General features: G+C 58.7%; 32 protein-coding genes. 11 read left to right on the forward strand and 21 right to left on the reverse strand.

Features of this window, described 5'->3' with window-relative positions:
• Positions 1 to 145: 145 nt before the first annotated feature.
• The 5 genes from H1B37_RS20985 to H1B37_RS21005 form a co-directional block, all read right to left on the reverse strand.
• Positions 146 to 844, reverse strand: a complete 699-nt coding sequence (locus H1B37_RS20985; RefSeq protein ID WP_182868606.1) for a hypothetical protein — start codon at positions 842 to 844, stop codon at positions 146 to 148.
• 311 nt (positions 845 to 1,155) lie between these two features.
• On the reverse strand, positions 1,156 to 1,713 hold the full coding sequence (locus tag H1B37_RS20990; RefSeq protein WP_182868607.1) for a phosphonate degradation HD-domain oxygenase: 558 nt from the start codon (positions 1,711 to 1,713) through the stop codon (positions 1,156 to 1,158).
• Entirely contained in the window at positions 1,707 to 2,819 is a 1,113-nt protein-coding gene (locus H1B37_RS20995; RefSeq protein ID WP_182868608.1) for a zinc-binding dehydrogenase, read from the reverse strand. Before H1B37_RS20995 ends, H1B37_RS20990 begins: the two co-directional genes overlap by 7 nt.
• Positions 2,812 to 4,182: a DUF5690 family protein gene (locus H1B37_RS21000; RefSeq protein ID WP_182868609.1), complete on the reverse strand. Its 1,371-nt coding sequence runs from the start codon at positions 4,180 to 4,182 to the stop codon at positions 2,812 to 2,814. Before H1B37_RS21000 ends, H1B37_RS20995 begins: the two co-directional genes overlap by 8 nt.
• Positions 4,183 to 4,286: 104 nt before the next feature.
• Positions 4,287 to 5,168 carry an inositol oxygenase gene (locus H1B37_RS21005; protein ID WP_182868610.1) on the reverse strand — a complete coding sequence of 294 codons (882 nt, stop codon included), beginning with the start codon at positions 5,166 to 5,168 and terminating at the stop codon, positions 4,287 to 4,289.
• 216 nt (positions 5,169 to 5,384) lie between these two features.
• Between H1B37_RS21005 and H1B37_RS21010 the strand changes: the two genes are divergently transcribed.
• Positions 5,385 to 6,809 (forward strand): hypothetical protein, encoded by a 1,425-nt coding sequence (locus H1B37_RS21010; protein ID WP_182868611.1) that lies wholly within the window; start codon positions 5,385 to 5,387, stop codon positions 6,807 to 6,809.
• A gap of 82 nt (positions 6,810 to 6,891) precedes the next feature.
• Here the strand turns inward: H1B37_RS21010 and H1B37_RS21015 are convergent, their stop codons facing one another.
• Positions 6,892 to 8,352 carry a hypothetical protein gene (locus H1B37_RS21015; RefSeq protein WP_182868612.1) on the reverse strand — a complete coding sequence of 487 codons (1,461 nt, stop codon included), beginning with the start codon at positions 8,350 to 8,352 and terminating at the stop codon, positions 6,892 to 6,894.
• 204 nt (positions 8,353 to 8,556) lie between these two features.
• On the opposite strand from H1B37_RS21015, the gene H1B37_RS21020 reads away from it, so the two are divergent.
• Both H1B37_RS21020 and H1B37_RS21025 read left to right on the forward strand, forming a co-directional pair.
• Positions 8,557 to 8,775 carry an RNA polymerase sigma factor gene (locus H1B37_RS21020; RefSeq protein WP_182868613.1) on the forward strand — a complete coding sequence of 73 codons (219 nt, stop codon included), beginning with the start codon at positions 8,557 to 8,559 and terminating at the stop codon, positions 8,773 to 8,775.
• Positions 8,772 to 9,515 (forward strand): hypothetical protein, encoded by a 744-nt coding sequence (locus H1B37_RS21025; RefSeq protein ID WP_182868614.1) that lies wholly within the window; start codon positions 8,772 to 8,774, stop codon positions 9,513 to 9,515. Before H1B37_RS21020 ends, H1B37_RS21025 begins: the two co-directional genes overlap by 4 nt.
• An 87-nt stretch (positions 9,516 to 9,602) precedes the next feature.
• Here H1B37_RS21025 and H1B37_RS34475 read toward each other — a convergent pair whose 3' ends face one another.
• Positions 9,603 to 10,217 carry a response regulator transcription factor gene (locus H1B37_RS34475; protein ID WP_220498301.1) on the reverse strand — a complete coding sequence of 205 codons (615 nt, stop codon included), beginning with the start codon at positions 10,215 to 10,217 and terminating at the stop codon, positions 9,603 to 9,605.
• A gap of 499 nt (positions 10,218 to 10,716) precedes the next feature.
• On the opposite strand from H1B37_RS34475, the gene H1B37_RS21035 reads away from it, so the two are divergent.
• Positions 10,717 to 10,995 carry a DUF2513 domain-containing protein gene (locus tag H1B37_RS21035; RefSeq protein ID WP_182868615.1) on the forward strand — a complete coding sequence of 93 codons (279 nt, stop codon included), beginning with the start codon at positions 10,717 to 10,719 and terminating at the stop codon, positions 10,993 to 10,995.
• A gap of 104 nt (positions 10,996 to 11,099) precedes the next feature.
• Here the strand turns inward: H1B37_RS21035 and H1B37_RS21040 are convergent, their stop codons facing one another.
• Positions 11,100 to 15,305 (reverse strand): neutral/alkaline non-lysosomal ceramidase N-terminal domain-containing protein, encoded by a 4,206-nt coding sequence (locus tag H1B37_RS21040; RefSeq protein ID WP_182868616.1) that lies wholly within the window; start codon positions 15,303 to 15,305, stop codon positions 11,100 to 11,102.
• Between the two features lie 495 nt (positions 15,306 to 15,800).
• Between H1B37_RS21040 and H1B37_RS21045 the strand changes: the two genes are divergently transcribed.
• Positions 15,801 to 17,228: a vitamin K epoxide reductase family protein gene (locus H1B37_RS21045; protein WP_286177970.1), complete on the forward strand. Its 1,428-nt coding sequence runs from the start codon at positions 15,801 to 15,803 to the stop codon at positions 17,226 to 17,228.
• A gap of 154 nt (positions 17,229 to 17,382) precedes the next feature.
• Here the strand turns inward: H1B37_RS21045 and H1B37_RS21050 are convergent, their stop codons facing one another.
• From H1B37_RS21050 to H1B37_RS21105, 12 genes are all read right to left on the reverse strand, one after another.
• Positions 17,383 to 18,621, reverse strand: coding sequence for a DUF6786 family protein (locus tag H1B37_RS21050; protein WP_182868617.1), 1,239 nt, complete (start codon positions 18,619 to 18,621; stop codon positions 17,383 to 17,385).
• A gap of 62 nt (positions 18,622 to 18,683) precedes the next feature.
• Positions 18,684 to 20,180: a sulfatase family protein gene (locus H1B37_RS21055; protein WP_182868618.1), complete on the reverse strand. Its 1,497-nt coding sequence runs from the start codon at positions 20,178 to 20,180 to the stop codon at positions 18,684 to 18,686.
• A 180-nt stretch (positions 20,181 to 20,360) separates the two neighbouring features.
• Entirely contained in the window at positions 20,361 to 23,786 is a 3,426-nt protein-coding gene (locus tag H1B37_RS21060) for a PVC-type heme-binding CxxCH protein (protein WP_286177971.1), read from the reverse strand.
• A 136-nt stretch (positions 23,787 to 23,922) separates the two neighbouring features.
• A complete protein-coding gene (locus H1B37_RS21065) occupies positions 23,923 to 25,173 on the reverse strand; it encodes an SGNH/GDSL hydrolase family protein (RefSeq protein WP_182868620.1) in 1,251 nt (416 codons plus the stop codon).
• Between the two features lie 39 nt (positions 25,174 to 25,212).
• On the reverse strand, positions 25,213 to 26,106 hold the full coding sequence (locus tag H1B37_RS21070) for a ThuA domain-containing protein (protein ID WP_182868621.1): 894 nt from the start codon (positions 26,104 to 26,106) through the stop codon (positions 25,213 to 25,215).
• Complete coding sequence (locus H1B37_RS21075) at positions 26,103 to 27,293, reverse strand: putative glycoside hydrolase (protein WP_182868622.1); 1,191 nt, start codon at positions 27,291 to 27,293, stop codon at positions 26,103 to 26,105. The genes H1B37_RS21070 and H1B37_RS21075 overlap by 4 nt, the downstream gene beginning before the upstream one ends.
• 137 nt (positions 27,294 to 27,430) lie before the next feature.
• The gene (locus tag H1B37_RS21080) at positions 27,431 to 29,227 is read right to left on the reverse strand and encodes an arylsulfatase (RefSeq protein ID WP_182868623.1); all 1,797 of its coding nucleotides are present in this window, start codon (positions 29,225 to 29,227) and stop codon (positions 27,431 to 27,433) included.
• 205 nt (positions 29,228 to 29,432) lie between these two features.
• Positions 29,433 to 30,113 carry a response regulator gene (locus H1B37_RS21085; RefSeq protein ID WP_182868624.1) on the reverse strand — a complete coding sequence of 227 codons (681 nt, stop codon included), beginning with the start codon at positions 30,111 to 30,113 and terminating at the stop codon, positions 29,433 to 29,435.
• 14 nt (positions 30,114 to 30,127) lie between these two features.
• Positions 30,128 to 32,137, reverse strand: a complete 2,010-nt coding sequence (locus H1B37_RS21090; protein WP_286177972.1) for a histidine kinase — start codon at positions 32,135 to 32,137, stop codon at positions 30,128 to 30,130.
• Positions 32,138 to 32,620: 483 nt separating this feature from the next.
• Complete coding sequence (locus H1B37_RS21095) at positions 32,621 to 32,872, reverse strand: hypothetical protein (protein ID WP_286177973.1); 252 nt, start codon at positions 32,870 to 32,872, stop codon at positions 32,621 to 32,623.
• Positions 32,869 to 34,104, reverse strand: a complete 1,236-nt coding sequence (locus H1B37_RS21100) for a DUF1559 family PulG-like putative transporter (protein WP_182868625.1) — start codon at positions 34,102 to 34,104, stop codon at positions 32,869 to 32,871. Before H1B37_RS21100 ends, H1B37_RS21095 begins: the two co-directional genes overlap by 4 nt.
• Positions 34,105 to 34,475: 371 nt before the next feature.
• A complete protein-coding gene (locus H1B37_RS21105) occupies positions 34,476 to 35,846 on the reverse strand; it encodes an APC family permease (protein ID WP_182868626.1) in 1,371 nt (456 codons plus the stop codon).
• 297 nt (positions 35,847 to 36,143) lie between these two features.
• On the opposite strand from H1B37_RS21105, the gene H1B37_RS21110 reads away from it, so the two are divergent.
• The 4 genes from H1B37_RS21110 (at position 36,144) to H1B37_RS21125 (ending at position 42,180) form a co-directional block, all read left to right on the forward strand.
• The gene (locus H1B37_RS21110; protein ID WP_182868627.1) at positions 36,144 to 36,596 is read left to right on the forward strand and encodes a hypothetical protein; all 453 of its coding nucleotides are present in this window, start codon (positions 36,144 to 36,146) and stop codon (positions 36,594 to 36,596) included.
• A gap of 171 nt (positions 36,597 to 36,767) precedes the next feature.
• A complete protein-coding gene (locus H1B37_RS21115; protein WP_182868628.1) occupies positions 36,768 to 38,186 on the forward strand; it encodes an efflux RND transporter periplasmic adaptor subunit in 1,419 nt (472 codons plus the stop codon).
• Positions 38,187 to 38,199: 13 nt separating this feature from the next.
• A complete protein-coding gene (locus H1B37_RS21120; protein WP_182868629.1) occupies positions 38,200 to 41,646 on the forward strand; it encodes an efflux RND transporter permease subunit in 3,447 nt (1,148 codons plus the stop codon).
• A gap of 12 nt (positions 41,647 to 41,658) precedes the next feature.
• A complete protein-coding gene (locus H1B37_RS21125; RefSeq protein WP_286177975.1) occupies positions 41,659 to 42,180 on the forward strand; it encodes a hypothetical protein in 522 nt (173 codons plus the stop codon).
• A gap of 584 nt (positions 42,181 to 42,764) precedes the next feature.
• Here the strand turns inward: H1B37_RS21125 and H1B37_RS21130 are convergent.
• The gene (locus tag H1B37_RS21130) at positions 42,765 to 44,288 is read right to left on the reverse strand and encodes a TolC family protein (RefSeq protein WP_436298634.1); all 1,524 of its coding nucleotides are present in this window, start codon (positions 44,286 to 44,288) and stop codon (positions 42,765 to 42,767) included.
• Positions 44,289 to 45,611: 1,323 nt separating this feature from the next.
• Here H1B37_RS21130 and H1B37_RS21135 point away from each other — a divergent pair.
• A complete protein-coding gene (locus H1B37_RS21135; RefSeq protein WP_182868639.1) occupies positions 45,612 to 47,540 on the forward strand; it encodes a heavy metal-binding domain-containing protein in 1,929 nt (642 codons plus the stop codon).
• Positions 47,541 to 47,690: 150 nt separating this feature from the next.
• Positions 47,691 to 48,286: four helix bundle protein (locus H1B37_RS21140; RefSeq protein WP_286177977.1), on the forward strand; the 596-nt coding region annotated here is incomplete at its 3' end.

A 48,286-nucleotide genomic window follows, 5' to 3' on the forward strand; every position in this document is an offset into this window, starting at 1 on the left:
CGTGGGTTCGCGCTGCCATCCGTGGGCAATTGACCTTGCCTCGTTCCCCGCCTTGGAACGCGTTTCCGATGTGGCTCCTGCCACGCAAGGCCACGCAGCCAGAGGCGGATACGGCTTCAACGCACACCTTTTTCCGGACATCCCGCTACCGCGGCGTCCCGGCGACGAGTTGCTCGCGGAGTGTTCGCAGCTGTGCAAGGCGTTCTTCCAACTGTGCGATCTGCTGGTCAATCGCCGCGACGTTTCTCGCTTCGACCGGCATCAACAACGCTTCTGGATTGGAGTCGGTCTTGCTGATCCGGTGCAGGATCGGGATCACGATCGAAACGGCGGCGACGACAATCGAGTGGGCGGCAAGGAATCGCCACAACAGTTCGGAATGGATCTCGAACAAAATGATCGCCGCGACCAGAATCGCCAGCCCGTAAATGATCTGCGTTGCGACGAACGACACCCAGCGAAAGCGTCCCGCCAATTTAGCGATCGATAACAGCGAGAGGTGCACGGTTGCCACGCCGAACGAGATCAACACGGTGGTCGTCTTCCAATAAGCTTCCGAATCGACCTCCACCCAGATTCCGAAAAGCAACAGGCCGGTGGTGATCGCCGTCAAAGCCAGTCCGGCTTTGGGAAACAGGTTCAATCCCGAGGGCGTTCGCGAAAGGTCGCACGCAAGGCCGCACACGCTGGCCACGGCAAAGATCACCGTGGTCAGAATCACGCGGACTTCTAACCAGCCCCAATTCCCCCGCAGCACCAACACGATTCCTAACAACGCACTCAAACAAACCGAACCGATCAACAGGTACAGAAGCGGCCTTTTTAGACGACTGCGGTCACTCATCGAACGATTCCTCGGCCTGGACGCATCTTCGATGCGTCAATGAAGTCATGGTCCATGCAGGATCAGAGCCCGGAACCGTCAAAGAGGTGCGGCGAAAACGGCAAATGTTCAACATTCTACCGTGCATCCGACTCGCATCACTGGCTGACGCCACGTGGCCGTATCCCATGCCAGCGGGACGCGTCAGCGAGCGGCCCAGGGTCACCCCACCACCAACGCCCGCCACTGGCTGACGCCACTGGCTGACGCCACTGGCTGACGCCACGTGCTGGCATCCCATGCCGGCGAGAAGCGTTCGTCGAATCCACGTGCTACGACCGTGTCTCGGACGCCAAAACCTGATCCAGAAACTCCGCGAACCGTTCCAGCGGCGGTGTCTTTAGGCCGGCGACCTTGGCTTCGTCGTCCCACTGTCTCAATCGAACCGCGTCCTCGGCAAACGGTTGACCGATAAAGTGCTCCGCTTCCTCCGCCGTCATCGGTCCGCCCTGCAATTCCAGGCTGATGCGCGACGGTTCGCTCAGGCTATCCCTGTAATCTGGGTCGACGGCACAGAGGTAGCGTTTAGCGGCGACGTGCATCCGAACCGGTTCGGTGACCGCAGCGGGAAACCGAGGCCGCAGAAAGTGGTAACCGGAGGACTCATGATGGTCGTCGACTCCCGCATCCGGCGCGTCGTCGGGCAGGTCGTGAAGCAGGTGACCGACGTCGTGCAACAGCGCCGCGACGATCAGCGTCGGTTTGGCGTCGGCTTGCAAGGCCAAGAAAGCGGCTTGCAAGGCGTGCTCGCGCTGCGTGACCGCTTCGCCGCCATACTCCGAATCCCCCTTGCGGACGAACAGATCAATGATTTCTCGTGTGGTTACCACGGCGTTGATGCTCCCGGTCGCACCGCAACTCGGATCGGTCGATGTTCAAGGGAATGATCGATCGCCGCGTTGACGTCCGACAGGTCGAATGTTTTGGCGACGAGTTCGGAAAACGGATACCGGTGGTGACTGCGAGCGATAAAGTCGACGGCGTTGCGTAGATCCATCGGTGCATAATTGTGGACTCCCGCGATCGACATCCACTTTCGGACGATGGTCGTCGGATCCAACTGTACCGGCCGGGACTCCATCACCGATCCGACCAAGATGACGCGTGCACCGACATCGCCAAGCTGACACGACGCTTCAATCGCCTCGGGGGCGCCGGAACATTCCAAGATGACGTCAAAGGACGCATTCCGTGACGCGATCGAATCAACCGTCAGCGTGTCGCTCGCGCCGAAACGTTCGGCCAACGTCATTCGCTGTTGATCAACGTCGCAAATCGCCACTTGAGTCGCCCCCAGTTCCTTTCCCATCGCCACGGCGGTCATTCCCAGCATGCCCGCGCCGAAGATCAGGACCCGTTGTCGGTCGACGTCGCCCGCGGCGCGATAGGCGGCGGCGATGGTTGATGTGGCGCAATTGATCGGGCTGGCGACTTCATCCGGGACACCACGGGGCAACGTGGCGATCGCCGTGCCGGGGCGCAGCAACATGTACTCGGCCAATCCGCCGCTAAGAGCCTCGCGGCCCTCGGCGACCGAGTGCCCGTATTTGACGAGTCGGCGACACTTTTGTGGCAACCCGGATCGGCAGCGGTCACAATCGAAACAGCTGACGCAGATCGACCAGGTGACCCGGTCGCCGCGGCGCAGCGGTTTCCCATCCAGATCGCGCGGTCCGGGTTGTGCGAGATCGACGATTTCACCGACCACCTCGTGCGCCAAAATGGAGGGCGTCGGCTCGATCCGCAATCCTTTCAGCGTGTGCAAGTCGCTGCCACAGATGGTGCACAAGCGGACTCGCACCAGGGCCTCGCCGGCCCGCAAGACCGGGCGGGGGAACGATTGCAGTTGCAACGGCCGGCCGGCCCCGTGGAAAACGGCCGCCGTGCACGTTTGCGACGGATCCGAGGAGTCCCCCGATGGCTGATTTTCAAACATTGCCGACTCCCGCCTCGACCGAGTCAGGCTGCCGATCCGCCCGCGCTGTTTCGGTCGCATCCGCCTCGCTGGCCTCGTCAGATTCCATCGCGGTGCGGAAGTAGTGCAGCGACAAGCACAGTGCCGCGACAGAAATCAGGCTCGTGATCACCAACAACGTCCGAAACGAGGGCAAGACAGCCCCCGGCGCCTCGGCGGTCATTCGAATCGACAACACGATCGCGTACCCCAAGTATCCGATGGCATCGGCAACGTACATCAAGAACACGACATTGGCAGGGTGCCGCGACGCCGCGACCAATCGTTCAAAGACCGTCGTGTGAAACGCCACGTACGGAACGTACATGCCCACACCACAGGCGACCATGAACACGAACGGCGAAATCAGGCTGCCGGATTGCAGGAACGCCGACGCTCCGACCAGCGAAAACGCAGCGCACATCAACAACGTCACGATTCGAACCGCCGCCATGTTGTGCCGGATCCAAACCGCAAACGCGTTGAACAGCGTGACCAGGACGGCGACGACCGTTTCACTGCGGGCGAACACCGAGGGTGTTTCGTCGACGCCCAGGTCACGCCAAATCTCGACCGCAAAATCGTCACGGACCGTGCGGATGACGGTCAATCCCACGTAGACAAAGATCAACAGCGACAGCCCCGGCCAGTACTCCAACCAAAAGCGACGGCGATCGCGGCCGGTCATGGCGTTTCGCTCGCTACGATGCTGCCGATCCATCGGATCGGGCGGGGGCGTTGATTGCAACAACCAAACCGACACCAACAACGGAACCAGGAAAATCAATCCGACCAGCATCGGCATCTGAAACTCATCGACGCCCCAGTCTTGAACCAGCCAACGTCCGACCGACTTCACCACCCCGGATGAAATGATAAAACTCGCACACAGTGCCGCCGACAAAGCCTCGGTCTGTTTTCGGCCTTCCAAGTAAGCCAGCACCAGCCCGAACACCATGCCCAAAGGAAAGCCGTTGAAAAACAACAACGGAGCCTTCAGAGTCAGCGGTGCGTAGGCGAATCCGACCAGCGCCAACTCGGCCGTCAGGATCAGTCCCAGGATCGCGATGGCTCGCCGTTCCCGTCGCATCTCCGAAACCACTTTGATGCCGACAAACTTGGAAATCATGTAGCCGGCCAACTGGGAAATGACCAACACCGATTTCAATCCCATCCCCCAATACTGCTGATCCTCAAACGTCCCCGCGGTAAAGGGTTTACGAAACGCGTACATGCAAAAGTACACGCTGAACGCCGCAACCGCGGCCAGCAACAGACGTGGTCGCGAATTCGTGCTGTCAGCAGAAGTTTCGGCCGAAGTGTTGTCGGAAACGGTGGTGGGCACGGAAAAACTCAATGGGCCAAGCTGATCGCGACGCCGTTGCATCCGCGAGTCGGCGACGAGAGGGCAGACGACAGGCCCGAAAGATACTGAATTGAACTCCGGCGTCACCAATCAAGAACGCCCGGCAAGAACTCTTTAATCAGTTCTTCATAGTAAGGACGCAACGCATCAACATCGGGACGGCGATCGCTCTTGGTATACAGGTCATACGGGTTAAAGGCTCGCACCCATTGGAACATCCGCCGGTCATGATCGTTCATTAAATGGTCGTACGCGGACTCGCGATGCCCCGGATAGAACGAATGGTAACGAATGATCGCCAGCGCCTCGTCGGGCAAGCGATCCTTCACCACGTGGTACAAGTACTCGTCGTGCCCCCAGGACAGATGCACGTTGTCCAGCCCGATGCCCGGTGAATAGACGCCGTACTCGGTGTTGTAGCGCGAGTCGTCTGAATCCGGGTTGTCGGCAAAGAATTCGGGAAACACGATGCGATCGGAAAACCGACATCCCACCGGGAACGTGTCGCCGACGACGGCCCATTGGGGTTCGCCGAACAGACACAAAACTTTGCCGAGATCGTGGATCAAGCCCGTCAAGATGAACCATCGCGGATGACCGTCGGCGCGAATCGATTCAGCCGTCTGCAACAAATGCTCGATCTGCGACAGGTCCGTGTCGGGATCACTCTCGTCGACCAGCTGGTTCAAAAACTCCATCGCCTCCCACACCGTCATCTTTCGATGCCGCAGCGGCAGGAACTGCTCGCGTTTCTTCTGTACAAAGTCGAATGTCTGGAAGCGATGATTCAGACGATAGAATTCGCGAACCCCCGGCTCGGTGTCCTCGCCGTAATTGCGAAATTCCTCGGCGGGCTTGTTCGGTTCGGGATAGCGTCGCACCAGGTCGGACTCCCAATCGTCCAGATCTTCAAGCGGCTGGGCGGCATCTACGGGGTGGCTGGTGGGGTCGGATGGTCGAGGCATGATTACTTGCGGACAAAAGAATCGAGGACGCCGTTTGCATGGCTTTCGTAGAACCGAAAATATACACGATCCGGGTGCGACAGGCTTCCATCCTGTCCAATCGCCTTTCCCATCGCGATTTTAGAGACGTCAACTCAATCCCAGCGGGAATGACAGGCCAAAAGCCTCTCCCACGACAGGGTTGGTAGAATCCAAGAAAATTGTGGGAGAAGTTCGATGACGAAACGAAACGAATACGAATCCTATCGCGGGATTCCTCCGCTTGCCGGGCTTTGTTCGATGGCGCGTGCGGTCGATGCCGCCTGGGATCTGGACCAAAGTCTGCGGCGGCTGAAACGTCTGCACTACGTGCTGAAGCGTTTACACGAGACATTGACGGCCAAGATCACCGCCCAGCCGATCTATGAACTCAAGACGGCGTTCAGCCATCACGCCTACTTGTGCGCCGAACAGGTCTCTTTGATCCGACGGCGTGTCGCGGAAATGCGCGAACCGCCGCTGGGACTGGAAAAGGTCCCGGATGCGGCGCTGGAACGTTTAATGGACGAAGTCATCGCCGCACCGACGACGCCGGATTTGTTGGCCGCGATTTACGACGTTGTGTTGCCCGCCGTCTTGCAGGCTTGCGATCGTCTGGCAACCGATGCCCATCCCCTGGCCGACGCGCCGACGGTCCGTGTCGCCAAGCTGATCGTGTTCGAATTGACCGACGTCGTCGAATTCGGCGTCGACGCGCTCGGCTGTTTGGACGACGATGCTTCGCGTGATGAACGCGAGCCTTGGATTGATCACTTGCAACTCTGCTTGCGGGCCGCCGGCCAGCTCGATGGAATCGAAGCCGCCGACGATCCGCTGCCCAGCCCGTGGCACAGTGCCCGACCATACCGATACGACAAAGAACCGCGCCGTGACGAACGGTTTCGCGATCCCTACAACGCCGGCGTTAACCCCGAAGTCTTCTTGTACGACGAACAGTTTTCGCCGCAAGACAAGACGCTGATGATGTATTACAAACGTCTGCGGGAAATCGACGTTCCGGAAATGATGGCCAGCATCCTGGTGGAGTTGCGTGATGAAGAACCGTGGGACTTTCACATGGAAATGTCGCGGCAACTGTGGGACGAAGCCCGTCATGCGATGATGGGCGAAGTCGGCTTTGTGGCATTAGGGATCGACTGGCGGACCATCCCGATCAATTTCACCTGGTCGCGCAATCTAAATTTACAGCTGGACGCCCGCCAGCGCCACGGCGTTTTGTTTTTCATCGAACAAAATCTGATGCCCCGCAACGGAAAACGTTATGAATGGGAAGTCGCACGCGAGAGTCGCGATCCGCTGTCGGCCTTGTTCCAGGATTTCGATTGGGCCGACGAAGTCCTGCACGCCCAGATCGGTCGCCGTTGGTACGTGCCGCGCTACCAGACGCTCAAGGAGGCACTCGATTACGGCGACGATTGCTGGTCCAAAGTGCTCAGCCACTGGAAAACCTACCGCGACCAAGGACTGACGCAGCATCGCAACTGGTGGCCGGAAATCTACGCCCGGGCGTGTGAGATCTGGGGCAAGGATCCCGACCCGCGGGCGCTGGTGTTCCACGCAACCTATGAGGACACGCGAGCCGACTTGGCAAAGTTGAAGTGATACACACACCCTACCAATGCCAGCACATCGCGTCAGCCAGTGACAAGCGATGGCACTCCGGTAGTTGGTGCAGCACAGTGGATCAGGGACAGACTCCGCGTGGATCGGGGACAGACCCTGGGTGGGGATGACGCGGGGGTTCGTTGGCTGGGGTGGCTTGTAGCTGTTTGAGTATGAGCATTGCCTCGTTGCGAATTTCTTGGTCGCCGGTGATCTGGCGAACGCGCACCAGTGCCGGTTCGGCCATGCGGCCGAAGTCGCGGATTTCATTGGGCATCGGGTAGCATGGCTTTGATTTGTTTCCTTTTTGTTCGGCGTGATGTTGCGCTCGACCGCGGATACTTTTGGCAACAGCGTCGACCATGCGTTGTTCAGCCAGCGGTGACATGACTTCCATCCGCCCGACGAGGACTCGGAGGGTTTCGTCGGGTGTCGGAGTGACGTGTAACGGCAACAACTCCTCGGTGATCGGCGGCGGTACGATGAAAAGGATCCGTGTGCCGTTTTCGGTGAACCAAGAGTGTTGCCATGTTTTGACCATCGATGCTGCTTCTTTCTCATACAGCCCTTCGTCGACCAAGGTGCGGCGCACCATTTCCGACAACGCGTCTTCGGTCACTGGTCGGACTTGATCAAAACGCAAGGACTGACCTGAGTCGATCCGAGCCAGTTTTTCCGCTTTCACCTGATCGCCATCGACCGCAATAAGGATGGCGGAGCGAATCGGTCGATTTGAATCGTTGACCAATATGATCGACTGATTTTGATAACGGGCGGAAATCGGCAATTGAAACTTTCCAACACCGCGATAGAACAGGAACTTTTCAAAATGCCCCGCTTCTGGCTTGTTCAAGCCGGTCCTGCCGCGGACATGCAGCAGCGCCGAATCGGTCGCACGTGCCTCGGCATAGTGTTGTTCGTTCGCACCGTGCGGTAGCAACCGTTGCACGATGTCCGGGACGATTTGTCGCCCGCTCTCGGTACCGGCGAGGTCGGGCAGCAAGTGCTTGAGGGGGATCAAATCAACGCGGCCCCAGTCCAGGCTCGATTTTCCGATTGATTCCCCTTTGCCAAAGATGTTCGCTTGGTCGATCGCGGGCTGCATCGTTTGAACCGGCGGATAGAACTCAGTAAGCAACCCCTCGGGAAAATCGACACGCACATTCACCGTCCGAATGCGATCGGTGTAGAAATACGTGACGGGTGTCTCCATGCGGACTCGGCCCCAAAGTCGACTCTTGCTGAGGAATCCGAAGGGGGAAAAGCAGCCACGATCAAGGACATAATTTGGCAGGTCACTGTGCTCGGCGGCCAACGGTCGAAAGTCCAAGAAAACGCCATCGCTGCCGGAAAACGTGGTGAAGGTCCCCCATTCGTGGACAATCAACTCTCCGTCATCGTTCGGCTCGGCCGTCAGATCGGGGATCGCTGGTGCGGCAATCGAACGGCGATCGGAATCCGCTTCGGCAGACAGCCGATGCGTCTGAGACGCAACCGCGACAAGGAGAATGGCGACAACTGAGAAAACAAGAATCTGACGCATGAGTCCGCTCCACTGTAGAATCGAATGCACCGGTCTGAAGGTAAACTGAGATAACGACCAGTCGCACGAAGAGAGTCGCTAGACCGGAGAAAACGTTGAACTCGGCGGCAAAAACAAGCTTTTAAAGTTTTCAAAAAATTTGCCGGTCCGCGGCACCGTCCGATCCGTCTGGTTGACAAACACCTTTCGCACGATCCCGACGCATTGAAAGAAAACGCCGACTCGGCGACGCCGTTGCCGAATCCTACCGACGAGCCCGCACACGACCGGTTGGATGTCCAACAATGGTATCGGCGGATCTATGCCTTCTGTCAGGCTCGACTGATTTGCGACTGTGACAGCGAAGATGCCGTTCAAGAGACGTTTGTTCGCGCGATCGGCCATCTCCAACAGCTGCGGACGCGTGAAAGGGTTCACGAGTGAGAACAGCTGCATCCGTACTGTGTGAATTGAAGACCTCCGACGAGTGCAAGATCCGATTGAATGAAGCAGGCGAAGTCGTCTTGCATGACGCCGCCAAAATCGAACTGGTCAAAGGGCAGGCATGGTTCCGAGCCGCCGAGCAGCGCGAAATCAATGTCGACTTCGCGATCCACGATGAAACCTCCTCGCTGGCGGCAACGATGGCATGTCCAAGTGCGTCGGAGTTTCAATGTCGAATCGGGCCCCAAGTCGCCGCCTGCGATTCCCACTCACTAAAGAACGCGCCGGCGAAGATGATGGTCGGATCGAACAGGTACACCGTCAGCCCAGGAGAATCGGTTGCCATTGACGCAAAGCAAAATGTGACACGCGAACCGGCGTCCCACTCGATTGCCAAAGTTTGGCAACTGCCGCTGCTGGCGGTCGGTCATCCGATCGATCGTGAACTGACCGCTGTCGTCGGTGAATTGCTTGCGCCGATCGGGCGAACCAAGGCCGCACACTTAAACGAAGCTCAGATCCGTCGCCTAGGGCCGGAAGGTGCCATTCCGCTGTTGGCCTACGCAGCGACCGAAACGGCTCCGGATCAATTGGCGATGCGACGAACCGCCGTCTCACTGGCGCGCGATCTCGCCGACCATCGATCCATCCAATGGCTGGAGCAATTGCTTGTCGATCCCGATCCGTTTTTATCCGCCCAGGCGGAGAAAACGCTTGAGCGAATTGCCGGCGAGGATTGATCACGTCAACGTGGTGGCGATGCGACGATACGCTGAACTCGATACGCTGAAGCGCGTCGGCCTGAACGCATCGTATCCTAGCTCGCCCTAGTCACAAGGCTCGTCGCAACCGAGACACCGCCGCACGAGTTCAACGTCGTTGCCAACCTGCAATTTTTCTAGAACACGCGCGCGATGTTTGGAGACGGTTTGGAAGGAGATGCCGAATTCGATGGAAATCTGCTTCAGCGAGCGCCCCTGGACCAACAGATCCATGACTTCACGCTCACGACTGGTCAGTCGTGACACGGCCCGCGAAAACGAGTCGCTGACCGGCGAAGATTCGCGGGCACGCCTGTCAATCTCAATCGCTTCGTTGATCCGGTCCAACAACACTTGATCCTTGACCGGCTTCTGCAAAAAATCGATCGCGCCGGCCCGGATGGCTCGCACACTCATCGGAATATCGCCGTGGCCGGAAACAAAGATGATCGGCGGGACATAGTCCCATTTCGACAATTCCGTCTGCAATTCCAACCCACTCATCCCCGGCATGCGGACGTCGAATACCAGGCATCCGGGAATCGAAGGGTCAAATTTGTTCAAAAACTCCGACGGCCGATCGAAGGTTTGCACCCGCAGATTCATGGACTCCACCAAGAATGCCAGTGAATGCAGCGATCCCTGATCATCATCGACAATCACCACGGTCGGTTCGGTCACGACATCGCTCCTAGGTGGATCGGCGACTGCCCGCTTCGTGCACACGCCCTGAATCCTCCGTCTACCTTCGTCTTGAACCCGCCTCGGCGGAACGCAGACTCAGGTACAATCTCAGAAAAGGGGGACGGCAGCAAACGACGGGTCGCCTCGTGTCCCAGTGTTTCAATTTCGCCCCGAAAACCGACTTATTCTAGCGGCCAGCCCCTCGTTTGTGGACCGCTCGACCGCCCGAAGGGAACGGATTTCACTCAGTTGTGCTCAAAATTCGCATGGATTTATGTGCACAGCATGACTGATAATGCTTGCATCATTCAGCACGAAACTGTTCCTGCGGGAGTTTATTTCCCGTAGGCGCAATGGCCTCTGCGGCTTGCCCCTCCGCAGAGGTTTTTTTATGCCGCACCGACAGAAAGCTGCGCCCGCAGATGGGGGCGATTGATCGCCGGTCGCTGGCGGGATACAACCTTGCGCCGGTGCATTCGCAGCACCGTGATGCTGAATGTTCTCTCTTCCCACGGAATCGTTCACGATGAAGCGTGACATGGTGCTTGTTCGCAAGCTTTTGGATTTTGTCGAAGCCAATGGGGCGCGGTTGTTCAAAGGGTCCATTCAAATCGAAGGCTACGAACGCGAGCAAATCACGTTGCACTTGTTCCTGCTTGCCGACGCCGGCTTTATCGAACTCGGACAAGACACGCTTGCCGACAAAGGGCCGCTCGTGCTGACCTGGAAAGGCTGTGACTATTTGGATCAGCTGAAGGCGAAAGATCGCAAGTAAGCAGGGAAGCGAAACAGGACCGAGGACGCCCCGCAGGGTGCCTCGCACGCGAACGCACGAACGCACGAACGCCGTCCTCTCCGAGGTCGTCGTGGGGCAAAGCACTAGCGCTGCAGGTGCCGAACAATCGCTTGCAGGTCCTGGACGTTGAGCGTTGTTTCGAATCCCTCGGGCATCAGCGACGTGCCGGTACTCTTGATCCGCTCGATCTGATCGCGACGAATGGTGGTCCGTTTTCCGTCGGCGTGAGCGATCGTCATACTGCCACCGACCTCCGATTCGATCACCCCGGCCAGCGTGCGTCCTTCGTCGGTTTGCAACACATAACTTTGATACTTCGGTTCGACGGCACGATTCGGATCCAGAATCGCTTCGACGAGCGCCGCATCGCTGCGATTGGTCAGGTTTTCCAGGCTCGCACCGATCGCCACACCACCAGGGTCCGGCGAATGGCACACGCCGCAATGTTTTTCAAAGAGCATGCGTCCGCGTTGGAGCTCTTGCCTCACGGCGGCCTCAGCCCCCGTCCCGCGTGGCGAGAACCCTGCCAGGTAGTCCCGGACAATTTCGCCGCGCGGCTTTGAACCACCACTCTGAAAAAGCTGCTGGGCCATCACCCGCATCGAGCGACTTCCGGACTTGAGCAGTTGTTCGCGTGCAGCCAACGAGATCTCATTGGTGCCGATCCGTTTGTCTTGAAGTGCTTCGAGCAACCGCTCGGTCGGTTGCCGCCGCGCGAGCAACTGGGAAACCAGATGGTCCCGGACAGCGATCGAAAAGGACGGCCAACGACCGATCACGGCGTTGAACGTCTCCGAATCATCCTGCCGCAACAGTCCGGTGATGGCTTCGCATTGGACCGCAGCGGGGGTTGCCGGATCGAGCAACGTCATCAAGAACTCTGCCCCCGATTGGCCGGCGTTGAGATTCAGACCGATCAAACTGACCGCACGACAACGCATCGAATCGGCCTGATCGACGTCGACAGCCACACGCTCGGCTTGCTGCTGCAAAGGCCCCAACACGCTTGCCAATCCGGCACGATTCGCGTCAGACTGCCCCACCGCCGTGACAAAACATTCGGCCAGGCGAAGCTGCGTTTCAAAGTCCAGGTCGGGCGAACCCAAACGCGACGCCACAATGGATTCGATCGGCGTTCCCTGCTGGTTGGCTGTCGCCAAGACACTCCCCAACAATCCGATGCGTTGCTCGGTCAACTGTTCGGGGTGCTCGGACGCTTGCCGAATCATCGCGTCGGCGACCACGGCGGCATGGGCGGTCGCAGAACTTGCCACTGCGTCGGCAATCCATTGATCCAGATCCGGTCGTGTCGCGATTTGCGCGAGCGATTTGCCGGCCGCGGCCGACTTCGATTCACCGAGCACGAGCGCGGCCTGCAATGCCACCGAAGCGTCCTCGTGCCCGGCGAGCATGCCGAGTCGCTGGAGCACGATCTCCGATTCCGAGACACGGCGGGCGCTCAAGCGCGCCGCAACAATCAGCACCCCAGGGTGGGAATCCGCCAAGGCTTCACCAAGCGTCGAATCGTCCAACGTCTCCGCGGCGTCCAGGATCGACAACGCATGCAACCTGGCAAACGGGCTCGCATCGTCAGTCGCCATCGACGTCAATGCAGGCACGACCGCCCCGGTAGCGCGGTGCAGCAGGATTCGCTGCGCGTGATCACGCAGCGGACCGACCGGTGATCGCAACAATTGCACCAGTGCATCGTCGGCCTGGTTTCGCAGCACAGGACTTGGGCTGAGATCGACGCCCCTCGGTCGCACACGATAGATGCGTCCGAACTGTTCTCCGGACCGCAGGTCCAATCGTTCCTGCCACGCGTCCGGGATCCACTCGGGATGTTCGATGACCTCGCGATACATGTCGACGATGTACAACATGCCGTCGGGACCGATCGACGCGCGGACGGGACGGAACCAGGGGTCGCTCGATGCCAGGAATTCTCGATCGGATTCCGATTCCAAACGGCGGGCCTGGAACGTCGCTCCGCGGGGCATCAGCGTCGCGCGATGCACCAAATTGTGGACCGGTTCGCACACAAACGCGACAGCACGGTCGTTGTCGACAAAGTGCGGCGACCGCGCAACGATACTGCTGCAGGCGGACGTGAACCGATTGGCGGCAAATAAGTCGTTGAACCGTTCGGCAGACGACGTCAGTGGAAACACGGGCGGCGCGACCGCGGGCGTGAATAGCTGCTGTTTGTTGCCCGCGTAGGAAACGGTGGAGTTGCGTTGGAGGTACCGTTCCTCGATCGGAAAATGATACATCGGCAACGAATTGTTGTTGCCGAACCAACGGCCAAAGCTGTCCCGACTGCGAACGAATTGAGTTCGCCCGCTGGTCACCTCGATTCGCCCACTGTCGGGCCAGATTTGCACATCGTGCCCCGACGCATTGATTGTCTGGCCGGTCTGGACGCTTTTCAGCTCTCCCAAATTGTCTCCGGCCGCCAAATGCAGCGAGTGATCCAGACCGTAGGTGAAGCCGTTGATGCGGTGTTGTGGATTGGCCAAGCGAAATCCGGTGTAAAGGGTCTGCACATCGTCGGCAAGACCGTCACCGGTGGTATCGCGGGCGAACAAGATGTCTGGTGCCGCTGAGATCAGCACGCCGTCTTTCCAAGGCTGGACGCCGGTCGGAAAGGGAAGGCCATCGAGGAACGTCGTCGCCCTATCAAACGTGCCATCGCCATCGACGTCGGTCAACGACTTGACGCGTCCTCCGTTGTTGCCCTCGGGATAGTCCCCCATTTCAACAACCCACAAGTTTCCATCGTCACCGAAGGCGATGTTGACCGGATCCTGGACCAACGGTTCCGCGGCAACCAATTCGACTTGGTAGTCATCGGCGACCTGAATGGTTTGCAACGCGGTCGCCGGGTCGAGTGGTTTAGGGCGTCCGCTGTTGTTGACGATCTCTTCGACGCGTCGAATCAGCAGGTCTTCCGAGCCGGACGCCCAGGGCCCCGGCAGACTGTAATAGATTCCCGAGCGATCGTACTCATACCCGCCTTCGGCTCGCATCCGCTCGCTGGCGATGTAGCCGAGGACATCGTTGCTGTAAGCAGAAACCCATAAATCGGGCTCATCGAATGTCCGTTTAAGCCGCAGTGCATAATCGACCACGACCTCGCCGCCCAAGAAAATCATGGTCAACTGGTCACCGAACTTCCAAGATTGGATTGGCACGGGGTAGGTCGCCGGCAATCGCCCCTTCTCTTTGAGAACCTTGAGCATCTGCTCGGCGTGTCGGCGAGTTTGGGGCCGCGATTCACCCAACCGCGCTTCGAGCTCGTCCTTCGTGGGCAGGTCAAACGACAACGCCGCATAGTCGAATCGTGCCTGGACCGATGCATCGATCGGCGACAATTGCGAACGAGCGACCCGCTGGACTTCCGCGGCCAGGGTTTGTCCGTGCAGTTCCGCCATCTGGACGGTGCCACGGGGGTTCGGATTGGCGTCGGCCCCACACCCGATCGTGCACAGCGCGACGGCCTCGGGAAACGACGCTTCGAGTGCCGTGGCGGCATAGCCGGCCCAGTCGGCGTTGATCTTGTAATAATCGCCTCCGACGGTCGTGCAGTGACAGGCGTAGTTGAAGACCAATCCCCGTACCGTTCCCTCCGGCGACGTGATCCGCAACACGGGCACGGCGTGATCGACCGGCCCGTCTGGCTGGACTCCGAATCCGCTCCACTTGCCATCGGTCAGAACCCGACGGTTGGCCGCAAACCCGGCCCGGCCGACACCATAGGCCAACCGTGCCGGTTGCAAATGGTCCATCGCCGCGGCAACCGCCGCGACGATGGCGGCGTCCAATCGATCGACATATCGCGCCGCCGCTTGAGCCTCGGCTTGCGAGAGTGGGGTCGAAAAGATGTTCGACAGTTGGCCGCCCAAGTCGGGACCGCTGTGGGTGTGCGTGCTGCAAAAGACGACGCGTTCGCGTGGGATCGCATGTTTGGATTCGATTTCCGATGCCAACCGGCGGGTGTGAGCCCCCGAGAGCCCGATGTTGTCGATGCTGAGCAAGACCAACGGGGCGTCTTGCGCGTCCTCCGTTGACGCTTGCAGGCAGACCGCACGGACGAACAACGGCGTGTCGATCCCTTCGCTGGCATGATCACGGTTGCCATAGCCGGACATCCGAACCGGTTCGGTCGGCGTCACATCCTGCTTGGCAAAACCCGCCCGCCACGTCGCCGCCGCCGGAGCGGCCGTCGCCACGATCAACGAGAAAGCGGCCGAGAAAATTGCACACGTCAAGTTGCGAAATGAGTTCATTGGTATCCATGCACCGTTCGTCACGATCGAATCAACGATCCGATAGTCTAGCCGAATTCACCGGTGGCAGTGCCTAGCGGGTAGTTGAAGCGTTCGGCGATGAACTGCTTGGCCCCTCGGTATCGCGGGAGGACGATAGCGACATTGCGGAATGCATTTGGGGGCGGCGCGGCGGTTGTGGCAAAACTCTTTCCCGCTGATCAGCCTGTCAGAAAAACTTTTTCGCTGACTTCGTCGCGGTGTCGATCGACATTCACGATTCGAAATCCACGTCGATGTCCTCTCGGATAAATTCGGTGGAGTCGGTCGGAGTCCTGGTTGGGCGGGAACCAGGCTGGCCGGAAAGACACCAGCACGTCTCGGGCGGCGGGGCGGAGCTGAATGGTGGGAGGAGGCATGAGGTTGTGATGGCGCGGATTTTATCCGATTGGCATCAAAACTGCTGAAGCGAATCGGCAACACAACTGGATCCGTCACCTCGCCCCTGGAACGCCAATGTCCACCGCCAATTTCCTCCCGTCGGTTCAATCGCATCTCGCTTCCCGCCCCTCCGCGGCGAGGGCCGTCGCCCCGGGCGCGGCTGCGGGGATCGGCACAGTGGCTTGGTGGACGATGTTGTTGTCCAGCGCCGTCGCGATGCTGACGAGCGGGTATTTGGCTTGGTCTTCACTGACGTCATCGCCGGTCGCCGGTTGCAGTGGCGGTAGCGTGTTCGATTGCAGCCACGTGCTGCACAGTCGTTGGTCGAGTGTGCTGTCGGTGCCGGTCAGCATTCCGGCCGTTGTGACGCACGCGGTGGTTCTCAGTTTGCTGTTGTCGCGTCCCCCAACGGATTCGATGCAGTCGGTTCGCTGGAATGCCGTCGGACTGACGAGTCTGACCGCCGGGGCCGCCGCGATCTGGTTCGTGGGGCTGCAAATCTTTGCGCTCGGCCAACTGTGCCCGTACTGCTTGGTCGCCCATGCGGCGGGCTTGGTGTTGGCAGGCGTTTTCTTGTGGCGTCTGCCGATCACCGGACGGGCGTTGCGCTGGAATGCGAGCGCCGCGGTTCTGTCGGTCGCTGCCTTGGCCGCTCTGCAACTCGGCACCGAACCACCGCCGACGTATGAAGTGATCGATCACGCGGACGGACCGGCCGCCGTCGAGTCGTCGACCGGCGCGGTGAACGATGCCGAAGGGGACCTCTTTGCTCCGCCGGCATCTGCGACGACGCAAACATCAAGCATTCAACCGGCCGCGGCTGTCTGGGTTGCCGATTGGACGACAGAGTTGACCGGTGCGCTGACGGCGATTGCAAACCCGGCGATGTTACTGGGCGGACAAGTGACCGGGCCGGGGCAATCCGAACCGCAACGCACCACCGCCAGCGTGCTCGGCGGCGTCAAGTTGGCGACGACCGAGTGGCCGCTGATCGGAAAACCCGACGCGGAGATGGTGTTCGTCGAACTATTCGATTACACCTGTCCCCACTGTCAACAAACGCACCGGTCGCTCAGCGAGGCAAAAAAGCACTTCGGCGACCGGCTGGCCGTGATCACATTGCCGGTGCCGCTGGACGGAAAGTGTAATCCGACCATCCGATCGACGCACGCCAGCCATCAAGAAGCGTGCGAGATCGCGAAACTTGCGATCGCCGTGTGGACGGTCGACAAGGACAAATTTGCGCAGTTCCACGACTACCTGTTCGAGTCGACGCCGAATCACGTGACCGCCAAATCCAAGGCAGCGACGATCGTGGACCGCGACGAACTTGAAAAAGTTCTCCGCGGTCCTGTTCCCGCCGACTACCTCCAACGGCACGTCGCGCTGTATCAGAAAGCCGGAGCGGGGAAGATTCCCAAGTTGCTGTTTCCGAAAACGAGCACGGTCGGAGCCGTCGGATCGCCACAAACGATGATCCAGCTGATTCAGCAGAATCTTTAAGGTTCATCCTGTTCCATAAATCGCGTGGTGTCCCTCGTTCTCCAAGTCGCCATAAGACTCAGGTAACCGGGAGTGGACGACGCGAGAAGTCCTCGCAGTTGGCAACGCGAATGGACTCGCCGTCTCGTCCACGACCCGCAAACGATGTAGGCTCCTAAAAGGCGGCCTGGATAGCTTTCAGGGATACTCCCAGCAGCTGTTTTGCCAGCGGATCAAGCTCACTTTCGGGGCCTTGGATGTGATACGTCCGCTGGACGTGCCGCATCATTTCGCCGGAATCCAGTGCGGCGGCGGGTGAAGATGTTTCGAGTTCGTAAAACGGCCCCAACGGAGCCGCTCCCGGTTCGGGCGCACCGTCGTTGTAGGCGTTGATCACGTCTCCCGAATAAGGGTCTTTCTGTAACTCCCACATCGAATTAACGAACCCGTGCGCTGCGTCTTGGACGTTGTAGGTGACAATGTTTAGCACTTGGCCGGCCGCGTCGTAGCTTCCAGCAATGCCCTTGGATCGTTGTGGGCTAATCCCGATCTTTCCCCGTCGTGTCCCGTCGCCGCGGAAGAACACGGTTCCGTTTTCCACCCGCAGATACTCTGGGGGAACTCTGCCGAAGTAAGCGTCGTTGACTTTCGGCCCCAGCGTCTGCGGGTCACCTTCTTTGACGGGAATCACCACGTTCGTCTCGGGAGAGGGGTTGTACATGCCCAGAATCCAAATCGACAGCAATCCGGTCTCGGGCTTCCATGGCTCCGCGCCTGTATTGGTGATCTGGTTGTCCGTCTCATACGCGACCATCCGTAGGCCGGGACCGATCGAAAGGCCAAGCTGTTGGGAGGCATCCTGTTTTGCCAAGAGTCGCACGGAGCGTTCGATCCCCAGCTTGAATTTCGTGCCGCTGAAATTGATCAATTCCGTCTTGTGGGTGAATGTGGCGGATGTTTCGGACTGCTTGACCAGCTGAAACGCTGCGGTGTCGATCACCGGTGGCGTGGTCCAGTCGGAGAATTCGAAGGATGATCCCGGTTTGAAAAACAACGCGTACTGACCGCCTTCGGGGCCGAGCCAGAAACGCTCCTCGCCACCGAAGACATAGATGTGTTCTTCGAGCTTGCCCTTTCGCTGTTGCTCGGAAAGAAAGCCCTTTTCAATGACCGGACGGTTGATCCACCCAAAGCTCGGACCGGCGTGGCGGTCAAACGTACTGGTCATCACACGTCCCTGGTATTCGGGCGCAATCGCGACGGCCGCGTCACCGTGCTCAAGCAACACGATCGGCGTGTGCTGTTTCATAAACGCGACGTCGCCGGCAAACGTGTCATCGGCAGATGCCTGTCCCGAACCCAACCCCAAAACGATCCCCGCCATGCCCATTGCTATCGTCACCGCCAACTTCATTTCGTGTTCCCTCGTTTCATTCGAATTGCCGAATCAACGGCGTGATACCGTCTTATTGTGCGCTAATTCACCGGTGTCGATTTGGCAAGCGGTTTCGGATCCTTGACGTACGCAGCGGGTCGGCTGTTGCCGGCGATGTCCTTGGCGAACGCCTTGATGTGCCCCATCAGTCTCCGCACGACATTCGGATGCGTCTTGATGACATTGTTCTTTTCACCGATGTCATCGTGCAGATTGTAGAGCTGTGTGGGTTTCCCTTTGTTCGTGTGCAGTTTCCAGTTCCCCGACCGGACGGCTTGGAGCTGGTTTCCGCGATGGTAAAAGAATGCTTCGTGAGGCGTTTCTGCGTTTCCGACCAGTGTCGGCCAAATGTCTTTGCCATCAATGACGCGGTCGGTTGGAAGTGTTGCACCGGCCAGCCTGGCAAACGTGGGCAGCAAGTCCATCGCGGTCATGAGTCGGTCGTTTGGCTGGCCGGCAGGGATCTTGCCCGGCCAGCGGACGACCGTGGGCTCTCGCATGCCGCCTTCCAGCGTGGTTCCCTTGTGGCCGCGTAGCGGGCCGGGGCTGGCGAACAGCGTGTTCTTCGGAGGGCCGTTGTCGGAGGTGAAAAGGACGAGGGTATTCTCGTCGATCCCTTCGCTCTTGAGCGTGTCGAGAATCTGTCCGACCGACCCGTCGATTTCGGCGATCGCTTGACGGAAAAGTTTGTCCCGCGTCCGATAGTCGATGTTGCCGTCTTCCTTTTCCAGCGTCGCGACGATGTCGCCCGAGACGCCTTCCATGAACGGGGGCGATACATGCAACGGGGCATGGGGGATGGGATGCGGAACGTAGAGGAAAAACGGCTTGTCTTTGTTCCGCTGGATGAACGAAACCGCACGCTCGGTGATGCGTCGGGTCAGAAAATCGGCATCGGGATCCATCTCGATGACCTGTTCGTTCTCCAATAACGGTAGCGAGGGAAAGTTGTAATGATCCTGCCGCGGGTGATAGGGGTATATGTCGTGGCTGTAGGGAATTCCAAAGAATTCGTCGAAGCCTTGCTTGGTGGGCAGAAACGGTGGCTGATCCCCCAAGTGCCACTTACCGAAGATTCCAGTCGTGTAGCCCGCGGTTTTCAAGACTTCGGCGATCGTCACTTCATCGGGATTCAATCCCTTTCGGTCTCCCGCCAAAAGCACGCCAAAGCTAGACCCGGTGGCCATCTCAATTCGCTTGGGATAGCACCCGGTCATCAGCGCGGCGCGCGAGGGCGTGCAGACGGGGGCGGCCACATAAAAGCTGGTCAGCTTCATGCCTTCGGCCGCCATTTGATCGATCCGGGGCGTGCTGACATGCCCGGCACCGAAACAGCTGAGGTCGCCATAGCCCTGATCGTCGGTGAAGATGACGACAAAGTTCGGCTGGTTTGTTTCAGCGCGTGCGTTTGAATGACTGCTGGTCAGCGCAACGGTCACGAGGAAAAACAAAAAGGTCCAGCGGAGTTGATCGGTCATCAGTGTTTCACCTTCGGATTGCCGGTCAATGACACGGATCAGAATTGAGATTGCGGTCATTTTAATCGTTCAGGAGTCTTAGCAGGATGGCAGAATGATTCGGGGCAGAATGATTCGGGGCAGAATGATGGGGGCAAAACGATGGGGGCGGAATGATGGGGAGTGTTATCGTTCTGCCCCGCACGATTCCGCCTTCCTCTCCATCGCCAGACCTTCACAGCGCCGGGCCGGGTACACGACTTAAATCCCTCCTTCGGGCTGGAATCTGACGTCGGTGTCGATCGCTTTCAACTCGACCCGCAGACCGTGTTCGCGTCGATCGGGAGCGAGCCCGAAGGTGACGGTGTGCCGTCCTTTGGCCAGTTGGATCGGAGCGGTGAGGTCGTCGACCGATTCTCCGTCCACCCACAGCGTCAGGCCATCGATGGAATTGATTTCCAAACCAGCAGTCCCGGCGACTAGCACATTGACGAAACCGCGGGCGAAGACGGTTTCCCCGGCCGGGAAATCTTCGGGCGGCAATTCTCCGTCGACCATGCTGTAGGCCGGCAGCCAATTGGCATCGCCGTGCGGCGGATCGGCGTCACGCGTCGCCGCGATCACGCGCCACTTTCGAATGACCGGACTTTCGTCGTTTGCGTAGGCGCCCGGTTTGCCTAGAACGGAGAGGAACTTGACCAGATCCAAGAACTCGCCGCGGTTTTGCAACTGGTCGGCCAGCCCCGAGGGCATCAGCGATTTCGCCGGAACCTCGGCTTCGATCTCGTCGGCGTCCAGACGCACCTCTTTGCCGAGTTCGGCCGAGTCGCGGACGACAACTTCGTTTTCATTTCGGAAGGTCACAATGCCCGTTTGCACTTGACCGCTGTCGAGTAGAAACGTCCGCGTCTCGTAGTGTTCTGCGATCGCGGCGTTGGGCTCGAGAATCGACTGAACCAGATACTTCGTTTTCGCCGCCGCACCCACGGCCACCAGGTTCGGACCGATCACCGGACCGGCCGAACCGATCGCGTGGCAGCGGGTGCAGGAGACGGCCTGGCGGCGGTAAACCAACTCGCCACGCGCCGGATCGCCAAGTGCTTCTACGTCGGCGGTGAGTTTTTCCAGGTCCTCGGCAAGCAGTTGATCACTCAGCGAATCGGTCATCGCTGACCGGCGAAACAATTCCGCCAAACGATCAGAAAGCAGACCGGTGTCGCGATGAAATCGGCTGACGCTCTCGATGACCGCTGGGTGAATCTCGCCACCCTGCCGTCGGATATTCCGCAGCGCTTCGCCCAGCAGTTCGCCGCCGGTCTGGTGTTGCAAGAGCGTTTTGACAAGCGGCACCGGATCGACTCCCTGTGGATCTTCGGTCAACAGTCCGGCAGCCGCGTTGATTCCGCGAGCCAGATTCGCCTGGGCGAGCCCGGCCACCGCGGCATAACGCGTCGGCAGGTCACCGGACTGCGAGAGTTCCGCCAGCGTTTCCTCGTAACGTTTGCTGCTGGTTTTGGCGAGTGCCACGGCCAAAGCGTGTTTGACCGCGGCACGGTGCGCGTCACCTTGAATTGCCGCGATCTGATTGCGACCAGCCACACCCCACTCGCCTAGCGTTTCGGCAGCGTGAACGGCGATCGATTCGTTCTCGTGGCCGAGTAGTTTTTCGAATCCGCGAAACGCGCGTTTGAGTGACCGGGGGGCATCGGGATCGGCGATCTGCTGCAGCGTTTCCAGCATCGCGATCGTTGCCGCGTCGGACTTCAAGCCTCCTTCCTGGCTGATCGCCGCGACAATCATCAAGACGTCGTCGTCGGTCGCAGCCTCGCGTAGTTGATTCCCGATGGCGGTGATGTCATGCTCGGCCGGTGCATTCGCCTTTAGAAACACCGCCAGACGACGCTGCAATCCGATCCCCGCGTTCTGCTCGGCAAACTCACGATGACTCGGTTTGGCGAATTGCAACGTCCCGGCATCCATCGCCGGACGCCAGTAGCGTTCCAAGGCGTTCATCGTCTGGGGAAGTGCCAGGTCCAACACGGGGTCGCCGGGATGATCGAGTGAATTCAAGGCCGCCACAAACGACTCCGCACGGGGAATGAACCCGGCCGACAGCACGGCTTCCATTCGTGTGCGAGGGAAAGGATCCGCGGCCGCCCGGGCGATCATACCCACCGGATCGGAAAGCTGGTCGTGCCAGTACCGGATCACTCGCGAGCCGGCACTGCGGGCATGTCCATCGCTTGCGGCAAGGACCCGAGTAAGAATGTTTTCACTGACCCGTTCGACGTTCTGGCACGCCCACATCGCTTCGACCAAGTGATGATCGTGATCCGGGGTATCGGGATCGAGCGATTCGACCCAGGATTCCAACGCGGCGAGCACCAGGTCTGGATCTCGTTCACTCAACTCCTTTCGGGCCTGATGACGCGTCCACGCTTCGGGGCTTTTCAAGTGGTCAATCAGCCCGTCGACGGAAACCCCCACCAGCGTCGGCTTTTTCGCAAGCGGGCGTTGGGTGTGGGTGATCCGCCAGATGCGGCCGTGGTCGTGATCACGGCGAGGGTCGCGAAAATCATGCTGGGCGTGGTTGATGATGGAGTTGTACCAGTCGGCAACATAAACGGCGCCGTCGGGGCCGATCTTCACGTCGACCGGACGAAAGTTCGGGTGTCTGGAGCTGATCAGCGGGGCCAGCACTTTCGCGCTGAACCCGGCACCGTCTTCGATCAGCTCGTATCGGACCACCGTGCGACTCTTAAAACGCCCGGTCAACAATTGCCCTCGGATGTCTTCTCCGACATGACTGCCGGTCGCCAGATCGCCGCCGCATTGTTTTTCGGTACTGATCAGCGGTTTGACGCGAACCGCTTCGCCGCTGTTACCCGTCGCCGGGGACAGATACATGATCCGGGGGTTGTTCACCATGAAGGACTGCCCCCAACGATCGAAGACGTGCCCCCAAGGATTGCCACCGGTGCCACGGCAAAACAGTTGCAGCTTGAGCATTCGAGGGTTGAATTGATAGACCCCGCCGTTGAAATTGCGCACCACGCCGTATTGCGTTTCGACTTGAGAGTGCAGAAAAATGCCTTCTTGGAAATAAATCCAGCCTCCCGGGCCACGACGCCAGGCGCTGATGCTGTGATGACTGTCTTCGATCCCGAACCCCGTCAGCACCAATTCCTTGACATCGGCGACATCGTCACCATCGGTGTCCTTCAAGAAAAAGATGTCGGGCGATTGCGCGACGTAACAGCCGCCGTTGGCCAGTTCAATCCCGGTCGGAAGATACAGTCCTTCGGCGAACACCGTCGATTTGTCGGCCACGCCATCATCATCGGTGTCTTCCAGAATGATGATTTTGTCGTTGGCAACCTCGCCCGGCTTGAGCTGGGGATAGGCCCACGAACAGGCGACCCAAAGACGGCCTTTCGAGTCCCAATGCATATGGACCGGATTGGCAAACATCGGATCGGCGGCGAACAAGTTGACTTGGTAACCCGGCAGTAAATCGAAGTTTTCTCGCTGCGACTGCGGATCATGATTGTTGATCAAATCCAAATCCGCGCCTTTCAGGTTCGCGGTCTTGATGCCCGTTGCGTCTTGTGCCGGTACCGTTTGTCCGATTGCCAATCCCGCCAGCAGCAAGCCGACCCAAGGCAACAGATTTCCAGTTCGATTCATGGTCTTCATCATCAATGATCCGATGTTGTTGGTGGATCGAGTTGGTGTTCAGGCTTTAGCCGCCCGCTGTCGCTGCTACGCAGCGACCGGGAGTCGCCTAAAGGCTTAACACCAACCCCGTGCCGCGATCGGAGAACTAATTCGGTTTTGAAATTCGAGAAAGACGCCAGGAACGTGTCTTGAGCTCCATCCCTCGGCTCAGCTGTCGATCCAACTCGTTGGCCAGTCGGTTGAATTCGATCACTTCCCTGGGCAGCGATTTGCCGCTGGGGGACGCGCGGCGCTCGCCAACGATGTGGACCTGATTGAGTGCCTTCCAGCTGTACGTGAATTGCAGATTCTTGTCATTGACCACCGCGCGATATGCTTGGGCAGCTTGGTGGGCCGGGGAGGAATCGATGGCCACGCCTTGAGACCATGCTTGCGCGGTCGCGGTAGCAACGGGATTGTCATCCACCGTCAGTCGGTAGGTGCCGCGCGAAAGGTTTTCGACGACCAAAGTGTCTCGAATGAATTCCAGTTGTGGCGGAAGCGGCTGGTCGGTCGGCGGTCGCAGCCTCGGTGCAGATGTTTCGCTGACCTGAAATCTTAAATTCGACCCATCGGTTTCCAATTCAATGACCTCAACTCCTCGAGCCTCCACCGACTTGCTTGCCGCATCGATCCGCACTATCCAATTGGGTTGATGGGGGACTCGGTCGTCGGCCGTCAACTGATCAAAGAACGTGTGGCTGATGGCCCAATAACCATACGGATTGAGATGGATTCCGTTGCGGGTCAAATTCGGTCCCGCCGGTTCATCCATCAGATAGCGAGACGCTTCGAACAGATCGACGAAGGGGACATTGGCGTCCGCGGCCACCTCGCGCATCGCATGGGTGTACGCCTGAAGTTCACGATTCCGCCGCGCCCGGTCCGGTGTTCGTTTTCCCAGATCCTCGCATGCGATGGGTGAAACCAGGATCAGCCGGACTGCCGAATGACCGTTGTATTGTTTACCCGAGTGCGAATCGATCAGGGCGTTTAATTGGCTCCTAAACCGCTCCACGCCCTGTTCGCCATCGAAGGATTCGCCCATGCCGAAGCAGGCGATGATCACATCCGTCTGATGGTCGGTCAGCGTCGATTCCTCGGTCGGGAACCCCGTCGGGCGATCACGTGCCGACAGCATGTCTCCGCCCCATCCCAAATTGCGAATCGAAACGGGGTTTTCGCGAGTGTGCTGCAAGAGCATCGTTTCCAGGTAGCCGTGAATCCTCAACTGATCGGCGAACGTGTTGCCGATGATCGCGATGCGGTCGCCGGGTCGAATGGGCGGCTCGGCGGATGCCAGCGAAGCGACCAAGAACCACAGGGAAAACGATGCGGGAAATAGATTTCTGAGCATGGGGCCGAATGAATTGATCGATGGAAAATCGCTTCAGATCTACTTTCGGGGCTTCTTGTCGACACGTTCGATGTTCCAGGTCGAAACCTGCTGGTCGGCACGGGGCAGCGGACGATCGACAGCCCAATGGACGGCATTGACCAACATCCGCACAAACGACTCCTCGGCGAAATCGCCGGGATGCCCGAACGAGGTTCCGAACACCTTGCCGCCCCACTCGTTCTGCCAGGCCCAGGCGACGACATCCGATTCGTGCGGTTTCACTTCGACAGTCCCGAACGCTCGCTTGAGTGTGCGTGCTCGCCCCTCTCCCGTTCCGCTCACCAACGGCAGACAGTCTGGCTCCAGCCGCGTCAAATAGAGCGTTCCGGGTGACACCCAGCGTTTCTTGGTCACGTGCGTCATGATCGGGTGGTCCAGGTTTTCTTGGACGACGCTGATATTTGTTTCGCTGGTTTGATGCACCACGTAGGGAGTGCCCAACGCGCGTCGACCGAAGCCATCATTCCATGGCTGGTTCGGATGCCCGGCCGGATACTTGAACGAATGATTGGCGGTCCTCAGCCCGATCACCGGTTTGCCGGACTGCACGTAGTCCACGATCGGCTGCAATTCGTCGTCGGGCAGCTTCAGGAAACGCATGAAGAAGATCGCCAGATCGGCATCGGCTAAAACATTGATACCCGGCAAAACGTTTTCGGTTTTCTTCTCCGGATTTCCCTCGCCCATCACCACGGTCGTGCGAAACCCGAATCGTTCCAACTCTTCGGCAAACACCGGCATCGTCAGTTCTGGTGAGTAGTGCAACGTGCCGACCACGATCACCACGTGCGGTCGATCGGCCTCGGTGGATGCCGTCGCAACTCTGGCCGACACGACGGTCAGCGTGATCGCGGCAAGCAGAAGATTGATGGTTCGTCGTGGGAGATTCATTCGGCGGTTTCCTTGTTCTCTATCCAATCGATCTTGGCTTGTTTTGTTTCTAGATTGACCCAAACGTGGGCGTGCTGAAAGTCACGTTCCAACACCCACCCGGTTTTCGTGGCGTCGGCCAGCGGCGGCCCGAGTTTCTTGTCCAATTCCGGATACCACTCCAAACAACCATGCCTCATGCGATAACCCCAGTTGTAAATGAAATAAGAATGCTCTTGGGCACCGACTAGAAACGCAGCCAGTGGGAAAGTGATGTTCGCCGCTGCAAGTTGTTTTTTTCTTGCCAAGGGCATTGCCATCGCCTCGTTGTCGGTCCAAGCAAAACCGGGCCACGCTTTGAAGACGACGATTTTGCCCTGTTTTCCGGACTCGGCCATCGCCTGAATGTCCTTCAACATGCATTCCTTGGAATCACTGTTGAAATGACCGAAGTGCTCGATCATGACGGCATCGGTGTCATCGATAAAGTCGTTTCCAAGATGCTTCGTCGGTGTCGTTCGAATACCGTTGTAAAAGATCAGTTTGTCCTGTCCGATTTTGGCGCGTGTTTCTTTGACGATTTCGACCAGCCCCTGTTGGATCGCGTGGTATTTCGCGTCGCCCCAAACCGCGCGATTGGCTTCGGAAACGATTTGTGGAAAGGCGTCCATGAACACTCCATCACAGCTGCCATCAACGACCGCCTTTTTGGCAACGTCACTCCACCACTGCCTGACCTCCGCGTTCGACAGATCGTAACGCATCAGGTTGCCCCTCTTTTTGTCCAGATTCCCCTCCACCGTTCGCAGCCACCACTGGGGATGCTTCTGATAGTCATCGTGCGCTCGAAACATGCTGTAGTCGAGAAACGTGTTCCAATAGAAGATCACCTTGATGTCAGGGTTGAACCGTTTCAACTGTCGCGCTTCATACTCAATCCCATCCTCGGTGTGATCGAACTGTTTGCCGGCGTGGCCTTTCTCCAAACAGATAAAACTCGCATGCGAAGCGACAAATTCGGCCTCCGTCGCCGTCATCAAAGGACCGTCCTTGCCGAAATGAAATCCGACCGGGACGGTCTCCCAACTGAACGCAGGGTAGTGATCCGTTTTTCCCGGCGATTGAGTAAACCCGGGTGCCGTGCCCGTCAGAATGACGATGGGCAACACAACAGCGACGGCGAGGTTGCGGAGATCAAGAATTCGCATGATTGAAATTGGAGGCATGAAATTTCGGACTCCTTGCGTCAACCTTCCGTCGCGCGGGGTTTTGCAGGCGACGGCCCGGAACGGCCGTCGTCCGTGGGAAACGAATTGTTCTTAGCTGGACGATCAGGGCACGGGGCTCAGTCGAGCCCTGTGACGATCACGTAATAGGCCCCCAGCTCGCCTTCACTGATTTCGAAAAATGGGGCCAGTTGATACGACCCTCGTTTCAGATCGGTGACGAACGTGACCTCTTGGGCACCCTCTTGGACGGGTTTCCGGTCCAGGTCTTCGCCGTCGATCCGCAGGACTCCGTGGGTGGCGCCGATGGCATTTCCGGGCACCGATCGAAAGGCTGCGGTGGCACCCGAGACGTCCTCTCCGGCGGGCAGTGAGGCATTAATCGCCGCCGCCGATTCGGCCGGCCAACGGCGCAGCGAAATCTGAAACTTGCCGTCGCGAACCACTTTGACCGCCCAATGGCCGCGGTGGACCAGTTTTTCGGCGCCGTCTTGCGTGCGGTCGGCGGCGCGGATGGATCCCTGGTGCCAGGGGGGATACACCTTCTGAATCCAGTCGTGGGCGGTCAGGTTGACGACCGGGTGTAGCGGGTGCCCCAAGTGGATTTCGGTGGTGCGTGCGAAGGTCGGTTCCAACTCGGCCCACCATTGTTCATAGAACGCTCGCATCTCTGCGACGATTTCCGGGTGTTGGTCGGCGATGTTGTTCTTCTGGCCGGGGTCGGAGCTCACGTCGTACAGTTCTTTTCGATTGACCAGCCGATACTTGCCGGTCATGACCGAACAACTGCGCCACTTGACGGGATCGCGAACACGCTGGGAATCACTGATCACAAAGCGTTTGGGCCAATCTATCTGCTTTTTTGGATCGAGCAGATCGGCGATCGAAACGCCATCGAATTCCACGTCCGCCGGTTTCTTCACACCGGTTAAGTCAAGCAGGGTCGGGACGATGTCGACCGCGTGCGTCAGTTCATTGACGTCGTGTCGTTTGTTCATTCCGACGGCGGGCCAATGCAAGAAGAACGGGACCCGGTGGCCGCCCTCGTACGGGCTTCCCTTGCCGGCTCTCATCCCGGCGTTGTAGATCTTTGCCCCGCTGGCCGTCCCGTTGTCGGTGGTGAAGACGAAGATGGTGTCGTCGGCGATTCCCAGGTCTTTGATCAGCCGGCGGGTCTTGCCGACGTTGTCGTCGATATTGGTGATCATGCCGTAAAACGCGGCGATGCTATCGGATTGCCCCTCGTACATTTTCAAATACTTCGGCGGGCAATGAAGCGGTTTGTGGGGTGCGTTCGTGGAGATGTACGCAAAAAACGGCTTTCCCTGTTCGGCACACTTGCGGATAAACACGTTGGCCTGCTGAAAGAAAACGTCGGTGCAAAAACCTTTCGCGGGAACGATCTCGCCGTTGTGAAAGTACGACCCGTCAAAGTAGGCGTTGTCCCAAACGTCGGGGGTTTGGCCGATTCCGCCGCCGCCATGTCGGTAAACCTCCGTGAACCCGCGGTCCTCGGGGCGATAGGGATAGTTGTCGCCGAGGTGCCATTTTCCGAACATGCCCGTTTCGTAGCCGGCGTCGGAGAACATCTGGCCGACCGTGACTTCGTCCTCACGCAACATCGACCGGCCCATGATCGTGTGCCAGACTCCGGTGCGGTTGGTCCAATGCCCGGTCAGCAGCGAGCAGCGTGTGGGGGAACAAGTCGGGGCGACATGATAATCACTCAGCCCTGTGCTTTCGGACGCCAGTTGGTCGATGTGCGGCGTCTTGATGATCGGGTTCCCCGTGCATCCGAGGTCTCCGTAACCTTGGTCATCGCTGATGACGAACACGATGTTGGGCGGCGCCGCTGCGAGCGGTCCGGAAATGAACAGGCCAAGAGTGGCCAGGAACAGACGACAGATGGAAGTCATTAGCAGTCGCGAAATGAAGAGAGGGATCGAGGTTTTGAGCGAAGCCGTCTGGCGAGACTCCACTGCGGCATTGATGGGGGAACGATTATCGGCTCGGCAGCGGTGGTTGGCCATCCGGTGTTTACGGGACCGAACGCCACCCCCAGCGAGCTTCTCTATCAGAAAGGTATGGCTGATTGCTGTAGGGCTCCTACTGCCAGCGACGCTACTTTCCTGAACACTGTTTGCTGGCGTGGAAAAGCCCCAGTCGATGGGCCTGGTTCACTGCCGAGGGCGCGTTGGAGACATTCAGTTTTTCGTAGATGTGTGCGACGTGCGTATCGACGGTGCTGTAGCCGATGCCGAGTTGACGGGCGATTTCTTTTTTGACCAGTCCTTCGGCAAGCAGCTGAATGATCTCCAGCTCGCGCTGAGAAAGATGAACATGGTCTTCGTCCGCGGGGAGCCGGGCTTGCAGGCTTTCCAGGATGAACCTGGCAACGCCCTTGTCCAACGGCGCTCCACCACTCATGACCGTCTGGATCCCGTCGGCGATCTCATCCAACGTTGCCGATTTTAAAAGGTATCCAGACGCCCCGAGCGCAATCGCGCGCAGCACATCTTCCTCGTTGTCCGACTGGGTCAGGATGATGACCTTGGTGTTGGGCGCCGATTCGCGGAAGCCCGCGAGTGCTTCAAGGCCGCTCATTCCCGGGAGCCGCAGGTCGAGCAAGATCAGATCGGGCTGTTCGCTCGGCGTGGCTTTCTGGATCGATCGCAAGGCGACCTCCGCCGTGCCGAATTGCCGGGTCAGTTCCACGCCTTGCGATTGCTCCAACGCCAATCGGACCGCTTCCCGATACTCCGGGTTGTCTTCGACCAGCATGATGCGGACGTTTTCGCTCATCAATTTTCCTTTTGCTACAACAAGCCAAACTTTTTGGTGCGAAGCTTGAGGGTAATGTTCGTTCCGCCGCCGACGAGTCGACTGGCCGAGACCTGGGCGCCGGCAAGTCGCGCGCGACGGCTGAGCGATCCGGGGATGCGGCTGATCTGAGAATCATCGAGACCACATCCGTTGTCGGTGATCGTCAACCGCAGGCCCTTGCGATCCGCCGCCAGGTGCGTGATCACCTCCGTCGCATGGGAGTGTCTCAAGATGTTGGTCAAGCATTCCTTGTAGAACAGGAACAGGTCGATTCGGACGCTCGGCTTGAGTTGCCGAACGTAGCACTCCCCTTCAAACGTCAGCGTGTGTTCCAAATCGTTCAAAAGACGATTTGACGTCCGCTTCATGTCCTCCATCAGATCGCCGAACAACCCCTCGGATTCTAACAGGTTGGAACAATAGCGGGTTGCGGCGCCACTTCGCTCGGTCAATTCACGAACCCGACGGAGTAAAGGTTTCAGTCGATCAGGCGAGTCGGCGGCCGCTTGGGCGAGATCGCCGAGCAAGCCGATCGCGTGCAGATTAGCGCCCAGCTCGTCGTGCAAGTCGGCCGCGATCCGTTCGCGTGTTCGAGAGACAGCACGTTGCCGGACGGAGCGTTCGACGACGACGGTGGACACGGCGATCAACCCGAGCAATCCGGTCAACCAGCTCAGGCAACGGAGGATCGCCTTTTGACGCTGGTAACGTTGCTTCAACTCCGCGGTGATCCATGGCCGCTCCGTTTCCAGGTCGTGCCGCATTGCCAATTCGCCCATCCAATCTCGAATCGGCAGAATCCGTCCGAAAAGGTTGTTGCCATCGGTCAGCGTGGACGCCGATCTGGAGGTGAGGTTCGGATCCAAGTTGACGGTGACGGGCGCACCGAGCGCCACGTTGATTCCGTTGGAAATCACTTCGATCTCTGCAAAACCGACCCGCGCCTGCGTTTGGCCACCTTCGGAATCCGTGTTCGGCTCGTTAACGATCAGTCGGACGTGTCGGCAATGCTGTTTGGGAAACCGACGCATGATGATCGGCCCGGCATCGTAGATCGAATGCATCTGGTAGTCGCACAGTCGCACGGCGTCCGAGAAATCCGATCGGGTCGCACCTTCGATGACCATCGATCGCGGGATCCCGAAATCATCTGCCAGGGCTTGCGGAACGTTGTCACTTAATTCGGTCGCGTGCAGATGGATGCTGGTCAACGGCACACATCGGCGGAGGTCGATTTCTATCACCGGCGTTGTCCCGAGGCTGGTTCGGCTGACGAACGCCAAACTCTGCTCTCCGTCATGGGCATCCATCAAATAGGGAACAAATCCGTCGACCAAGTAGTCTTGATGCCGGGGCAAGCCACGCTCCAATTGGCCGGATGAAGAGACTTGGACCGGTTGTCGTAGCGCGACGTTGTCCAGGCCGCTGAAAACCAGGATCTCGGAGAGTTGCAGAATGTGCCTGCCGTCCCATCCCCGTGGTGAGAGCTTGGCCACTTCCAGACGCACCCAAGAGGCTTCGGTCGCCGGAAAGGAAACGACGACCGGCGCGACACGCGGCAAGAGTTGCTCGCCGGCGTCAAATCGAGCCACCACCGCCCCTTCGGGATCTGGATCCAAGCCGACACGGATGGAAAACTCCAACGGAAAACCATCGGCGCGGAACCCTTTGGCGGTGTCACGCCAGATCATCGGCACCAGCACCACCTGATCGATCGATGTTTCCTCGGAAAGAGAGATCTGAATCCATTCCGGGTGATCGCTCCTCGCTTGCGGAATCGAGCGAAAACCGACCGCGCCGACCCCGGTTCGCATGCTGGGTTTGGCCAGCATGGTCAGTTGCTCTTCAAGCGTCGCCAAACGCCGCTCCAATGCCGAGAGGGAGAGCCGTTTCAGCGGGGCGTCGGAGTCCGCCGCCGGCGCTCCGATCACAAACACGACCGCCGCGCCGACGATCGCCCCCAGTGCGGCAAGAGCCAGAAGGAAGCGTGGAAGCGGCGGCATGGACACGATTTTTTGCAACAGATTTTGCAATGGGAACGCTACCGATCGATGGGCATCAATCGAAACCCCGAATCTCGATGAACTCTATCCCATGAATACGGGATGCGACAATTTCCCGCAAAGGTGTACATCCTAACCGCAACGGCCGCCTTTGGGGCAGTCATCCCCAGTGCGCGGATTCCTCGTCGGGTGTCTCTCACCGAACTCCTTCTCGCTTCGGGTAGTCTGATGGTCGATTGCAATCTTCGCCCTGGCAGGTTGCGAAGACGATACAGAACCCAGGTCGATGACCGAGGGCGTCGACTTGAGCGAGATCGAAGCCTATGAACAGTCGGTCCGGGCGATGGAAGCCGAGGACGCAGGCGAGATGGATGATGTAAAACCCTGAACACTTAGCTTCACGAACCGAAGCCGTTGCGGCGTGACGGAACATCGTTGTGAGTCGATGTTCCGATTCACGCGGCAACAGGCTGATCGATGCGTCTATTCCATGGATCCACCGGTTTCCGGTTGTGCATCCAGCTCTTCCATACTGATGTTCAGTTCCGGATTCTCGGCCAGGAACGCTTCGATTTCATTCGAGTCGGTCGAAACCGTTGGCGTGTCCTTGCTGCATCCGAAAACGCAGGCCAAGCACAGCAGCAGTGACGAGAGTGTTAAATTTCTTTGCATGATGTCGTGGTGATTGAAAATGGTTTGGGAGACGGATTGCAAACGAGCGGGAACCGAGATCATTGGAAGTCTTGGATGACTTCGCCCGATGCGCGCGTTCCGAGCGCCCCCCAAAGCCCGTAGGGACTCTCGATTCCCGGCAAAGAATTGGGATCGGTGTGCTGTGAATGCACGCCTACTTGTCCCCGGCTGGGATCTCCCGCTTCGATCGAATCGGTCACGAACACCACCGCACCGTCGCCCATCAGGACGTGGCAGCCGCCTTGGTGCCGGCTGCTGGGCGGGGCGACGACGATCGACACGGCATTCGAATTGCCACACAGCTCCGCGTTGGGCGGCAAGATCGTCAGCACCTGCGTGTACAGCGGCAACAACGACGACCACTTGAATCCGCGTTTTTCTTCCGCGCTGCCGGACAGGCGATTGGGAGCCGGAGTGTCCGACCAGAACTGTGGCCGGTCCGGATCCAGGCTCTGCCGACAGTTGAGGTTTCCACCCTGGTTGACAATGTTGATGGACGAATCGAGCAGGTGAGTTCTGGCGTCACGGTCGCCGAGGTCCGTCGCGATTTCGCCCATGAAGATCGTGTTGGAAAGTCCGTCCAGACAGTCTCGGAATTTGGAGTCCAGCTGGACCGCGAACGCTCCCCGTTGGGCGGCGATGACGCGTTGATACATCGGCGGCGTTCCGTGAGATTGCCGAATTCCGGTCAGACGATTCAGCGCCCCGCCGAAGCCCGTGTCACAGGAATCGCCGGTGCAGATCGCGTAGTTCGTGCGCCCAGATGCCGGTATCCCCACGCCCGGATCACTCGGGCATCGCAGCGTCGGAATTTCCGTCAACCAAGGGTCGTAATTGCCCTGCGACAAGTGCGCCGACAAGGGCATTCCCGGCCACGGCCCCATCGGGTTATACGTCCGTGTCGTGCCCGACGAATCGACCGTTTGGAACGGATTGCGGATCTGGTCCCAAAGACCTTGCTGTTCGAAGAACGCGGTCAGGCCGACCAGAGCGGACAACTCGATTCGATTGTTGTTGCGTCCACTGCTCGACGCGCGTCCGACATGCGGCCCCTTGGTTCCGCCACCGTGCGGCGGCAACTGCTTGTACGCCGAGTGGTAGTTGTGGATGGCGAGTCCGATTTGTTTGAAATTGTTGCTGCAGCTCATACGGCGGGCCGCCTCACGTGCCGCTTGAACCGCGGGTAGCAACAAGCCGACTAGAATGCCGATGATTGCGATCACAACCAACAACTCAACAAGCGTAAAACCACGCTTCACTGTTCTGACCTTCATACCGATCCTCCCCTTTCGCTCAACGTCCAGGCGAAAGCATTCGTTGGGATAGAAATAGAAACAAGACGCATCTGATGACCGACCGCTACTAAGCATCCAGTAGCAAGTCACTCAGGGGCCGCCTTCCCCAACACGAAATGACCGAGCACGATCGCGAGATGACCGTGCCCCAAGGAAACTAGTTCGAACGTGATCGGCGTTTCAAGTGGCACGTCGCGCCCCCCATAGTGACCGCAAACGGCTAAGGTTGAGACATCGCCACTAAAGATTGCTACCGGATCCCAAACAGTTGCCCGAAGCGAAAAAAAATTTCGCCGATCGAGCCGCCAATAACGATCACGTCGCAATTAAATCGGCTTGCGTGTCGCAGATCATTTTCGCGGTGTCGCATTTCTTTCGCGTCCAGGCGAATACCGCCGATCACGCGTGTTCGTGGCTTCGTCGTTCCAGGTCAAGAACAGTTTCTCGCCGACGAACACAAAACCAATGCCACCCAATGCAACCCAGATGACCAGCATGTCGCTGGTGGCCTTCATCCACACGAATGCGGCAAGAATCGCAGCGTCCAGCAGTAACGCGCCGATCGGAATCCATCGATTGGCTTGGACTTCTTCACGCACGCGTGTTAGCACGCCCCAATGCACCGCCATATCCATCACGATGTAAAAGATCGCCCCCAGCGACGCGATCCTTGACAGGTCAAACAGAAGCGTCAGCGTGATCGCGAAGACCACGGTGTAGACCAACGTGTGTTTTTGGATGCTTCCCGGCATCCCGAAATGTCGGTGCGGCACCAAGTTCATCTCGCTAAGCATCGCCAGCATTCGTGAAACCGCAAACGTGCTGGCGATCAACCCGGAGATGGTCGCCACGATTGCCAGTCCAGCGGTGAAATAGATTCCCCCATTGCCGAACGCCGGACGAGCCGCTTCTGCCAACGCAAAGTCGCGACTCTCGATGATCTTCGAAACTGACAGATTCCCGGCGACCGCAAAAGCGACCAACAAATAAACCACCAAACAGATCGACAGTGAAATCATGATCGAGCGGCCGATGTTCTTTTCCGGATTCACGATCTCCGAGCCGCTGTTGGTGATGGTGGTAAAGCCCTTGTAAGCCAGCAACGCGAGGGCGGTGGCGGACAAAAAGTCGCCAGCGGAGGATTTTTCAGATACGCCAACACCCTCGAAGGTCAGCCCGGAAACCCACAGTCCAGCGGCTGCAAAGATGACGATCCCCGCGATCTTGATCAGCGCGGTGACAGTTGAGAATGTCCCAATGAATTGGTTACCAAGAATATTGATGATGAAGGCCAGCACCAACAACCCGACTCCCAAGGCAGGCACCAAGAATTGGTTGTCTGTCGCATCGAACAACTGCAACGTGTACGTCCCAAAGGTTCGCGCGACAAGGCTCTCATTGATGACCATGGAAAAGTACATCAAGAGCGCCATGCCGGCTGTGACCGTCCCCTTTCCGTAGGCCTTCATCAGAAACATTGCGATGCCGCCGGCGGAGGGATACTGCTGGGCCATCTTGATGTAGGAGTAGGCGCTAAATCCGGCGACGATGGCCGCGGCCAGAAACGCGAGTGGAAACAGTCCCCCCGTCTGCTCGGCGACCTGACCGGTCAATGCGAAGATGCCGGCTCCGATCATCACGCCGGTCCCCATGGCGACCGACCCGGTCAACGAGAGACTGTCTTCTTGATATTCTTCGGCTTGTGATTTCGATTCGCTCATCAGGCCCTTCTCACTTGTCGTCCGACGGAATGTTTGAAACCTGTGACGACGCAAATGCCGGGCCAGCGTATCGCAAGCGTTCCTCGCGCTGTTAACGTGCCCCCGCCGAATGATCACCGACCGGAATGGTTCGCAATCGACCTGCTGCCATCGCTCTTTTCGAATCTCACCGGCTCTACAGGACGTCGTGGCGGGGCAGTCGTCGGCAGGGAAGGCCGCATTCCAAGCAAACGGTCTTGGACGGGATGCGACCGGCGGCTTATACTGGTGCTGTCCGTCCACTGAGGAGAGTTGCGTTTGAACCACTTCCTTGCGTTCATCCTGTTCCCATTTTTAACCTTTGGAAATGCGTTCGCACATTTCCATCAGGGAGAATTTGCGCCCGCGGATCACGCAAGTCGTCCACACATCCATGTGGGCGGGCATCACCACGCCGCCGATGGTCATCAGCACGGAGATGGAATTCACGTCCAAACCGACGCGGCGCATGGCGAGACGCTCTTATCGCAGAGCGTTGACTCGATCGACGTCCCGATGGACCACGATTCGACGGCGGTCTATCTGGCGTCCGATTCCGACTACGCTTGCACTGCCAAGCCCGTTGATGTTCAACGTGAGTTGCTGCAAGGCGTCGCTGTTGGAGCAACCGACCGATTCGCTCCAGCGTTGACCATCGCTGTCGATCCACCCGTCGAACGACGAACCGGCCAGTTGCCTCTCTTTCTGCTTCACGCTGCGCTGAGGTTGTAGCGAGACCAGCCGCGAGCACGTTTGCTCGCCCGCTGATTGCGACGCTCTTTCCCCTCGTTCTGCGGCATTGGTGTTTGATCCGTCATCGGATTTGAGCCGAAACCGCTTCCCGCTGCGCCGTTGGTGGTCGTTCGTTTTCGTTCGTCCGGCATCCGCGTGAGGTTTCGAATCATGTCATTAAGAAATGCGATTCGCGTGCTGGCCGGTCCAGCGGTGGTCCTGGTCTGTCTGGGGGTGCTGTGGGCGTTTCGCGCCCACCTGCTTCCTCGGCCGACGACGCCCCAACCTCATGACGGGAGCTCAATTTCGCCATCGACCGAATTGGAGGTGCTCGAACTCAGCCCACAAGCGAGGAAGAATCTGAATCTGGTCTCCCAAGCAATGAAGCCCACCGACTACTGGCGCGTCGTGACGATTCCGGGCATGGTTCAGGATCGCCCCGGTGTCTCGGACCGCGGCGTCACGTCACCCGCCGTCGGAGTCGTGTCGCAGATTCACGTCTATCCCGGCGACACGGTGCAACCGGGCCAGCCCCTGGTGACGTTGCAGCTGTTCAGCGAGTACTTGCAGGCGACGCAGACGGCGCTTTTCAAGGCGACTCAGGAAATCTCGCTTGTCCAGGCAGAACTCGATCGCGTGACCGGACTCGCCAGCGTCGGCGGTGTCTCGGGCAGCCGTCTGATTGAGCTCAGGAACGAGATCAAGCGACAGCAAACCCAAGTCCAGGCTTCCCGCCAAGAGTTGCTCACACGCGGGCTGCGACACGAGCAGATCGAGCAAATTGAATCGGGAAACTTTGTCTCGACCATTGAAATCGTCGCGCCGCAGCCCAGGAAACCGGACCGCGTCGCGGCAGGTGGAATCGATCGGACGATCGTTCAGGCAAGTTTTATCGCTGCGGATCATCCGGACCGGTGGATTGCCTATGAAGTCCAGCAGTTGCCGGTGGAACTTGGGCAGACCGTTCAGGCCGGCCAAGTGATTGCGGACCTTTCAAACCATCAATCGTTGTACGTCGTGGGGCATGCGTTCAAGCGCGAAGCCGTTTTTTTGGAAGCCGCCGCGCAGCAGGGACGCGTCATCGAAATCGAGTTTGCCGACGATTCGCCGGGGAACTGGCCCGACCTGGAGCAAACGTTTTCGATTCGCCACCTGTCCAACACGATCGATCCGGACAGTCGCACCTTCGACTTTTTCATTCCGTTGTCGAATCAGTCGCGATCGTACCAGAAGCACGAGGAGACCTTTCTTGTTTGGCGATTTCGACCCGGCCAACGGGCACGTATTCACGTCCCGGTTGAACAACTGGAAAACGTATTCGTCGTGCCTCCCGATGCAGTCGTCAACGAAGGATCGGAGTCATTTGTGTTCCGCCAGAACGGAGACTTGTTCAACCGCTTCTCGGTGCACGTCTTGCACCAAGACCGCCGCCATGTCGTGATCGCGAATGACGGCAGCATGACGCCGGGCGCCTACTTCGCGCAAAACGCGGCTGCGTCACTCAATCGTGTGCTGAAAGCTCAGACCGCAAGCGGCGAGCAACCGGGGCTGCATGTGCATGCCGATGGCACCGTCCACGCCGCTCACTGACGGGTGATTTCCCATGCTTGATTCTGTCATCCGACTTTCACTGCGTTACCGAACGCTGGTTTTGATCACCAGCTTGGTGATCCTGGTTTATGGGTCCTACCTGGCGACCCAGATGACCATCGACGTCTTTCCCGATCTTGACCGGCCGCGCGTGGTGGTCATCACCGAGGCGCCCGGGCTGGCGACCGAAGAGGTCGAAACGCTGGTCACCCAACCGATCGAAATCGCCTTGATGGGGGCCAGCGGAGTCCAGGCGGTGCGCAGTCAGACGACGGCCGGGCTGAACGTCATCTACATCGAATTTGATTGGGCGACACAGATACGCGCCGCCCGCCAAACGGTCAGCGAGCGGTTGAGCACTCTGGAGGGAATCCTCCCGGAGGGCATCCGCCCACAAATGACGCCGCCGTCCTCGATCATGGGGCAAATCGTGGTGGCGGGCATCTATCGCCAGCGCGGCCCCGGCGGAGGTGTTTTGGCACCGGTCGGTGGGACCGACGCCATCGCGGAACTCGTCGGACAAGGTGATGATCCAACGATTCGAGTCTGGTCCGCAGGGGATCGCCACGATTTTTCCAGCTGGGAACCGGTGGAGTCACAACTTCTCGACTGGGCCGGCGCCCCCGACGCAAGCACCAACGATCTTGCTGGCACGGCGATACTTGAAATCGACGGGAAACAGCATGAAGTGCTGTTCGACACACGAATGAAACAGTCGTTGGAACTGCGGACGATTGCGGACTGGGTGATCCGCCCGCGATTGCTGAAGGTCACCGGAGTTGCCGAGGTTTTCATGCAAGGGGGCGATCGAAAGCAATATCAAGTCTTGCTGGATCCAACCGCCTTGTTGGAATACGACGTGACCGTGCAGGACGTCGAAAAAGCATTGCGAGAGAGCAACATCAACACCAGCGGCGGTTTCGCAATCACGGGCGAAACCGAGCGGCCGATCCGAGTCCTCGGACGGCTCGGAAGCGGGAATCGCAACATCGTCGACGACTTGAAGAAGATCGCAGTCGCGAAACACCCAAAGCGAACCGTCTTGCTGGATCAGGTTGCCAGGGTGATCGAAGGCCCAGAACTCAAACGAGGAGATGGCAGCGTCAACGGTGAAGGCGGAATCGTTTTTACCGTCGTCAAGCAACCCCATGTCAACACACGCACATTGACCGACGATGTCGCGGCGGCTTTGGAGGAGGTCGAAGCCTCGCTTCCGGCAGAGATCGTGATCAACTCCGAACTTTTTCGTCTGAAGAACTTTATCGACCGAGGGATCTTTAATGTCGCCGAAGCGTTGGTCATCGGAGCGACGTTGGTCATCATCGTGCTGTTCTTGTTTCTGCTGAACTTCCGCACGACGTTCATCACGTTGACCGCGATCCCCCTGTCGCTGGTCATCACCACACTGGTCTTTCGCATCATCGGGTGGCTGAGCAGCAGTGAGCTGTCCATCAACGTCATGACGCTGGGCGGGATTGCCGTCGCGATGGGCGAACTGGTCGATGACGCCATCGTCGACGTTGAAAATATCTTCAGGCGGTTAAAAGAGAACCATTCCCGCGAAACACCGCAACCTGCCATCCAAGTGGTCTATGAAGCCAGCAAGGAGATTCGCAGCGCCATCCTTTTCGGCACCACTGTCGTCATTCTGGTGTTCCTGCCGCTGTTCGCATTGTCTGGTGTCGAAGGTCGTTTGTTTGCACCGTTGGGATTTGCCTACATCGTTTCGATTCTGGCTTCGTTCGCTGTTTCGTTGACCCTCACGCCGGTGTTGTCGTTCTACCTGTTGCCGGAGGCCGGTGCGACGCATCGGGAACAAGACGGATTACTACTCCGCGGGTTGAAGTCGTTGGCGACACCCTTGATTCGAACCAGCATGGCGATTCCCGGCAGTTTGCTGATCGTGACATGGCTGGTTGTCGCGGTTGCCGCGATCCAGTTGTCAACGCTCGGACGCAACTTCCTGCCCCCGTTTGACGAAGGCAGTGTCCAGGTCAACGTGACCTTGCCACCGGGTTCATCGCTGGAAGCATCGAATCAGGTGTCCGAATCGATCGACGGCGTGTTCAAGAGCATGCAGAAATCAGCCGACAACCCGGACGGCGAAGTTTTGAGCTTCGTCCGACGAACCGGCCGGGCCGAGATGGACGAGCACGCGTCGCCGGTCAACTTTGGCGAATACATTCTGAGCATGAATCCCGACGCCCAGCAGGGACGCGAGGAAATGCTTGCCGAGTTGCTCGAACGGATTAAGACCGAAGTTCCGGGCGTGGACATCGAAGTCGAGCAGCCGCTGGCTCACCTGATCAGCCACATGGTGTCGGGAGTCTATGCCCAGATCGCGATCAAGATTCACGGCGATGATCTGAACACGTTGCTCGCACTCGCCGAACAGGTGAAGGATTCCATTGCCGACGTGCAGGGAATCACTCCGCCGATCGTTGAACCGGTCCGCATGACCTCCGAGCTGCACATCGAATTGCGCGGCGACGACTTGGCACTGTTCGGTCTGACCCGCCAATACGTCGCCGACGTGCTGCAAACGGCGTTGCAAGGGGCCGTGGTCTCGGAGGTCTTGGAAGGTCAACGTCGTTTCGATTTGCTGATTCGATTGGAAGAGGAATACCGCACGGACTACGCGAATCTGGGACGGCTTCGGATCGATTTACCACACGAAAGCGGTCAAACAGAAAGAGGGCAAATCGAATTGCGCGACGTGGCCAGCATCAACGAAGGAACCGGCCCCAATTCGGTCAATCGCGAGAATGCCCGTCGAAGGATTGTGATTCGTTGCAATACCCAAGGCCGTGACTTGGCGGGCGCGGTGGCCGACATTCAGACGCGAATCGGCGAACAAATCTCGATGCCTGTCGGCTACTACGTGGAGTACGCCGGACAGTTCGAGAGCCAACAAAATGCAACTCGATTGATTGCGATCCTGGCCGGAGTGTCCGTCCTCGGGATGTTTGGCGTGTTGATGATCCTGTTCCCTTCGGTCCGCATCGTTTTACAGATTCTCAATGCGTTGCCGACCGCCTTTATCGGCGGGGTGCTCGCGTTGGTCGTGACCCAGCAGAACCTGACCGTGGCCAGTCTGGTCGGTTTCATCTCCCTGGGTGGCATCGCAGTCCGAAACGGGATTCTGCTGGTCACCCATTACTTTCACCTGATGAAGGAAGAAGGCGAAAGCTTTTCGCAATCGATGATCATCCGGGGCAGTCTGGAGCGACTCGCCCCGGTTCTGATGACTGCGCTCACGGCCGGCATCGGACTGATCCCGCTGGTGCTGGGCGGACAAGAACCCGGCAGAGAGATTCTCTATCCGGTCGCCACGGTGATTCTGGGCGGCCTGATCACTTCGACTTTTTGTGAGTTCCTGATTCACCCGGGACTGTTTTGGAAATTCAGCGGAAGAGACGCCAAGCGTTTGGCGGACGCTGAACAAGTGACTTCGATTTAATGGACTGAACCCATGAAAATGTATGCTTTCCTATTGATCCTCCCCGCACTGTTGCTCGCTGCCGGTTGCCGATCCTCGACGGAGCCCGAGACGCCAACGACTTCAGCAGAATCTGCGCAGGACCACAGCGATCACGACGACCGACGTGACCACAGTGTCAAGGGGCACGGCCACGGCATCGGGCCACACGACGGGACCGTGGCCGACTGGGGCGGGGGAAAATACCATCCCGAGTTCACCGTGGACCACGACAAGCAAGAAGCCACGGTCTACATCCTGGGACCGGATGAAAAAACACCGGTTCCGATCGAGGCGGAATCGATCGAGTTGAGCATTTCGGAACCTGTCATGCAGCTGACGCTCAACGCGTCCCCGCAGGAGGGCGACCCGGAGGGATTGGCCTCTCGCTTCGTCGGCAACCACGAAAAGCTAAGCGTCGTTCAACAGTACGCCGGAACCGTGAGTGGTGTCATCGAGGGAACGCCCTACGCGGGGGACTTCGACGAAGGAGATCACGATGGACAGGCACATTAGCACGTCGTCTGGTGCATCGCCGGACGGTCCCGCGAGTTTCTCGGGGGCATAGGCACCAAGTGAAGACGCGAAGTCTTTTGTTGAACCCCGAGGAACGTGAAATGCATTGCTGAGCAATACCCTTGCGAGCAAGACAATGTTGTCAGACAAAGGTTGGTAGGCTCATTTCTTTGCAGGACGATATTGATGATCCTGGCTCCCCTCACCCCCAGATTTGGGAGAGGAAACGCATCGTAATGAATTAGCAATACACTTCACGTCGAGCGGCGTTGTGCGAAACAATTACAACACCAACCGCGTCGCGGTTTCACGCCAGCGGCGTGTCACAACAAAGCTTGGGGTCGCGCTAGCGCACCCCAAGATCAGATGTCCCAAGCCCGGCAACCCCAACGGGGTTGAACATCACGCGCCGCCCAATTCGCGCGAGCGTTTCGCGGTCCGTTCACATTGCATCGTTTGTTGAACCCCGATGGGGTTCCGATCCTCATTCTTTCCCGGCCCCGGGGTGCGCTTCGCGACCCCGGGCTGTGTTGTGACACCGCTCTGCGGTGGAAGTCGGGTGGCACGATCTGCGTCGAAACGATTCAATCCGCCGGACACCCCACCGTTCGGTCGATCTGGGCGATCGTGCCGGCCAGGGTCGCTTCGATCCGCGCGAGTTGAGTTTCGAACATCAACAACTCGCGATAGGTCTCGATCAATGAAAAGAAATCGGCTCGCTTGCCTCGGTAGTCGGAGATCGCCAATTTGAGCGTGTCTTCGGTCCGGGGGATGATGCGATTCTCGTAGATGGACCGCTGCTGGATCAACGCATCGGCTTGTGCGGCAAGCCGGCGAACTTTGCCGTACAACGAATCGCGTTCCGCTTCCAGCCGCTGTGCGGTGCTGGACCTGCGACTGGCTGCTTCGCGAATCCCCGCGGTGATCTTGCTTCGCCAGATGGGCAAGGTCGTCCCGACGGTGAAACTGATGTTGTCATGACCGTTGGCCACCGGGCTGATTACGTCATGGTTATCGTTGACCAATCCCCAGTGCATGCCGACGGTCAAGTCCGGATACTGCTGCAAACAGGCGAGGCTTTCTTTGCTACGATCGCGGGCGAATTCGGCGGCGAGCCCCTGGAGCGTCGGATTACATTGCTCGGCCAGCGCAATCAGTGCTTCCAGCTGTTCGGGAGAGCTTGCGGTCTCCAATTGATCACTTGTCTCTGGCAGCATGTTGATCGGTTGTTGCAACAAAGCCGCCAAATCGGCTTGAGCCACCTGCTTTTGTTTCCGCAGGGTGACCAGTTGATCGTCGATGCGATCGGCTTCTAATTGGGCACGCAGCACATCTTGCTGTGACCCACCGCTTCGGTATCGTGCCTCGGCAACCTCGGTCAAATCATCGACCAGTTCGCGAGTTTCCTGAATGATCTCGATCGAGCGTCCGGCAAACCAGATCTCGTAGTACGCCAGCCTCACCGATTCGGTGATCTCACGTTCTGTCGCATCGACCTCGGCTTGTGCCATTCGCACTTCATGGCTCGCGATCGATGCCTTCGCATCGAGCTTTTTTGGAAACGGAATCTGCTGGCTCAGACTCATTTGATTTCCGACTCGTCCTGCGGCGGTCTGCAACGCCTGGTCATGAATTGGCCAGAACGTGTTGCTGAACATCGGGTCCGGCAGCGCGCGGGCTTGTGGGATCACGTTCACTGCTGCGGAGACGCGATTGCGGGCGGCGAGGATCTTCGGGTGTCTCGACAATGCGATGTCGACGAAATAGTCCACCGGCTGGGCTTCCGGTTGCCGCGTGATTGGGGCGGCAATCGCATCCGTCCCCGAATCGGATTGCATTGTCATCACCGGCGTGAGGAGTGTTTCGCCTTGACCGCCATGGACCGGCGTGGCGCCCGGCTGGCCGGCCTGGTCCACATGCGTCATTTGGGCGGCGGGATGCTCGTCGCGCTGGGGCGAATCAAGGTGCAGCAAATCGCTGAACTCCGGCCTCACCGTCGTCTCATTGTCTCGCACGATCGCCGATGCCAGCTCGACCTGCGCAGAACCAGCCGTCCTGACTTGATCCTGGCGGACCTGCTCCTGACTGGCTTGTTCTGGGGTGGGCAATTCGGATGCAGAATTAGCCGACGGTTCGCTTCTTACCGCAGTGTCAAAGATGCCCGCCGCGCCAGCCCCCCCCCGAGAGAGCCGCTTCGAGAATCGATTCAATGACGGATCTGCTGCACAGCCGGCCATTACCAGAAGGGCTAGTTGAAGTGATAAAATTCGCAGCCAATGCGTTGCAGAGCAGACTGATTGACGCCGTTCCATGGCGAAATTCCTTGGGCGGGGTATAATTTTCCGGCAGGCGAAGAAGGAGCGGCAGAATCTCCCTTGAACAATTTGGCCCGATTTCCGATACAAGTTGCATACCGTACCTGGGTATTCCTTCGGACAGATCCCTTGCAGAACTTCCACCTAACTCGCACCGTCCTCAATCTTTGCCTGGTCGTCATGATGGCGATTCAGCCGGTGGCGGTTGTGGCTGCACAGGGAACATGTGGCACGACACTGAAAGAGTGTACGGAATTCGAGTGTCCATCGTGCCATTGCTGCGTGATCAGCCACCAACAGGAGCGGTGTGGTTGTTGCCACGGAACGTCGGAATCCACGGGTGGATGCTGCGGCCGGGCGAAACAGGCGTCGAAAGCAATTGTCGCGTCCTTCTCGGGTGAGATCGATCAACACGCCGTCAACGTCCGTGGATGTCGTTGCGGATTGCATTCCGAACCGGCGCTGCCCGCGCCGATTCGCGTCCCGGCCAGCGAGCTTCGTGAATTGGTCGTGGTCGCAAGCTTGATCGATCTCGATTTGACGGGGCACCAGATCAGCGCGTCTGGGCGATTGAATTCAGCGTTCGTTGCCGGCGCCGCTGCGCCCCATTTTTCTCAGCGCACTCTCTGCGTTTGGCGGTTGTAGCGCACCCTCAATAGGAACGCTGCGTCTTTTGCGTTCCTGCTTCTTTGACCAACGTTGATGGGCACACCGATGGAATGAGATGCGGTCTCGCGGATCGCTTCTGCAATGTTCCTCAATGTCCGTCTCACTCGGTCAATCGTCCAATTCGGCTTGATGCATTTGACGCTTCGACAGGGTTCCCTGCGCGAGGACCGTCCGGCTGGGATTCCCCCCCCTTTTCAAAACGGGAATGGATACATGGAAGACGATGACAACACACAAGTGCCCGAGGTGACTACCAGTGGTGAGAACACACCACCTGCAGATTCCGGCACATCAAACACCGAAGCGACCTCGCCGAGCGATAAAACCGATGCGGTGTCCAGCGAAGTTCGTGACGGGAATCCTGACGAACGACTCCCCCCATCGAGCGCACCCGACGAAGCAGCGCCCTTGCGGCACGACGAGCGTCCGTTCGCATGGCTGGTCCGTATGGCCGTTCAAGCCGCCGTCGTGCTCGCCGTCGTCGGACTCGGTCTGTTTATGCTTGGCGTTGCACAACGAACACAGTGGTTGACGGCCGACGGGTTTTCCGGTGGTGATATCGCCATCGTCGAAGACACCGGCAGTGCGGAACCGACGCGTTACATCTGCCCGATGATGTGCACGCCGCCATCGACCGAACCGGGACGTTGCCCGGTGTGCGCGATGGAACTGGTACCGGCAACCGGCGGCGGCCAGGGCGATGGTATTTCCGTCACGATCCAGCCGGCCGCCAGGCGATTGGTCGGAATTCAGACCGCCGTCAGCAAGATGGGGAACATGAATCGAACGATTCGCACCATCGGCTCGATCGACTTCGTTGAAAGCCGACTGTCAACGATCTCGGCGTACATCGATGGCCGGCTGGAAAAAATGTATGCCAACTATGCCGGCGTCACGGTCAATCAAGGGGATGATTTGGCACTGGTCTACAGCCCCGACCTGTATTCCGCCCAAGCCGAGTATGTCGCCAGTCTGGATAGCAAAGCGGGGGGCCGATTCAGTATCGGCGATGCCGGAATGCAGGAAATGGCTCGGGAAAAGCTGTCCGAACTCGGCATGACGGACCAGCAAATCGCGACGTTGCGCGAGTCGGGAAAGCCGATGTCGCGGATTCGGATCAAGTCGCCACAAAGCGGAACGGTCATCGAAAAGTCCGCCGTCGAGGGCGACTATGTCAAGACGGGACAGAAACTCTATCGCATCGCCGACCTCAGCAGTGTCTGGTTGATGTTAGACCTGTTTCCCGACGATGCGTCGCTGGTTCGGTTCGGCCAGCAAGTCGAGGCAGAGATTCAATCGCTGCCCGGCGAAGTCTTTACAGGGCGGGTCGCGTTCATTGATCCCGTCGTCAACCAGCAAACGCGAACGGTTCGCGTTCGCGTCGAGTTCATCAATTTTGACGGCAAGTTGCGGCCCGGCGATTACGCCACGGCACGACTGTCCGTCCCGGCGATCCCCACCGATCGAGCGTATGACCCGGCGCTGGCCGATCGGTTCATCAGCCCGATGCATCCACAAGTGATTCGAGACGATCCGGGGGATTGCCCGTTGTGTGGGATGCGGCTAGTCCCCACATCCGAGTATGGTTATTCGCCCGAGCCGGTTGAAGGTCAACAGGTCGTCACGGTACCTCGCGACGCCGTTTTGCTTGCCGGCGATCAAGGGGTGCTGTACGTCGAAACGGAACCGGGGCGATTCGAAATCCGACGCGTGACCGTGGGACCGATGAACGACACCGATGCGGTGATCGCCGAAGGACTCGCTGCCGGTGAAGTCGTCGCGACCAGCGGCAACTTTCTCATCGATTCACAAATGCAGCTTGCAGGTAACCCGTCGTTGCTGGATCCCAGCAAGGCGACCAGCTACCCGCCCGGACCGCTTTCGCTGCCCGATTCCCAGCCCGTTTTGTTGACCGGCGATTCCGCGGTGCAATTTGATCGAGCCTACAACGCCTACTTCGAAATCCAATCCGCGATGGCGGCCGATACGGCACCGCCCCGCGTCGCACTCAATGCTCTGGTCGATGCACTGGCACGATTGGAATTGTCGCCCGACGTCCCCGACCTGGCTCAGACGCGATTCGCCAAGGCCCGCAGCGCGGCGGGCCGAATGGATGGTTCGCTGGAATCGGCACGAGATGCGTTCCGAACCGTCAGCCACGCCATGTTGCGGGCGGCGACGGTTGCTCGCGGCCCCCAAACCGCCGAGCGGTTGACTCACTACTACTGCCCGATGGTTCCCGGTGGCGGCGGCGATTGGATGCAACCTGGCGGCGAACTGGCCAATCCGTACTGGGGCGCTGAGATGCTGAGGTGCGGGGAGGTAGTGGGGGAGTTGGGGAGTGAAGGAGATGGGAGTGAAGGAGTGAAGGAGTGAAGGAGTGGGGGAGTGGGGGAGTGGGGGAGTGTACGGTGGGGTGTCAATCGATGGGCAGTCAGGAGATTTGAAATGGGTGAGAGAATCAGAACGCATCGTGATTTGATCGTTTATCAGAAGTCGTTCGCGGCGGGTAAACGGATTTTTGAATTGTCGAGATTGTTTCCTCGCGAAGAGATGTATTCGTTGACGGATCAGTTGCGGCGATCGGCTCGAAGTGTCAGCGCGAACATTGCCGAGGCTTGGCGAAAGCGACGCTACGAAAAGCATTTTTGCAGCACACTGAACGTCGCGGAGGCGGAAGCGGCGGAGACGCAGGTCTGGATCGAATACGCATCGGCCCACGGCTACCTCGACGCGGACACAACCGAACAAGCCATCCAGTTCTACGAAGAGATCTTGCGAATGATCGTTGCGATGATTCACGGATCGTCAAAGTGGTGCGTTGATTTTCAGTCGGGAGTGAAGGAGTCGGGAGTGAAGGAGTCGGGAGTGAAGGAGTCGGGAGTGAAGGAGTCGGGAGTGAAGGAGTCGGGAGTGGAGGAGTCGGGAGTGGAGGAGTCGGGAGTGAAGGAGTCGGGAGTGAAGGAGTCGGGAGTGGAGGAGTCGGGAGTGGAGGAGTCGGGAGTGAAGGAGTCGGGAGTGAAGGAGTCGGGAGTGAAGGAGTCGGGAGTGAAGGAGTCGGGAGTGGAGGAGTCGGGAGTGGAGGAGAGCAGTGCGAGCTACGACTTGGACAGTGATTGTCC

The sequence above is a fragment of the Stieleria mannarensis genome (assembly GCF_014154935.1).
Lineage (GTDB): Bacteria > Planctomycetota > Planctomycetia > Pirellulales > Pirellulaceae > Stieleria > Stieleria mannarensis.

Coding starts and splice junctions, on each gene's coding strand:
- H1B37_RS21065 (WP_182868620.1), bottom strand. CDS start 25,173: ATGCTCAGAAATCTATTTCCCGCATCGTTTTCCCTGTGGTTCTTGGTC.
- H1B37_RS21005 (WP_182868610.1), bottom strand. CDS start 5,168: ATGCCTCGACCATCCGACCCCACCAGCCACCCCGTAGATGCCGCCCAG.
- H1B37_RS21040 (WP_182868616.1), bottom strand. CDS start 15,305: ATGAACTCATTTCGCAACTTGACGTGTGCAATTTTCTCGGCCGCTTTC.
- H1B37_RS21080 (WP_182868623.1), bottom strand. CDS start 29,227: ATGACTTCCATCTGTCGTCTGTTCCTGGCCACTCTTGGCCTGTTCATT.
- H1B37_RS20995 (WP_182868608.1), bottom strand. CDS start 2,819: ATGTTTGAAAATCAGCCATCGGGGGACTCCTCGGATCCGTCGCAAACG.
- H1B37_RS21015 (WP_182868612.1), bottom strand. CDS start 8,352: ATGCGTCAGATTCTTGTTTTCTCAGTTGTCGCCATTCTCCTTGTCGCG.
- H1B37_RS21050 (WP_182868617.1), bottom strand. CDS start 18,621: ATGAAGTTGGCGGTGACGATAGCAATGGGCATGGCGGGGATCGTTTTG.
- H1B37_RS21120 (WP_182868629.1), top strand. CDS start 38,200: ATGCTTGATTCTGTCATCCGACTTTCACTGCGTTACCGAACGCTGGTT.
- H1B37_RS21135 (WP_182868639.1), top strand. CDS start 45,612: ATGGCCGTTCAAGCCGCCGTCGTGCTCGCCGTCGTCGGACTCGGTCTG.
- H1B37_RS21055 (WP_182868618.1), bottom strand. CDS start 20,180: ATGACCGCAATCTCAATTCTGATCCGTGTCATTGACCGGCAATCCGAA.
- H1B37_RS21045 (WP_286177970.1), top strand. CDS start 15,801: ATGTCCACCGCCAATTTCCTCCCGTCGGTTCAATCGCATCTCGCTTCC.
- H1B37_RS21010 (WP_182868611.1), top strand. CDS start 5,385: ATGACGAAACGAAACGAATACGAATCCTATCGCGGGATTCCTCCGCTT.
- H1B37_RS21085 (WP_182868624.1), bottom strand. CDS start 30,113: ATGAGCGAAAACGTCCGCATCATGCTGGTCGAAGACAACCCGGAGTAT.
- H1B37_RS21090 (WP_286177972.1), bottom strand. CDS start 32,137: ATGCCGCCGCTTCCACGCTTCCTTCTGGCTCTTGCCGCACTGGGGGCG.
- H1B37_RS21100 (WP_182868625.1), bottom strand. CDS start 34,104: ATGAAGGTCAGAACAGTGAAGCGTGGTTTTACGCTTGTTGAGTTGTTG.
- H1B37_RS21060 (WP_286177971.1), bottom strand. CDS start 23,786: ATGAATCGAACTGGAAATCTGTTGCCTTGGGTCGGCTTGCTGCTGGCG.
- H1B37_RS20985 (WP_182868606.1), bottom strand. CDS start 844: ATGAGTGACCGCAGTCGTCTAAAAAGGCCGCTTCTGTACCTGTTGATC.
- H1B37_RS21125 (WP_286177975.1), top strand. CDS start 41,659: ATGAAAATGTATGCTTTCCTATTGATCCTCCCCGCACTGTTGCTCGCT.
- H1B37_RS21115 (WP_182868628.1), top strand. CDS start 36,768: ATGTCATTAAGAAATGCGATTCGCGTGCTGGCCGGTCCAGCGGTGGTC.
- H1B37_RS21095 (WP_286177973.1), bottom strand. CDS start 32,872: ATGATCTCGGTTCCCGCTCGTTTGCAATCCGTCTCCCAAACCATTTTC.
- H1B37_RS21075 (WP_182868622.1), bottom strand. CDS start 27,293: ATGCGAATTCTTGATCTCCGCAACCTCGCCGTCGCTGTTGTGTTGCCC.
- H1B37_RS21105 (WP_182868626.1), bottom strand. CDS start 35,846: ATGAGCGAATCGAAATCACAAGCCGAAGAATATCAAGAAGACAGTCTC.
- H1B37_RS21035 (WP_182868615.1), top strand. CDS start 10,717: ATGTTCTCTCTTCCCACGGAATCGTTCACGATGAAGCGTGACATGGTG.
- H1B37_RS21070 (WP_182868621.1), bottom strand. CDS start 26,106: ATGAATCTCCCACGACGAACCATCAATCTTCTGCTTGCCGCGATCACG.